Origin of the sequence: Mesorhizobium sp. M8A.F.Ca.ET.021.01.1.1 (assembly GCF_003998025.1) — a bacterium.
In the GTDB taxonomy this organism is placed as follows: Bacteria; Pseudomonadota; Alphaproteobacteria; order Rhizobiales; family Rhizobiaceae; genus Mesorhizobium.
Genome location: NZ_RZSJ01000005.1, coordinates 1 through 44,339, shown reverse-complemented (window position 1 = coordinate 44,339; position 44,339 = coordinate 1). Strand labels below are relative to the sequence as shown.

Sequence of the window (44,339 nt, the reverse complement as noted above, 5' to 3'; positions counted from 1 at the left end):
ATGTTTTGCCATCCGCAAGCCCGCCGCGAAAGTCTACACCCTGGCCGACTATGTTGCCGAACGCATCATGCTGCCGCTGCAGGCCGATGCGCTGAAAAAGGCCGTCCGCGAGCGGCGCAACATGCTGATCGCCGGCGGCACTTCCTCGGGGAAGACAACACTCGCCAACGCTCTGCTGGCTGAAGTCGCCGAATGCGACGATCGGGTGATCCTGATCGAGGACACACGCGAACTGCAGTGCGCGGCCAGGGACTGCGTTGCCCTGAGAACAAGGCGGGGCTCGGTCACCCTTGCCGATCTCGTGCGCTCGACGCTGAGGCTCAGGCCGGACCGCATCATCGTGGGCGAGGTGAGGGGCGCGGAAGCGCTCGACATGCTGAAGGCATGGAACACCGGGCACCCAGGCGGCATCGCTACCGTACACGCCAATTCCGCGCGCTCGGCTCTCTATCGCATTGAGCAACTCGCCCAGGAAGCGGTGGTCACCGTTCCCCGCCGGCTCATCGCTGAGGCGATAGATCTGATCGTCTTCATAGCGGGACGCGGCTCGTCGCGCCACATCGACGCAATCGCCGAGGTCACCGGTCTCGACGGCAGCGGCGATTACGCCGTTGCCCCGCTCACGCTTTCGCAACTCCAGCAGCTTTGAAAGGCCTTCCTCATGCGCAAGAAGCTTCGCTTTCTTTCGTCCACAGCGCTCGCGTTTCTTAACACGGCCCCGGTTTATGCCGCCGGCTCCGGCATGCCGTGGGAGCAGCCGCTGCAGCAGATCCTGGAGTCCGTGCAGGGACCGGTCGCCAAGATCGTTGCGGTGATCATCATTATCACCACCGGCCTGACGCTTGCCTTCGGCGACACCGCCGGTGGTTTTCGGCGCCTGATTCAGATCGTCTTCGGTCTGTCAATCGCCTTCGCGGCATCGAGCTTCTTCCTCTCCTTCTTCTCCTTCGGTGGTGGGGCGCTCGTCTGATGGCCGCCGGGGAGCAGCATATCGAGGGCTTCGCAGTACCGGTCCACCGGGCGCTGACCGAGCCGATCCTGCTCGGCGGGGCTCCGCGCGCGGTGGCGATCCTCAACGGTACAGTGGCCGCGGCCATTGGCTTCGGCTTGCAGCAATGGATTGCTGGTCTGGTGCTTTGGATCGCAGGCCACTCGTTAGCGGTGTTTGCCGCAAGACGCGATCCGGACTTCGCCAGCGTGCTTGTGCGCCACCTACGTCTGAAGGGGTGGCTTGCATGCTGAACCTTTCGGAATATCGAAGCAAAGCCGACCGGCTTGCCGACCATCTACCCTGGGCTGCCTTGGTGGCGCCCGGCATCGTGCTCAACAAGGACGGCAGCTTTCAGCGGACGTTGCGGTTCCGCGGCCCGGATCTCGAAAGTGCGACGGAGGCTGAACTCGTCGGCATTTGCGCCCGGGCGAACAATGCTCTCAGACGCCTTGGCTCTGGCTGGGCATTGTTCTTTGAGGCCGAGCGCACAGAAGCGCTGGGCTATCCGAACTCGCATTTTCCTGACGCCGCGTCGTGGCTGGTCGACGAAGAACGCCGCGCTGCTTTCGAGGGGAAGGTAGCGCACTACGAGAGCCGCTATCATCTGACCTTGGTGTTTATGCCACCGCCGGACGCCCAGGCGCGCGCAGAAAGCGCGCTCGTCGACTCTCATTATTCCCGAGGAGAAAGAGACTGGCGCCAGGATCTGGCGAGGTTCCGTGACGAGACCAACCGCGTGCTCGATCTCTTCTCGGGTTTCATGTCCGAAGTACGCGTCCTCGATGATGCTCAGACGTTGACCTACCTCCACGGCACGATTTCGCCTCGTCGCCATCCTATCATGGCCCCGGAAACGCCGATATATCTGGATGCAATCCTGGTCGATGCGCCGCTTACCGGTGGCCTGGAGCCGATGCTGGGTGAGCAGCATCTTCGCACACTGACCATCCTCGGCTTTCCGAACCTCACCCGGCCCGGAATCCTCGATACCCTCAATCATCAGGATTTCGCCTATCGCTGGATGACGCGCTTCATTCCGCTCGAGAAAACGGAAGCCACGAAGACGCTGACGCGATTGCGCCGGCAGTGGTTTGCCAAGCGCAAATCGATCGTGGCAATCCTACGCGAGGTCATTACCAACGAGCCGGTCCCGCTTGTCGATAACGATGCCGACAACAAGGCGCTCGATGCCGACGAAGCCCTTCAGGCATTGGGCGGTGATCATGTGAGTTTCGGCTATCTCACCACCACCGTGACGGTGTGGGGCGAGGATCGCCAAGCCGCTGCAGAGAAGCTTCGCGCGGTCGAGCGCATCATCAATGGGCTCGGCTTCACCACGATCCGAGAAGGCGTCAATGCGGTCGAGGCTTGGCTCGGCTCATTGCCTGGCCATGTCTACGCTAACGTTCGCCAACCGCTCGTTCATACATTGAACCTTGCCCATCTCATGCCGCTGTCGTCGGTTTGGGCCGGTCCTGCGACAAACGAGCATCTCGCGAAAGTCACCCAAACCGAAGCGCCACCGCTTTTCGTTGCCGAGACCAGTGGGTCGACACCGTTTCGGCTTTCCACCCACGTCGAAGATGTCGGCCACATGCTGGTTGTTGGTCCGACCGGCGCCGGCAAGTCGGTTCTGCTTGCTCTGATTGCTCTGCAGTTCAGGCGCTATGCCGGCGCCCAGGTTTATGTCTTCGACAAAGGCAATTCGGCCCGTGCTGCAACACTTGCCATGGGTGGAGAACACCACGCGCTAGGAGCGGACGGTTCCCTTGCCTTTCAGCCACTGCGCAGCATCAACGACCAGGCTAGCCGAAGCTGGGCGGCCGAATGGATCGCCAGCCTTGTTGCCCACGAGAACGTCACCGTCACGCCGGAGGTGAAGGAGGCTATTTGGTCAGCGCTGGCCAGCCTTGCCACCGCGCCGGCGCAGGAACGCACACTGACCGGTCTTTCGGTCCTGCTTCAATCCAATGCGCTGAAGACCGCATTGATGCCCTACACGCTCGACGGTCCCTTCGGCCGCCTGCTCGATGCCGATCATGATGGGCTGGCCTTGTCGGATGTGCAGTGTTTCGAGACCGAGGAGTTAATGCACAGCCAAGGCGCTTTGCTGCCGGTGCTTACCTATCTGTTCCAGCGACTTGAGGAACGGTTCGACGGACGGCCCACGCTGATCATGCTCGACGAGGCGTGGGTCTATCTCGACAATCCGCTGTTCGCCGCCCGCATCCGCGAATGGCTGAAGGTGCTGCGAAAGAAGAACGTGTCGGTTGTCTTCGCTACGCAGTCGCTGGCTGATATCGCGGGCTCTGGCATAGCGCCGGCAATCATCGAAAGCTGCCCGCAGCGCATTTTCCTTCCCAATGATCGTGCCGTGGAACCCCAGGCGCGCACAGCCTACGAGCGCTTCGGTTTAAGCGAGCGGCAGATCGAATTGATCGCCCGCGCCACGCCGAAGCGTCAGTATTATCTGCAATCGCGCCGCGGCAACCGTCTGTTCGAGCTCGAGCTTGGCCCCATCGCTCTTGCGCTTTGCGGTGCTTCCGATCCGGCCACGCAGACTCTGATCGACAGGATCATGTCCGAAGACGGGCAAGGCAGCTTTGCCTCGCAGTTCCTGATCGCGCGCGGCCTCGATTGGGCCGGCGAACTTCTCAAGCAATTCCCTCAACCAGACAAGGAGCAATTCTCATGATGCGGCGACGCCTTCTCTCCGGCCTGATCACCGTTTCCCTGATCGCCAAGCCTATGGCCGACTATGTGCAGCCCGCGTACGCCCTTATCGTGTTCGATCCGTCCAATTATGCGCAGAACGTGCTGACGGCCGCGCGCGCATTGGAGCAGATCAACAACCAAATCCAGTCGCTGCAGAATCAGGCGACCATGCTGCAGAACATGGCGCGCAATCTTCAGCGTCTGGATTTCTCTTCCGTTGGCCAACTCACCGGTTCGCTCCATCGCATCGACGGCTTGATGGACCAGGCGAGTGGCCTCAGCTTTGATCTGGGCAAGCTTCAAGACCAGTGGCGCAGCCAATATCCGGAAAGCTACGACGCCACGATCAAAGTCAGCGATGTGGCGAGTGCTGCGCGGGAGCGTTGGCAAACCGCCATGCAGGCGTTCCGCCAGACCATGGGTGTCCAGTCGCAAATCGTCGAGAACGTCCGCGCCGACGGCGATCTGCTCGCCGATCTCGTCAACCGCAGCCAAGGGGCGGCCGGTGCGCTTCAGGCAAGCCAGGCCACCAACCAGCTGATGGCGCTTTCGACAAAACAGCAGATGCAGATCCAGACGCTGCTCGCAACGCAGTTTCGAGCTGAGGCCGAGGATGCCGCCCGCAAGGCCCAGTCAGACGAAGCCGCCCGCGAGATGACGAAGCGGTTCTTGGGTACCGGCTCGGCTTATCCCGGCAATTAATCACGAGTTCATCACGACGAGAAAGGCAGCGGCATGAACGACCTTGGCGTCATCGATCGCTTCATGGAGACCTTCATCCGCTACATCGACAGCGGGTTCGGTCTGCTATCGGGCGACCTCGCCTTCCTCACTACCATTCTGATCGGCATTGACATCACACTTGCCGGCCTGGCGTGGGCGCTCGGCGACGAAACCAGCGTTCTCGGCCGGCTTGTCCGCAAGGTGCTCTATGTTGGCGTCTTCGCCTTCATTCTGAACAATTTCAAGAACCTCGCCGATATCGTTTATCGTTCTTTTGCCGGTCTCGGGATTAAGGCGTCGGCCGGCAATCTGTCGGCAGACAATCTCTTGCGCCCGGGCCGCATTGCCGCGACCGGTTTCGAAGGTGCTTGGCCAATGCTTGACCAAGCCAGTCAGCTCCTGGGCTTCCCGGAAATCTTCGGCAACGCACTGACCATCTTCGTGCTGCTGATGGCCTGGTTCCTGGTTATCATCGCCTTCTTCATCCTTTCCATCCAGCTTTTCATCACCATCCTAGAGTTCAAGCTCACCACGCTGGCAGGTTTTGTTTTGGTTCCATTCGCACTTTGGAACCGTTCAGCGTTCCTGGCCGAACGCGTGCTCGGCCATGTTATCTCGTCAGGCATCAAGGTGATGGTGCTCGCCGTCATTGTCGGTATCGGCTCCACGCTCTTCGGGGAGTTCGCTTCCGCATTGCAAGGCAAGGAGCCGGATCTTGCCGGTGCCATGTCCCAGGTACTGGGCGCACTGGCACTGCTTGGCCTTGGCATTTTTGGGCCGGGGATCGCGTCGGGTCTTGTCTCAGGCGCACCGCAGCTTGGGGCGGGCGCCGCCCTCGGCACGACCGCGGCGGCAGCGGGTGTATCACTCGTTGCTGGAGGCACAGCATTTGCTGGCGCGCGTATGGCAACCAGCGGCGGTCTCGCCGCCATCCGAGCCGGCACAACAATGGGATCGGCTGCTTCCACGTCATGGCAGATCGGGCGCGCAACCTCGCCCGACGCTGGCCTCTCCGGTGTGGCTGCTGGAATGCATGGTGTAACCAGTGCAGCTGGCGGCGCCGCTATACGCATAGCGCGATCCGCCACTGCAAGTGTTGGGCGCAACGCCGATGCCGGGCGCGATGCCGCGTGGACCGCGACCGGCGGCGCGCCGACAGCGTCAATGACCGAACGCTCTGCCGGTTCGGCCACTGTTTCGGCGCCGACGTGGGCAAGGCGCCTACGTTCTGAACAGACCGCCCGGGCAAATCGCCACGCTGCCATGCAAGCTGTCCGAGACGGAGACCGGCCGGGAGGCAGCGCCAACCCCTCTCTCAACGACAAGGATGACTAGATGCTCTTCAAGCGACCCGTGCACCGTTACGGCAAAACACCCGAACCGGTCACGCCGTATCAAAAAGCCGCCCAACTGTGGGACGAGCGCATCGGCTCATCTCGACTGCAGGCCAGGAACTGGCGGATCATGGCCCTTGGCTGCCTGGCCTTGGCGACCGGGCTTTCCGGCGGACTCGTATGGCAGTCGATGCAAAGCCGTGTCGTGCCTTATGTCGTCGAGGTCGATGGCTTCGGCGAGACGCGCGCCGTCGCGCCGGCGGTCCGGAATTATGAGCCCTCGGATGCTCAGATCGCCTGGCATCTCGGCCGCTTCATCCAGAATGTCCGTTCCGTTTCCACCGATCCGGTTTTGGTTCGGCAGAACTGGTTGGCAGCGTACGACTTTGCTAGCGATCGCGCAGCGCTCTTCCTCAACGAATACGCCAAGGCGAACGACCCCTTCGGTCAGATCGGAACGCGCAGTGTTTCGGTACAGGTCACCAGCGTGGTCAGAGCCTCCGAAAGTTCATTCCAGGTCAAATGGACCGAGCAGGTGTTTGAGCGCGGAAGCCTTGCCAGCACGATGCGCTGGACTGCGATCCTCACGATCGTGATCCGCTCGCCAAGCAATACGGATCAGCTGCGCAAGAATCCGCTCGGCGTCTTCATCAATGCCATTGACTGGTCACGCGAGCTCGACAGCGCCGTCCCAGCCCCCCTTTCTCCGACGGAGTCCACCAATGAAAGGTAAAATGTCACCGATTCGTGCCGTGCTGATCCTATCGGTGTCGGCAGCGGTCGTTTCCGCTTGTGCATCGAAGAAGGTGCCGCCGCCTGAGATTTCCTATGACGCTGCCGACTTCAAACCGGCCGCGATCGAAAAAGCGCCGGAGAGGCCGATTAGAATTGTCGAGGTGCCAAAACCACTGCCGCTGCCTGGCCAAATGCAGCCCGAGCCCGGCAAGGCCGAGGACAAGCGCCCTCCTGAAGAACGCGTCGCTGATGCCAACAAAGCCGCGACCCAGCAACCCACCAAGTACGGGTATGTTAATGCAGTGCAAGTCTACCCCTTCACCGATGGCGCGCTTTATCAACTCTATGCCGCGCCGGAGCGCGTGACCGACATCGCTCTGCAGCCGGGCGAGAAACTAACCGCCGTGTCGGCTGGCGACACCGTGCGCTGGGTCATTGGCGATACCGCAAGCGGCACCGGTGACAATCAGCGCACCCATGTTCTGGTAAAACCCTTCGCGCCGGGTCTTGCCACCAATGTCGTCATTACGACGGACCGGCGGACCTATCATTTGCAGCTTCAAAGCACCGAGAAGACCGCAATGGCGGCAATCTCCTGGACCTACAGCCAAGACCAGATCATCGCGCTTCGCCAGCGCAATGCTCAAGCCGAGGCAGTTACACCGGTCGCGTCGAACATCGCGCTCGAAAACCTTCGCTTTCGCTACTCAATCAGTGGCGACACACCGCCCTGGAGACCGACGCGAGCCTTCGACGACGGCAGCAAGGTCTATATTGAGTTCCCTCGTCGCATAGATCAGGGCGAGGCGCCACCACTCTTCATCGTCGGCGCAGATGGGAGCAGCGAGCTCGTCAACTATCGCGTGCGCGGCAACTATTACATCGTCGATCGGCTCTTCGCCGCGGCCGAACTTCGCCTCGGCACCAAGCGGCAGCAGGTGATCCGCATCAGCAGGATTGACGGCAGGCAACCGCAACGGCGGATCTCGCTCTTTCGCGGCAGCCGGCGAGGTGAGGGCTCATGATCGAAAATTCCCGCTCTGGCATCCCGCCGAAACTGGATCCCGAGGAACTGCAGCTTCGGGCCTCTCCCCGCCGCGTGGTGCGGTTCAGGCGCGGTGTGATCATCGCTATCGCAGCGCTCGGATCCGGCGCTGTCTTCGGCGTTACCATGATCGCCCTCCAGGGGCCGGCCCTTCGCATCAGGGATCAGGCGGAAGATCTCTACAACACTGAGCGCAAACCAACCGCCGAGGGACTCGATACGCTTCCCCATGACTATTCCGGCATGAAGCCAAAGCCTCCCGTCCTTGGGCTACCTTTGCCGGGCGACCTCGGCCGCCCCATCCTCGAGCGGCAGCGCCAGCTCGGCATCGTGCCGGGCCAAGACATCTCGGCCGAGGAGCAGCGTCTAGCGCAGCAGGCGATCGAAGCGCGTGAATCGCGGGTGCTTTTCCGCGTCGAAAATCGAGCTCAACAGACAGATGTCGGAGAGAGCGTGCAAACTGCTCAGCATCCATTTGAGGCGCTTCCCCAATCCGAAGCAGGACGCGCGTCAGCCTCGGTGGCGGCGGCGGAAGGCGACCAGAACAATCAGCAGCGAAAGCTTGATTTTCTCAGCCAGCGGAGCACTGGCGGGATCTACAATCCGCATGCGCTTCAGACGCCGATCTCGCCATATCAACTGATGGCTGGCAGCGTGATTGCCGCCAGCCTGATCACCGGCATCAATTCCGATTTGCCGGGCCTTGTCGTCGCGCAAGTCACCGAAAATGTGCACGACACGGTCACGGGCAACATATTGCTGATTCCGCAGGGCTCACGTCTTATCGGCGTCTACGACAGCGTCGTCGCGTTCGGGCAAAAGCGAGCGCTGCTGGTCTGGCAGCGCATTCTGCTGCCCGACGGCTCGTCGGCCGAAATCGACAATCTGCCCGCGAGCGACACCGCCGGCTACGCAGGGCTGGAAGACAAAGTCGATTTCCACACTTGGCAGATGATCAAGGGAGTGGCGCTTGCCACATTGCTCGGTGTCGGCACAGAATTCAGCCTCGGCGAAAACGAGAGCGATCTGGTCAAGGCGATCCGGGAATCAGCCCAGCAGAACGCCAGTCGAGCCGGCCAGCGCATCACCGAAAAAAACCTCAATATCCAGCCCACCATCGTCGTCCGCCCAGGTTGGCCACTGCGCGTCATCGTGCACAAGGACATCGTGCTGCGGCCATACGCCAGTTGAGCAGGAGTTATCATGGCTGACCTGAAACTTGGAAAACTTCCGGACCGAACAGCTTCGAAGATCACCATTACCGTCAGCGCGGAGCTGAGCCAAACACTCAAGGAGTATGCTGCACTTTACCGTCAGACCTATGGTCAGTCTGAAACCGTGGCAGAACTCATCCCTTTCATGCTGGCGGCGTTTCTGGAAGGCGACCGAGCCTTTGCCAGGGCCAGAAAAGAACGTCTGCCGACGGAGCTTGCCGGAAAATCGTGACTCCTCCGCTAGGGCAGCTGGAACATTGCCTAGCTGTCGCGACCTACCTGCTCCTCGCGAAGCATAGGATCAAACCCCTTGGAATGTAGGTATGCGCAAGAGAGGATGTGGAAGGAGATACCGCGCAACAGCCTAAGTTTGCATTTTCGATTTGATGCGGTAGTCGCCTATGAGCGGTCAAAACGAACGCAGCTGGTTCGCCGATCGACCAAACGGCGAGCGCACTGTGCTTTGCTCAGACCGCCACCGAGTGCCTCGCCGTTCCCCCTTTGAAATATGTATCGAACTTGGCCGCGATGGTTCGAATGAAGGGGCGACTTTCAGTCCGTACGAGGAAACTGTCACCATCGAATTCAAGCGCTCGGGCAGGATCGTGGAGTGCGATGGACCTCGAGCGATGAAGGAGCTGCTCGCCGGCTTTGCCGAACCGCTCCACCAGATCGACTGCCGAGAAGGCAAAATCACACATCAGCCGCTCGATGATCCAGCCACGGACGCGATCGTCGTCGGAAAGGGCAACGCCGCGGACGGCAGCCAACCCGCCATCCGCAACCATGCGCCCGTACCCGGCAGTCGAAGCCATGTTTTGCACGTAGCCTTGGCGAAAACGACCGATGGACGAAGGGCCAAGTCCGATCAGTGTCGGGCAGCGATCCTCAGTGTAGCCCTGAAAATTGCGATGCAAAACCCCTGCGCGGGCCGCTATGGCCAGCGCATCGTCGGGCTTCGCGAAATGATCGAGTCCTATTGCCTCATATCCCTTGGCGACAATTGCCCGCGCCGCGAGTTGAGATTGGGCGAAACGCTCAGTGGGACTCGGCAGCCATGCCTCGTCGATCATCGTCTGATGCTTCTTGAACCAGGGCACATGTGCGTAGCCGAACAGGGCCATCCGGTCTGGCTCCAAGGTCAGTGCCTGCGCCACCGTGGAACAGATCGTCTCGCGTGTCTGATTCGGGAGCCCGTAGAGCAGGTCCAGATTGACCGATTCGACGCCCCGCGAACGAACCCCGTCGACGACTGCCTTGGTCTGCAAAAAACTCTGCTCACGATTAATTGCTTTTTGCACTTGCGGATCGAAATCCTGCACGCCGAGGCTCGCCCGGGTTACGCCGATTTGAGCAAGTGCATCAAGGCGCGCCTTGTCCATGTCGTTGGTTTCGATTTCGATGCTGACCGTAGCATCCGGGAGAAAGTCGAAGCTGTCCCGCAAGGCCGCTCCAAGAGCAACCATATCATCGGGCCTCAGAATAGTTGGCGAACCGCCACCGAAGTGGATTGCACGGACATGTGCCTTGCCGCTCAGCAGACCGGCAATCGTGACGATTTCGGCATTCAGCGAGCGCAGATAAGCGGCCACCGGCTCATATTGGTGCGTCTGCTTGGTGTGGCAGGCGCAGAACCAGCAGAGCTTGTCGCAGTAAGGAATGTGCAGGTACAGCGAGATTTCGTCGCCGCTTTCCAGCGTCTCCAACCAGCCACGGTAAATGGCAGCATCGATCCCCGAATGGAAATGCGGCGCCGTCGGATAGCTGGTGTAGCGTGGGACGTTCTCGCTGAGTTTGACAGCTATTTCCGATTGCATCTCGCGTTCACCGTGTTGCCCGCCGGAACACTGCACGCATCGCTGAAGCAGACCCTGATCTCGATCAGCCGCGCTCATGGACAAACCGCCGCAGGATTTCTCTACCCTGGATGGGTATCCTGCCGGCAGTTAGGATCGGGTAAGGCGAACGCATGACCTTTCGGCAAGACATTCATAGTTCCGGCATTCCTGTTCTTTGCTTCCCTTGCGAGGCACGGCGTCGCGGTGTCTGCGGTGCGCTCGATCCAGACAATTTGGTTGGGCTCGCCAAGACTTGCTCGCGTCGCCGGATCGAGTCAGGAATGGAGTTGACCGGCGAGGCACAGAACGTCGACAGCTACTCCAACGTGCTTTCAGGCGTTGTAAAGCTATCAAAGAGCCTGTCGGATGGGCGCCAGCAGATCGTCGGTCTCCAGTTTGCACCGGATTTTCTGGGACGTCCTTTCAAGGTGGAAAGCTCGATCAATGCGGAAGCGGCAACAGCAGTCACGCTGTGTTCGTTTCCGCGAGCGGCCGTCGAACGGATGATGAAGGCGTCACGGGAATTCGAGCATCGCCTGCTCAAACAGACGCTGAATGAACTCGATGAGGCGCGCGAGTGGATGGTGACGCTGGGGCGCAAGACAGCTCCGGAAAAGGTAGCGACTTTTCTCCTCATGATGGCCCGGAATATCGATTCCAGTCTCGATGCGGCTTCCGGGTCGGCGTCCTTCGATCTGCCGCTGACGCGTGTCGAAATGTCTGATTTCCTTGGAATCACCAACGAGACCGTGAGCCGCCAACTGACGCGATTGCGGGCTGACGGGGTGATTCGGATTGAGAACGCACGCCATGTGACGGTGGACAGCATAAGCCGTCTGGAGAAGCGCTGTGGCGGCGGACGCGAGCGGCCCTAAGCGGCGAGGCCATGTCGCATGACTCCGGGGCGGGCCGTGTTTGCCTTTTAATGCGATGTTGCCGCGCCTTCGACGAAGCGGCGTCACGGTCGAGACAAACAGCTTTCGGGCTTTGATAGGAACGTGACCAATCGCCAGGTGTGTTTCGGCACATACCGGCGAAGCATGGTCCTTAATCTGCCACGGCTCGGCGGAACGATCGCGTTCGTTTCCAATGGGATCCGAACAACGTTTGGCAGGGCATCGGCAATAGCATCCAACGCGCGCAGGGCCTCAGCTTTCGCCTCAGCGATCGCGTCTGCGCCCGCCCAACCCAGGGAACGCCTTCCATGAGGGGGGTGAGCCCGCGCTGCGTTCCTCGTTCATTCGCCACCTGCTGATTGCGCCGCCGACACAAAATCTTGCGGCCTGACATAGATCAGGGCGAGGGGGCGGCGGCTGCGCGATTAGTGCGCTGCGGATTTGGCATCCACCAGATTCGAGATCGGGATCTGCAATGAAATTCGGCACAGAGATCGTCCTTCTAAGCGTGTTCGCTTTTGCGGCCCTGGTGGCCGCCGGCTTCGGCGTGGATGAACCTTTCCGCCGACACATGTGGGTGTTGTTCTTCGCAGTGGCTGGTTTCACTGCGATCCTGTTGCGCAACACGGAGTTCAAGCCAGCAGCTCCGATTGACCCATCCGCTTACATGGATGGTCCGATCCGCTACGGCGCGATCGCCACCGTGTTCTGGGGTGTCGTCGGCATGCTGGTCGGCGTGGTGATCGCGCTGCAGCTCGCCTACCCCGATCTCAACATCCAGCCCTGGTTCAATTTCGGTCGTTTGCGGCCGTTGCACACATCCGGTGTCGTCTTCGCCTTCGGCGGCAACGCGCTGCTTTGCACGTCTCTGTATGTCGTGCAGCGCACCTGCCGCGCCCGCCTCTTCGGCCGTGATCTGGCCTGGTTCGTCTTCTGGGGCTACCAGCTGTTCATCGTCATGGCCGCGACCGGCTACCTGCTCGGCATCACCGAGGGCCGCGAGTACGCCGAACCCGAATGGTATGTGGATGTCTGGCTGACCATCGTCTGGGTCGCCTACCTCATTCTGTTCCTTGGCACGATCCTGAAGCGCAAGGAACCGCATATCTACGTGGCCAACTGGTTCTACCTGTCGTTCATCGTCACCATCGCGATGCTGCATGTGGTCAACAACCTGTCCATACCAGTCTCGTTCCTGGGCTCCAAGAGCTACTCCGCCTTTTCAGGGGTCCAGGACGCCTTGACGCAATGGTGGTACGGCCACAACGCGGTCGGCTTCTTTCTCACCGCCGGCTTCCTCGGCATGATGTATTATTTCGTGCCCAAGCAGGCGAACCGGCCAGTCTATTCGTACCGGCTGTCGATCGTCCATTTCTGGGCGATCATCTTTCTCTACATCTGGGCCGGGCCGCATCACCTGCACTACACCGCCTTGCCCGATTGGGCGCAGACGCTCGGCATGGTGTTCTCGATCATGCTGTGGATGCCGTCCTGGGGCGGCATGATCAACGGCCTGATGACGCTGTCCGGCGCCTGGGACAAGCTGCGCACCGATCCGATCATACGCATGATGGTGATGGCCGTCGCCTTCTATGGCATGTCGACCTTCGAAGGCCCCATCATGGCGATCCGGGCGGTCAATTCGCTGTCGCATTATACCGACTGGACGATCGGCCACGTCCATTCGGGCGCGCTCGGCTGGGTTGGCATGATCTCGTTCGGCGCAATCTACTACATGGTGCCGAAGCTCTGGAACCGGCAACGGCTCTACTCGTTGCGGCTGGTCACCTGGCATTTCTGGCTGGCGACACTTGGTATCGTTGTCTACGCCGCGGTGATGTGGGTATCCGGCGTCATGCAGGGCCTGATGTGGCGCGAATACGACGAGCAGGGCTTCCTGGTCTACTCCTTCGCCGAGACCGTCGCCGCCATGCACCCCTACTATGTCATGCGCGCCATCGGTGGGGCCATGTACCTCTCCGGCGCGCTGATCATGGCCTGGAACATCACCAGGACCATCCTCGGCCACCAGCGCGAGGAGGAGCCGATGCCGAGCCCCGTCGCCATCCGACCTGCGCGATCAGGAGCCAGGTAATGGGCTTGATGGACAAACACGCAATCATCGAGAAGAACGCCACGCTTCTTCTCGTTGGCTCGCTGCTCGTGGTGACGGTCGGCGGCATCGTCGAGATCGCGCCTCTCTTCTATCTCGACAATACGATCGAGAAGGTGGAAGGCATGCGCCCCTATTCGCCGCTCGAACTTGTCGGGCGCAACATCTATATGCGCGAGGGCTGCTACCTCTGTCATAGCCAGATGATCAGGCCGTTCCGCGACGAAGTTGAGCGCTATGGCCACTACAGCCTAGCTGCCGAGTCCATGTACGATCACCCCTTCCAGTGGGGATCGAAGCGCACCGGGCCGGATCTCGCCAGAGTTGGCGACCGCTACTCGAATGCATGGCATGTCGCGCATCTTACCGACCCGCGCTCGGTGGTGCCGGAATCGATCATGCCGAGCTATGGGTTCCTGAAAGACACGCCGATCGACGTGAAGGATTTCTCAACGCATCTGGTCGCCAACAGGCTTGTAGCCGTCCCTTACACCGATGACATGATCGTCCACGCCAATGCGGATCTGGCGGCGCAGGCCGATCCCAATGCCGACACATCAGGCCTTGAGGCGCGTTACCCAAAAGCCAAGATCGGCGACTTCGACGGCAACCCGCAACAGGTCACCGAAATGGATGCCCTGCTCGCCTACCTGCAGATGCTTGGCACACTGGTCGACTTCAAAAATTACGACGAAGCCGCCGGCTACCGCTGAGGAGAACGCTGATGACCTACAATTTGATGCGGGCGTTTGCCGACAGCTGGGGCCTGGTTGCGATGGCGCTGTTCTTCGTGGGGTGCATCGCCTTTGCCCTACGCCCCGGCAGCCGAAGGCTGGCCGACGAAGCGGCCCGCATTCCGCTCGAGGACGAGTGATCATGAGCGACGAGCATATCGATGAAATCTCTGGCGTCTCGACCACCGGCCACGAATGGGATGGCATCCGGGAGCTGAACAACCCGCTTCCCAGATGGTGGGTTATCACCTTTTACGTCACCATTGTCTGGGCGATAGGCTACACCATCGCCTATCCAGCATGGCCTCTGTTGCACTCGGCGACGAAGGGTGTGCTCGGCTATTCCAGCCGCAACGAGGTCAGGAACGAGCTGACTGCGGCTGAGGCCGCCAAGGGCAAATATATCTCGGCGGTGGAGTCCAAGAGCGTCTCGGAGATCTCCGCGGACGACGGCCTGCGCGAATTCGCAATCGCCGCCGGTGGCGCCGCTTTCAAGGTCAATTGCGTACAATGTCACGGCTCCGGCGCCCAAGGTTCCAAGGGCTTTCCCAATCTCAACGACGACGACTGGCTATGGGGCGGCAAGGCCGAGCAGATCCAGCAGACGATTACGCACGGCATCCGCTTCGCATCCGATCCGGACACGCGCCTGTCGGAAATGCCGGCCTTCGGCGACATCATTACCGCCGACCAGATCGCACAAGTCAGCGCCTACGTGGCCAGCCTTTCCGGCAAGGTCCGCGATGCAAGTCTGATCCAACCCGGCGCCAAGGTCTTTGCCGAGAACTGCGTCGCCTGTCACGGCGACAATGCAAAAGGCAACAGGGAATTCGGCGCCCCCGACCTGACCGATGCGATCTGGCTCTATGGATCCGGTGAGACAGCCATCGCCGCACAGGTCCGTGCGCCAAAACAGGGCGTCATGCCGGCCTGGGTTGGCCGTCTCGGCGAGATCAAGGTCAAGGAACTTGCAGTTTATGTCCATTCGCTTGGCGGCGGAGAATAGGAATGGAAGTCCTATTCTTCGGTCCCCCCTGCCAAGCGGACGAGGCCCGGCGTGAGCCGGGCCTCGACACCATCCCTAATGCGATCTGCACAACCCGGCAAGGCTATCCTACCGCGAGGCTTTACGACAGGTGCCCCTGACATTGGCTGGGAAAGTGGAGTTGCACATGCGTGATAAGACGCAGTTGACACGGCTCGAAACAGAAACTGTCAATTCCGCCAAAACCCGCAAGCCGCTTTATGCCGCGCGTCAAAAGATCTTTCCGAAGCGCGCCTCGGGCAACTTTCGTCGCTTCAAATGGCTGGTGATGACGATCACACTTGGCATCTACTACCTGGCTGCGTGGCTGCCTTGGGCTCGCGGTCCATTTGCCCCGGACCAGGCAGTCCTGCTCGATCTCGCGAACCGGCGCTTCTACTTCTTCTTCATCGAGATATGGCCCCAGGAATTCTTCTATGTGGCCGGCCTCCTGGTCATGGCGGGCGTCGGTCTTTTCCTGATCACCTCGACTGTCGGCCGTGCCTGGTGCGGCTATGCATGCCCTCAGACGGTGTGGGTCGATCTGTTCCTCGTCGTCGAACGTGCGATCGAGGGGGACCGCAACGCCCGCATGAAACTTGACGCAGGTCCCTGGACCGCGCGCAAGCTCATGCTGCGTGTGTCCAAGCACACCATCTGGCTGGTCATAGGGGCGGCGACTGGCGGCGCCTGGATCTTCTACTTTGCCGATGCACCGACGCTGCTCGGCGAGCTCTTCACCGGCACTGCGGCGCCCGTCGCCTACATCACTGTCGCCGTCCTGACGGCTACCACCTACACGTTCGGCGGTCTGATGCGCGAACAGGTCTGCACCTATATGTGCCCGTGGCCCCGCATCCAGGCGGCCATGCTCGATGAAAATTCCCTCACTGTCACCTACAATGACTGGCGCGGCGAACCGCGTTCGCGCCACGCCAAGAAGGTGCTGGCCGCAGGCCAGCCCGTGGGCGACTGCGTCGACTGCAATGCCTGTGTCGCGGTCTGCCCGATGGGGATAGACATTCGCGACGGCCAGCAGCTCGAATGCATCACTTGCGCGCTCTGCATCGACGCCTGTGACGGCGTCATGGACAAGCTCGGCAAGGAGCGTGGGCTGATCGCCTATGCGACGCTCTCCGACTACAACGCCAACATGATGCTGGCGACTGCAGGCGGGTCCAGCTCAGTCAATCCATCGCTGATCAGGACCGCTGATGGCCTGTTCTCCGACAAGGTGGCGCATTTTCACATCCGCAAGATCTTTCGGCCGCGCACCTACGTCTACATGGGCTTGTGGTCGCTGATCGGCCTCGGCCTGCTCTATTCGCTGCTGACGCGCGATCGGCTCGAACTGAACGTATTGCATGATCGCAATCCCCAGTTCGTCACGCTGACCGACGGATCCATCCGCAATGGCTATACCGTCAAGCTGCTCAACATGATCCCCGAGCCGAGGACGATCGTCGTAACCATGCAGGGCCTTGAAGGCGCTGACATGGTCGTCGTCGGCGACGACATCCCCGCAGGCCGTTCCTTCGCCATTCCGGTCGAACCCGACCGCCTGAAAATGCTGAGGGTCTTCGTTCGCCAGCCGGCGGACCAGATCCGCGCTCCGGCACAGACCTTCAAGTTCCGCGTCGAGGACAGAGCCAGCTTTGAGTCGAACGAGTACACCGCCACCTTCAACGCGCCGGAGCCCCTCAGATGACTGCCAATGTACAAAAGCCTCGTGAATTCACCGGCAGGCACATGCTGGTCATCATCCTGGCCTTTTTCGGCGTGGTCATCGCAGTCAATCTGACCATGGCAACGCTCGCCAGCACAAGCTGGACTGGCCTCGTCGTCGAAAACACCTATGTGGCGAGCCAGCAATTCAACAAGAAGGCCGAGGAAGGACGGGCGCAGGCAGCACTTGGCTGGACCGGCAAGCTGACCATCGCATGGGGCGAAGTTCGCTATGGCCTCGCCGACGTCGCCGGCAAGCCGGTTCCCTTGCACGGCGTCAAGGTGCTGTTTCGCCATCCCGCGTACGAGAAGGAGGACAAGTCGGTCACCCTCGCACCCGCCTCGGGCCAGGAATTCGCAGCCCAGCACATGCCGAAGGACGGCGTCTGGATTGTCGAAGTCGACGCCGACGCCGGTCTGGACAAACCGTATCGCGACGTCCGCCGGATCATGATTTCCAATGGAGCGCTGCAATGAGTTGTTGTGCACCGGGCGCCGAAATGGCGCTTGATCTGGTCAACACCGGATCGGTCCTGCCGTCCAGCCAGGAGATCAGGCTGGCGAGCCGATCGCTTGGCGATGATCTTCACCAGACCGATCTTTCAGTACCGACGGTTCATTGCGCAGGCTGCATCCAGACGATCGAGACGGCGCTGGGAAAGCTCGATCGCGTCGAGAGCGCCCGCGTCAACCTGTCGACGAAACGGGTCTCTGTCCGGTGGCGTGGTGACGAGGTCCCACCGTTCGTCGTCGCGCTTGGGCGGCTAGGCTACCAGGCGCATCTCTTCCCTTCCGAGGTCGGCGACAAGGACAGGACGTTATCGGATTTGATCCGCGCGGTCGCGGTTGCCGGCTTTGCGGCGGGCAACATCATGCTGCTTTCGGTCTCGGTCTGGTCCGGCGCCGAAGGTGCTACCCGCGACCTGTTTCACTGGGTCTCGGCGCTGATCGCCATTCCTGCCCTCGCCTTCGCCGGCGGCATCTTCTTCCGTTCGGCCTGGAATGCTTTGCGCCATGGCCGCATGAATATGGACGTGCCGATCGCGGTCGGTGTTTCGCTCGCCTACGCCATGAGCCTCTACGAGACGATCAACCATGGCGATCACGCCTATTTTGACGCGTCGGTATCGCTGCTGTTCTTCCTGTTGATCGGCCGCACGTTGGATCACGTGATGCGCGAACGTGCCCGGACCGCTGTGAAAGGCCTGTCCCAGTTGGCCGCACATGGCGCCATGGTGCTGCGCAGCGACGGCGCGCGCGACTATTTGCCGGTCGGCGAGATCGAACCAGGCATGCGGTTGTTGATCGCAGCCGGTGAGAGGATCCCCGTCGACGGCAAGATCATCCAGGGAACGTCGGATCTCGACTGCTCGCTGGCCTCAGGCGAAAGCACGCCGAAAAACGTGGCGCCGGGCGAAGCAGTTCAGGCCGGCGTGCTCAATCTTACCGGCCCGCTGACGATTGAGGCGACAGCCGCCGCGAAGGATTCGTTTCTGGCGGAAATGGTTCGTCTTATGGAAGCCGCAGAGGGCGGCCGCGCGCATTATCGCCGGATCGCCGATCGCGTTTCAGCGCTCTATGCCCCGGTGGTTCATCTCACAGCCTTCGCGACGTTCCTTGGCTGGATGGCGGTGACCGGCGACTGGCACCGGGCGATAACCATCGCCATTGCCGTTCTGATCATCACCTGCCCGTGCGCGCTCGGCCTCGCCGTACCGATCGTTCAGGTGGTCGCCGCGCGGCGCCTGTTTGAGAACGGCATCATGGTAAAGGACGGTTCTGCCATGGAGCGCCTGGCGACGATTGATACAGCGGTGTTCGACAAGACCGGAACGCTCACGCTCGGCCAGCCCCGGCTGGTCAATGCATCGTCGATCGATCCGGCCATGCTGGCAGTCGCGGGAGACATGGCTACGCATTCCCGCCATCCTTTTTCAAAGGCCATAGCCGGTTTTGCCCATCCCGGCGGGCAGTACAAATTTGATGCCGTCACCGAGCATCCAGGGTTTGGAATCGAAGCCACTGGAGCCGGAAGCACCTGGCGGCTAGGCCGACGCGGATGGGCTGGATGGAGAGCCCGGACCGGTGGTGAAGGCAAACATGGCGGAACCGTGCTGACAAAAGACGGGTTCATTGTCGCGACCTTCGATTTTGAGGACGCGCTGCGCGCAGACGCCAAGGCGGCGATCGGGCAATTGAGCCATGCCGGGGTGTCAGTGGAAATGCTGTCGGGCGATACTGCGGGTGCCTGCGGTGAAGTCGCAGAAATGCTGGGTGTCAAGGACTTCGTTCCGTGCCTGCTGCCATCCGGCAAGGTCGAGCGCATCGAGACCCTGGCGAAAGACGGACACAAGGTTCTGATGGTTGGCGACGGCCTCAACGACACGCCGGCGCTCAGCGCGGCGCATGTCTCGATCGCTCCAGCTACCGCCGCCGACATTGGCCGCAATGCCGCCGACTTCGTATTCCTGCGCGAAAGCCTTCTGGCAGTGCCTCTCGCGCTGGACGTCTCGCGCAAGGCGGGACACCTGATCCGCCAGAACATCGCGATTGCGATCGTCTACAATGCGGTGGCAGTACCAATCGCCATCCTCGGGCACGCCACGCCTTTGTTAGCGGCGATTGCCATGTCTGCCTCATCGGTGCTTGTTATTGGAAACGCATTGCGCTTGCACGGCTTCGGGGCGAATGCGACGCTGCAAGTTATTCAAAAAGTCGGACGCTCCGCAGTCAGCTATTCGGCATAATCCTCGTGACGACGTTGCTCTATCTCATACCAGTGGCCCTTTTTCTGGGTGCACTGGGTGTGTCCGGCTTCGTCTGGGCATTGCGAAGCGGTCAATACGAAGATCTCGACGGAGCCGCCGAGCGGATACTAATTGATCGGGACGACAAACCGGAACGCTGATTTCAATCCGCTGTGCATAAGATGCGCGGATCGCGCTCGTCAGTCGAGCCGGCTCGGTCGGGAACAAGCTGTCCATGCTCCATGCTCCATGCTCCATGACCATCTTGACCTAAGCTGCACACTACATTTGTGAAAAGCCTCTGTCGTGCGAAGGACTGCCTCCCATTGCACCCAGTATGAGGCGGCTGATGCCACGAGAGTACCTCGCGTGGCCGGACGAGAGCTTGGCCATGTGCGCACGGGTTCCAAAGTGGAACGTCACGGTCGATCACCTGACCGTGAACCGCCAGTGCCGATTGGTCATGTCTGGCTGATCCAGATCAGGGTCATACTCATCGGTGTGTTCTATTGACCAGTCTTCGACGGAGAAATGCATGACTTACGGAAAGATTGGTCGTCATTATCAGCACCTTCACGGTTCTGGGTTTTCTGTCGTGTGGTCGGCCATGCCTTGTGCTTACGGCGCAGCCATTAGCTGACCGGCGTCGTGTGTATCTCGCTTGCTGGCTGACCATCCGCGTGGCTGCGCGGACACGGGGGCCGATCAACAGCTTTCGCCTTTGATGGGTTGTGTGCGTCGAAAGTGGCCTTCTTTGGGCTGACTTCGTAGAAATGTTCCAGGGCTCGCATCCAGCGCCGAAGATCCTCGTGATGTCAACGTGCTGCGGAGCATCATCGGGGTTGGGACGTGCGTTTTCGAGATCGATCAACCGTCCGAAGTTGATCATTGGTTCGAGTGACGCGCGCTATTTCGACGACTATGTCGCCGCGTGGGCTTTGCTCTATCGGCGACTGAATTGCAAGGACATCGACATCGAAGCCATGCAGCAGGTTCTTGATGAGATATGCGCGGTCGTGGATAAAAGTTTCCGCTACCTTGGCTGGGATGACGAGAGAGAGCGCTACGTTCGATACCCTCGCAAGAGAGCCCGCTTCGACGTCGTGGAGCGTGAGTAGTATGCGCAAGGGTTCCAGGTGGAATGTGGCGATCGATGCGGCGCGGCCGTGGCTGACCAGCGTCGCGAGTGTCTCGCTTGCTGGCGGCGATCTGCGCGGCTGCGCGGCCAAAGGGCGGGATCGGTTAGCCGCATCCACCTCTGAGCGCTTTGAGTGCTTCGTTGCCGATCGATGCGAATCTCCCGGCCCAGCGCCTTTAGGCAATGCGGCGGCCACGGAGCTCATGTCACTCGGCTCAGTTCCACCGTTACACGAGGATAGGCGACCGGATGGCGGCACGCTGATGGGCTCTGACGATAATTTTGACATCGTTGTCGTTGGAGCCGGCCCGGTCGGCCTTTCGTTCGCTGCGTCGCTTGCCCAAAGCGAACTCAAGGTGGCAGTTGTTGAACAGAACACATTCGATAGTCTGGCGAATCCGGCTTTCGATGGTCGCGAAATCGCGCTGACCAACGCTTCGATCAGAACCCTTCGCGAGCTCGGCGCCTGGGATGTCATCCCGGCTTCGGACAAATCAGCACTTCAAGGCGCGCGCGTGCTCAACGGCTCGAGCGCATTCGCTCTTCGTTTCGATCCTCCCAGCAACTCTGGAGAACCGCTGGGGGTTTTGGTTCCAAATTGCCGGATCCGCGAGGCGCTGTTCAAAATCGTCCGCTTGCAGGATCGCGCCCGGCTGTTGTGCGGCCACTCGGTCGTCGATGCAACAAACAGCCAAGAAGGAGCAGTCGTAACGCTCTCTAATGGCGCGCGTTTAACTGCTCGGCTGGTTGTTGCCGCGGATTCGCGTTTGTCCGCCACGCGTGATCTGCTAGGCATCGGCGCCGATATCAACCGGCTTGGCCACTCGATGCTGATTTGCCGAGTGAGGCACGAGCGCGCCCACCACCAGATCGCCATCGAATGGTTCGATCACCATCAGACGATAGCGATGTTGCCCCTCGCGGAGGGCATGTCGTCGCTGCTGCTCACATTGCGCTCAAACGAGGCCTATAGACTGCTTGCCTTCGATGATGATTTGTTCCTGTCGGAGTTGACGAAACGGTGTCGAGGGCGCCTTGGAAAAATGACCTTGGCAAGCAAGCGCCACACCTATCCGCTGGTCACGACCTGGGCGCACAAATTCCGGGCGCCGAGCGCCGCACTCATCGGCGACGCTGCCATCGGCATGCACCCGGTGACCGCTCACGGATTCAACATCGGTCTCAGCAGCCAGAAGCAACTCGCCCGTGGAATCATGACTGCGTGCCGCGACGGCCGCAATGTTGGCGACCCCGACATGCTGCATATATACGAAAGGCGGCTGCGCCTGTCGGCGGCGCCGCTCTACCATGCAACGAACATATTGATTGGACTCTACTCCAGAGACCACCTGGCGGCACGGCTTGCAAGGCATCTGGGGCTTCGCTTTGCCCAACATGTTCCCCTTGTCCGGCATGGGATATCGGCGGAGCTCCAGCGGTGATACTGCACCAGCAGTCGCATTTTTGCGCGTGCTGGGCGAGCGATGGGAGAGAGTGCATGATGCACCGGAGTAATCCTGCTCCCCGACGCTGATCTCCGATTGAAGAATTAACCCGTCCTTCAGGGGGGCTGCATAGGCTGCGGACAAGCAGGAGTAAGCAAGCTGACCCGTCCAGCCTTGGAAAAGAAGATCCGCTGGAGGCGAGAATCCTTCAGGACCAGCTCGCTGATCTGAGGGCAGGCCTTTTCGTCTCAATGCCGATAAGCATTGTGCTGTCCGGGCTGATTTTGACCGTGCAGGCCCTTTCCGGGAACGGTCTTGCTGGCGCGGCCTGGTTTTCGGTCGTTAATGCGATAAATGCCGCCCGCCTTGCACTCGCCCGTCATCAGCTGAAGGAACCCGGAGTCCAGGATGATCTGACACGGGTTTGGCTGCGGCTTCGCTGGTTTGGCAGGCTTGCTCTTCTGGCGGGATTCACCTGGTCATTCCTTGCCATCCTAACGGCTGGATACACGACGTCTCAAGCATCGCTGCATCTAATAATTCTGGCGGGCATTTCAGCTGGCGCGGTCACGTACGGCAGCTCATATGCTGCGGCAGCGATATGCTTCATCACACCGCCACTCCTCATTGCCGCCGCATGTTTGCTGACGAAGGGAGCCCCGGAAAACTACATTCTGGCTTTTGCCGTCCTGCTTTTCGAGGGCGGCCTGGTTCGATCCTCGTTCGTTGGACAAGCGCGCTTCCGTGACGCGAGCCGCCTGAGACATCAAGCCGAGCGGCTTGCCGCGGAAATGGAGCGCAATTCCAGGGAGGACCATCTTACCGCGCTCCTCAACAGGCGGGGCCTCGAACATGCAATCGATCAGTTTGAGAACACCGATGGACCCTTTGTGGCCATGCTGATTGATCTGGACGGGTTCAAATCTGTCAACGGTACCTACGGTCACAGAACGGGTGACGAGCTGCTTGCCAGGATCGCCCGCCGAATAGAGGAAGAAGCACCGGAGGGCTCAACGCTCGCCCGCATCGGTGGGGATGAATTCGTGCTGGTTTTTTCTTCGCGAAAGAATTCTCCTTCTCCCACCAATCTCGCGTCCAATCTCATAGCCAAGCTTGCTCGCCCCTATCCTGGGATCGCATCCGTCCGCATTGGAGCGTCTATAGGAATCTACTTGGCTGAAAACCCCGGACTGACGGAAATGTTGTTGCGGGCCGACATCGCCCTTTACACAGCTAAGCGCCGCGGCAGGAATGAATTTTGTCTGTTCGGTGCCGAGCTAGCCCGGGAACTGCAACGCCGCCAGTCAATCGAACGCGATCTTCATTCGGCGATAACGATGAGAAGCTTGGTCGCTTGGTTTCAGCCAATCGTAAGACTCGAAACTGAAGCGTCGTCGGTTTTGAAGCCTTGCTAAGATGGTCTCACCCGCTTCACGGTCCCATTTCTCCGCCCGAGATCATGACAGCGGCACGCGAAACTGGAATGCTTCAGCTGCTAACTCAAACGGTATTCGCCGACTGTTGCGCTCTTATCGAGGGCTTGGTCAAAGCTGACCGTCGTGATGTTCGTGTGGCGATGAATGTTTCACCGCGCGAGTTGGAAGCTGGCGATATTGACGAGATGATTCTTAATGGTCTGGCGGCAAAAGACCTCCCTGCAACGATGTTCGACATCGAGATTACCGAAGAAGCCCCAGTGGATCCGGACAGAGTGGATGAAAAGCTCGGCCAGCTTTCACATGCTGGCATTTCTATCGCGCTCGAGGACTTCGGCACCGGTTTTTCGACGTTGGCATCGCTCAAGGACAGTCGGATCAGGAAAGTGAAAATAGATCAGGGCTTCATTCGCGGCTTAGCCAAGTCCCGGGAGAATCGGCTGCTTGTCAAAGCGGTGATTGACCTTGGTAGGACGCTCGGGATCGAGGTCATGGCCGAGGGCGTTGAAACAGAGGCAGATCGGCAAACTCTGTACAAGCTTGGCTGCAGAACCGCGCAGGGCTTCCTGTTCTCTAAGGCAGTGCCTCTCCATTTGGCACTTGATTCGGTAGTAAAAGAGCACGCGAAGGAGTTGTGACCGGCCTCTCCGTCCGTGCTGCTCGCGGAACTTTCATGTGGGGTGGACCTGACGCGCGAAAGCCGTTTCGGACGGTAGAGTTATTACGGGGGCGAAACTGAGCACGTGGTTTGGATAGCAGCAATCCGGTCCACCGGCGCACATGCAGCGGCTTCATACAAGCGTTCAAGTTGCGAGATGAGCTTGAGTGAACGACGTCGGAGAATTGCGTCCCTTGGACGCTGGTTTCGCGGTTCCCGTAGGATTCGATTACGGGAAGCGTTCTTGGCTGCTTCTCGGCTCAGCGCTCATCTGGATGAACAACGTACCCGCGGTCAAGGTTTTCGCGACCTCAACCCAGTCACCATCCCGCAACAGCAGCGGTCGGGTCCTGATCAAGCGCTCAGCCTCAGCACAGGTGCTGGAGCAACGGTAGAGCGCGGAAAACGTGTATCGGAATGCGCTGGCTCACCATAGGAAGCTGCCACGGCATGTCGAATGTCCCCAGGGGGCGGGACCGTTCCCTTGCATTTGTCTCGATGACGGGCTCTCAAAGCTAAAGCCAAGAGAGCTTTATAAAAATCGCACCCGATCGGCTGCGCAACGACGACCAGCTGAGGCCCGATCGGGTGCTAAGGTCGTGCCAAAAAAGGCGCGTCACTGTCGCATTTCTAGCCGGCTTGCGATCGGACGTCATCTCTTGGCGATCGTTGCCCCTTCTCTCAAATGCGCTTAGCGGCGCCGACGGCGAATAGCGCAAGCTTTTCCACCCGTTTCTACTCCACTACCGAGACTCGTCACCAACCTCCTTTTATTCGCTTCCATATGGCCCATCCTGTCTCCAATCGAGGAGGAGCGCGAACATGGGCCAAGCCGTAGAACGTCTCAGTCTCGGGAATTCTTCTGCTCGCCAAACTGCCGTTGTCACCGGCACCATATTTGGCAGGGTGACAGTGAACGACAAGATATCAGGCGTTCTTGTCTGGGCTGAACTATGCTTGCAAGCCATAACCCAAAAATCGCCGATCCCTTTGAATTCGAGCCGGATGAATGGGTGTTTCAAAATTTTTGGCGGTTTTAGGCAGAACCCTCCGATGGCCCGCGTACCGGTCAAGCTTCGTGAGCACTTTAGGTTCGTCGATCAGGCATAGGTTTGTATCCCATGCCACATGCTGGCCGTTTGCCTAGTTCGGAAGCCCTCGAGAGGCGTTGCTCGTCTTGGTATGGCGTCGCCCCTTTTTCCGATCCATCGGCCACGGAGCTAGAATGCTGTCTAGCTGTTGCCGCCTACTTGGTCATCCGGCATGGAGATGCCTATATACCGACCTTCGAAAGGCTGGAATACGAGGTCGAACAAATGCGGCGGAAGCTCGGAAATCGCGAGCGAGCGCAGCGCGTGCTGGCCACGCTCAACCTAAATGGCTCGGACAGCTGGAGCCGTGAGGTTGGTTCTCAAGGCCTGGATGGCGCCGCAATCACATTCGCCCGGGCGGGGTAAAAGCGATTTTTTGAAGCCACTCGCGCTTTTGCGCTAACGAAGGTCCCGCGCCGTATTTGGGCCGGATCCATTTGTGGCCCATCAGAGAAGCAATTACCTTCTCCGGCGCCTCAACTGCCGTCAGCCGGTCCTCGAAAGTGTGTCGCAGGCTATAAAGACTATGCTCGGAAGTCGGCAGAAGTTCCTTGCTGGCGAGCACCTTGTTGACGAGCGCTGAAAGTGACGCGGCCTTGTCGCGATAACGAGGAAAGCCGTCCGGATGGAGCTTGATGGCTGCAAGTGCGCCGCCAACCAAGGGAATGTCACGGGCTGAATGACCGGTCTTCAAGCGACGGCCATTGGGGCGCACCCGCACATGCGGGATTTCTTGATCGAGGTGGATTGTTTCGGTGGTGAGGTTTGCCGCTTCAGAAAGCCTGAGTCCGGTATCGGCAATCACATAGATTAGATGGCGGGCTTCGTCATTGAGTCCGTCGAGCGCGCCTTCAGCGAGTATCTTCTCCTGAATGAACTCCGCTGTGAACGCAGCGCGTTGCCCGGGGACGGCGCCGGAAAGACGCAGGTTTCGAAAAACCGGCTCCAGCTTGAGCTGGTGAGTCAGATCGACGACGCGCAGCATTTTCGAAACATGGCCGATGTCCTTGTTGGCCGTACCGATATCAAGTCCATCCTCAACGATCCGCTTTTGCCACCACTCGCGGAACGCGATTGCGTCGTCCCGAGTGAGGCTTGCGATCTCCTTGTCGCCAATGACTCCAACCAGATTGGCAACTGCGCGCTTTTTGGGGTTACGCCATTTCTTGATTTGGTTAGGCGACATGGTCAGCAAGTTCTGTTGCTCGATCGTCTCGAATTCCTTGATAAGACCGCTCAGGCGGACCGCTGGCCGCTTCTCCCCACCCATGACGGCCGAGACGTCCTGCGCGTCCTCGATCGATTTTTTGTCGAGGAGCAGCTTGATACGGGCCATGAGTTCGTCGAGCGGCCCCGCTGCTAGTTCCTCGTTAGAGCGATAGGCCAATCCAAATGACCGCGCGCGCTTCCTCGCGGCTTCGAAACGCAGCCCCGCCTCGGCGGATTGGCCTTCCCGCAGTCTACGCCAATACGCCTCCAGCCCCGCGCCGAGGCTTTGCACTGCATCTCGCGCCCGTACACCGCGGGGATCGTCAGCCACGGCGACGCCCGTGGAAATGCGTACTAGGCAGCGGCGATCAAACGCCGCGAATTCCTTCGGCACCCTGCGGACGAGATACCAGATGCCTTCACGTTTATGCGGCTTTGGCGCTGCGGAACGTCGCATTATCTTTCTCTAATGTTACACAGTTTGTTACACAGTCTAAGATAAGTTTCGCTTCGCGCTGGTCAAGCGCAACAAGGAAGCTTTTGAAAGGAAACGATTATTATGGAAGCTAAATGGCGGAGAGGGAGGGATTCGAACCCCCGATGGGCTTGCACCCATGCCGCATTTCGAGTGCGGTGCATTCGACCACTCTGCCACCTCTCCGCGGTCATGGTCCGCCGTTGCCGGCGCGGCGCACTAGATAACGGCTGATCGGGCAGGTTACAAGGCCAAATCCGCCGGAAATTCAGCTTGCCGTCCCGGACCTTGCCTGGACCGATGCCGCCCGTCCCCGGCAGGCAATGTCGGCTGGTCCGCCAAGGCGAGGAATCGGGCTGTTTGCCTTGACTCCCACGCAACCTTCGGTTAGGGACAGCGCGCAATCGGCGTGGAGGGTTCTTCCGCGCCGCTTGTTTTTTGAACCCGCAGACTGACAAAAAGACGGCCGAACCGCCAGAGGCGGTTCATCAAGGCCGACCGAACAGCGAAAGGCAAAAAATGTTCGCAGTCATTAAAACGGGCGGTAAGCAGTATCGCGTTGCCGCCAACGATCTCCTGAAGATCGAAAAAGTCGAAGCCAATGTCGGCGACATCGTCGAGATCGGCCACGTGCTCGCGCATGGCGAGGGCGAGAATGTCACGTTCGGCGCGCCGTTCGTCGATGGCGCTCTGGTCACCGCCGAAGTCGTCGAGCAGGGCAAGAACCGCACGGTCATCGCTTTCAAGAAGCGCCGCCGCCAGAATTCGCGCCGCAAGATCGGCCATCGCCAGCTTTTGACCACCGTGCGGATCTCCGAGATCCTGCTGGGTGGCGCCAAGCCCGCCAAGAAGGCCGCCGTCAAGGCGGAAGCCAAGGCTGAGGTTGCTGCCGAGGCCGCGCCGAAGGAAGCCAAGGCCAAGAAGGACGCCCCCAAGGAAGAAGCGAAGGCCGAGGCCGTCGCCGCGCCGCTGTTCAAGGCGCCGAAGGGCGAGCCGGACGACCTGACCGTGATCAAGGGCATCGGCCCGGTCGCCGCCAAGGATCTCGCCGAGCAGGGCATCATCACCTTCGCGCAGCTCGCCAAGCTCAGCGACAAGGATGTCGCCAAGATCGACGAGCACATGCCGTTCAGCGCCGACCAGATCAAGGACTGGCGCGAACAGGCCAAGGAACTGGCGAAGAAGTAATTTTTCCGGCGAAACATCAGCCGGATCGGACTTGAAACGGAACGCGAACGCGTTCATAAGGCCTTTTAGGCGCCTTGCGGCGCAACGGAGTTAGTTAGATGGCACACAAGAAAGCTGGCGGCTCGTCGCGCAACGGTCGCGACTCGCATTCCAAGCGTCTGGGCGTGAAGAAGTTCGGCGGCGAAGCCGTCATCCCGGGCAACATCATCATTCGTCAACGCGGCACGACCTGGCATCCCGGCGTCAATGTCGGCATGGGCACGGACCATACGCTTTTCGCGCTCGAAACCGGCGCCGTGACGTTCAACAAAAAAGCCAACGGCCGAACCTACGTATCGGTCAACCCGATTGCCAAAGCCGCGGAGTAGCCGGTTCCGCACTAGAACACCGGCGCCCATCTCGGGAACCGGTGTCTGGCAAAGCCAGGAAAAGGATCAGGGGAGATGGGTTTCCATCTCCCCTTTTTCTTGTGCCTGGAGGACTTTGAAATGGTTGCCGAAGCGGAAGACTCAGAAGACGAAAGTTACGCGATAGATTGTCCGGTTCTGGTTACAGAGCGGCTGGTCATGCGCGCTCCCGAGGAGCGGGATGTCGCCCAACTGGTGGAGCTTGCCGACAACCGTCACGTCGCCGAAATGCTGGCCCGCATGCCGCACCCCTATGGCGAAGCCGAGGGGCGTGCCTTCCTCGCCATGACCAAGGCGCGCCGCGCCGGCATCGCCTATGCGCTGACGCTGGCCGGCACCGACACTTTCGTCGGCTGCGCGGGCTTGAACACCACCGATCGCGGGCTGGAACTCGGCTACTGGATCGGCGAGCCCCACTGGAAGCGCGGCTATGCGACCGAAGCAGCGCACGCGCTGGTCGATCTCGCCTTCCAGAAGACGTCGATCCAGGTGCTGCATGCCTCGACGCGGGTCATCAACCCGGCCTCGCGCCGGGTGATCCACAAGTGCGGCTTCCAGTATGCCGGCCAGGGCATGCTGAACTCGATCGTCGCCGGCCAGGTGCCTGTTGAGCGTTACCGGCTCGACAGGAAGACCTGGACCAGCCTGCGCAACTGGATCCATTTCTAGGCGCGTCGATATTCAGGTCAGGCCGGCCTGCGAATGGCGGCTTCCTGCGCTTCCGGTGCTCGCGTGCTTCAGTACGCTCCGCTCCGGTTCTCGGAAGCCATCATCTTCGGCTCGGCCTGACCTGAATCTCGGTGCGTGGTGCGGAACACGACAAAATCAACTGCGACCAGACTTGATCAACTGCGGACCAGACTTGGCCTCAGCCCAGTTCGACCCAGACCGGGTGGTGGTCGGAACCGGCGGCTTGCCGGTCTACCCAGAGGCGCTTCAGGGATTTGGCAAGCGACGCGCTGGTGAAGACATAGTCGATGCGCTTGTGGCGGCTGGCGTTGGTGGGGTCCTTGGGATCGACCCAGGAGACGAGATCCTCGCCGGCGACATCGAGGCGCACGGCGGCATCGACGGCGAAGTCGGCGGTCAACGGCATGCCGAATTCATGGTCCGGCCGGCCGGCAAGTTCGACATATTCCGGCGAGCCGGCCAGCATGTTGAAATCGCCCATGCCGACAAAGGCTTCAGGATGGGGCAGTTCCGGCAGGCCGATCTCGGCGACGCCGGACAATGCGCCGCCTTCGAGCGCATAGTTCAACAGGCGCTGGCGCAGGAACTGGATCTGGCTGGCGCGCTCGACCGGGCTGCGGTGATCGAGATGGATGGAATAGAAGCGGATGAAACCAAGCGGCGTCTCGATCAGCGCTTCGAGTGCGCCGCGCTGGAAGTTCATCATCTCGAAGCTGCGGCTCCGCGGCAAGAGCAGGTTGCGCGACAGATGAATGGGCGTCCTCGACAAGACCATGTTGCCGAGCTGGAAGGTGGTGGTGATGGCGCGGCCGTTCTCGATGCGCGAGCCGATATTGGCCTCGAAATTGCTGCCATAGACGGCGAAATAATCGGGCAGCGCCTCGCCGATCTCGGCGACCATGTCGCGGCCGCCGTTCCTGGGATTGTTGCGGGTGACCTCCTGCAGCGCGATCACGTCGGCGCCGCGCACGGCATCGGCGATGCGCCCGACATCGTAGCGCCCATCGAGACCGATGCCGTACTGGATGTTGTAGGTTACAAGCTTCATTCCGACATCTCCGGCCGACCCCACACGGCCATTGTCACAAAACGGCCTCGCCCTTGGCCGCGCCTTGGTTTAGAGCAAGGCCCAAGGTTTAGAGCAATGCCGCAAGGCCAATAAAAGAAACTGCGATCCCATGAAATTTCTCGATCAAGCCAAGGTCTATGTCCGCTCCGGCGACGGCGGCGCCGGTTCGGTGTCGTTCCGGCGCGAAAAATTCATCGAATTCGGCGGGCCGGATGGCGGCGACGGCGGCCGCGGCGGCGATGTCTGGCTGGAAGCGGTCGATGGGCTGAACACGCTGATCGACTATCGCTACCAGCAGCACTTCAAGGCCAAGACCGGCGTCCACGGCATGGGCCGCAACATGACCGGCGCCAAGGGTGCCGACGTCACACTGAAAGTGCCGGCCGGAACGCAGGTCTTCGAGGAAGACAACGAGACGCTGATCTGCGACCTGACCGTGGTCGGCCAGCGCTTCCTGCTCGCCAAGGGTGGCAATGGCGGCTTCGGCAATCAGCATTTCAAGACCTCCACCAACCAGGCGCCGCGCCGCGCCAATCCAGGCCTGCCGGGCGAGGAGCTCAACATCTGGCTCAGGCTGAAGCTGATCGCCGATGCCGGCCTGGTCGGGCTGCCCAATGCCGGCAAGTCGACGTTCCTGGCGGCCGTCACCGCGGCCAAGCCGAAGATCGCCGACTATCCGTTCACGACGCTGCATCCGGGCCTCGGCGTCGCGCGCATCGATGCACGCGAATTCGTCATCGCCGATATTCCCGGCCTCATCGAAGGCGCGCATGAAGGCGTCGGCATCGGCGACCGCTTCCTCGGCCATGTCGAGCGCACGCGTGTGCTGCTGCATCTGGTTTCGGCACAGGAGGAAAATCCCGGCAAGGCCTACAAGACCGTGCGCGCCGAACTCGAAGCCTATGGCCACGGCCTGACCGACAAGGCCGAGATCCTGGCGCTTTCCCAGGTCGACACGCTCGACGCCGACGCGCGCAAGAAGAAGGTCGCTTCGCTCAAGCGCGCCGCCGGGCGTACGCCGATGCTGCTGTCCGCCGTCACCGGCGAGGGCGTCGAGGCGGTGCAGCGCGCGCTGATGGCGGTGATCGCCGAAGCCCGCGCGCAAATTGCCGCCCCGGTCGAGACGCGCTGGGAAAAGTAGGGCCATGCAGTCGCTCAGGAAATACCGGCGCATCACCGTCAAGATCGGCTCGGCCCTGCTCGTCGACCGCACCAGCGGCCTGAAGCGCGACTGGCTCGCCTCGCTCGCCGACGATATCGCCGTGCTTGCCAATGGCGGCGCCGAGATCCTCGTCGTGTCGTCGGGCGCCATCGCGCTTGGCCGTACCATTCTGGGCCTCGGCAAGAGGGCGCTGAAGCTCGAGGAAAGCCAGGCAGCGGCGGCCGTCGGCCAGATCGCGCTCGCCGGCGCCTGGTCGGATGCGCTCGGCAAAGGCGCCCTGAAATCGGGCCAGATCCTTTTGACACTCGGCGACACCGAGGAACGCCGCCGCTACCTCAATGCACGCGCGACGATATCGACGCTCTTGAAGATGAAGGCGGTGCCGGTCATCAACGAGAACGACACGGTGGCGACCTCCGAAATCCGCTATGGCGACAATGACCGGCTGGCCGCGCGGGTGGCGACGATGATGGGAGCGGACCTTCTGGTGCTGCTGTCCGACATTGACGGGCTCTACACCGCGCCGCCAGCGCGCGACCCGCAAGCCAAATTCATTCCGTTGGTCGACCGCATCACGCCTGACATCGAGGCGATGGCGGGTGCGGCGGCGTCCGAGCTGTCGCGCGGCGGCATGCGCACAAAGCTCGATGCCGGCAAGATCGCCACGGCCGCCGGCACGGCAATGATCATCACCTCCGGCACCCGGCTGTCGCCGCTGATGGCGATCGAGCGCGGCGAGCGCGCCACCTTCTTCAAGCCGAGCGCAAATCCGGTCAAGGGCTACAAGACCTGGATCGCCGGCCAGCTCGAACCGGCCGGGCGGCTGACCGTCGATGCCGGCGCCATCGGCGCGCTCATTTCGGGCAAGTCGCTGCTGCCGGCCGGCGTGAAACTGGTCAGCGGCAATTTCTCGCGCGGCGATACGGTGGCGATCCTGTCGCCCGAGGGCCGCGAGATCGCGCGCGGGCTGGTTGCCTACGATGCCGCCGATGCCGTAAGGATCGCAGGCCTGAAGACGGCCGAGATCGAAACCGTGCTCGGCTACGAGGCGCGTTCGGCGATGATCCACCGCGATGATCTCGTGGTGAGTCACGCTGGAGGCGACATAAGCGGAGGATGAGCCATGCTGAAGCTGCATGAAAAATCCGGGGACGATACCGTGGCGCTGATGGCCAATATCGGCCGCCGTGCCCGCGCAGCCGCGCGACCGCTGGCCATCGCCACCACCGCCGCCAAGAATGCCGCGCTTGTCGCCATGGCCGAGGCAATCCTCGCCCGGGAACGGGACATTCTCGACGCCAACGCCGTCGACGTCTCGAATGGTGAGGAATCCGGGCTGTCGGCCTCGTTCATGGACCGGCTGAAACTCAATCCGGCGCGCATCCGCGCCATGGCGGATGGCATCCGCGAAATTGCCGAGCTCAAGGATCCGGTTGGCGACGTCATTGCCGCATGGGATCGCCCCAACGGCCTGCACATAGAGCGCGTGCGTACGCCGCTCGGTGTCGTCGGCGTCATCTATGAAAGCCGGCCGAACGTGACGGCGGATGCCGGCGCGCTTTGCCTCAAGGCCGGCAATCCGGTGATCTTGCGCGGCGGCTCGGATTCGCTCAATTCCTCCTCGGCGATCCACGCCTGCCTGGTCGAGGGGCTGAAGGCGGCCGGTCTGCCCGAGGATGCCATCCAGTTGGTGCCGACCACCGACCGCGCCGCGGTCGGCGAAATGCTCAAAGGGCTTGGTGGCAATCTCGACGTCATCATTCCGCGCGGCGGCAAAAGCCTGGTCGGGCGGGTGCAGAGCGAGGCGCGCGTGCCGGTCTTCGCCCACCTCGAAGGCATCTGCCATCTCTACATCGACCGTTCCGCCGAGCTCGACATGGCGGTGCGGATCGCGGTCAACGCCAAGATGCGGCGCACCGGTGTCTGCGGTGCCGCCGAGACGCTGCTGGTCGACCGCGCGGTCGCCACCACCCATCTGGTGCCGATCCTCGATGCCTTGCGCGCCGCCGGCTGTGAAATCCATGCCGATGCCGAAGTGGTGAAACTGTTCTTCGACGCCAAGCCGGCGACCGATGCCGACTGGGTGACGGAATATCTCGACGCCATCATCGCGGTGAAGCTGGTCGACGGCATCAGTGGCGCGATCGACCACATTGAGACCTTTTCGTCGCATCACACCGAGGCGATCGTCGCCGAGGATGGCCAGGCGGTAGAACGGTTCTTCAACGAGATCGATTCGGCGATCCTGCTGCACAACGCCTCGACGCAGTTCGCCGATGGCGGCGAATTCGGCATGGGCGCCGAGATCGGCATCGCCACCGGCAAGATGCATGCGCGCGGGCCGGTCGGCGTCGAACAGCTGACCTCGTTCAAATACCGTGTACGCGGGTCCGGACAGGTGAGACCTTGACGCTGTTCGTCGCCAGAGCCTGAAGCGATGCTGGCTTCTTCCGAACCGGCGGTACCCTCCCACTATCTTCGCATGCCGCACGCCGAAAAGGGCCTCGCGGTGGGTCTGTTCGGCGGCTCGTTCAACCCGCCGCATGCCGGCCATGCGCTGGTTGCCGAAATCGCTTTGCGGCGCCTGGCACTCGATCAGTTGTGGTGGATGGTGACGCCGGGAAATCCGTTGAAGAGCACACGCGAACTGGCGCCGCTGGGCGAGCGCATCGCGTTTTCCGAGAAGATCGCCAAGAACCCGAAGATCAAGGTCACGGCCTTCGAGGCGGCACACAATGTGCGCTACACCGCGGACACGCTGGCTCTGGTCAAGGCGCGCAATCCCGGCGTCGACTTCGTCTGGATCATGGGCGCCGACTCGCTGCGCGATTTCCACCGCTGGCAGCGCTGGCGCGAGATTGTGCTCACCTTTCCGATCGCGGTCATCGACCGTCCGGGCGCCACGCTGTCGTTCCTGTCGTCGGTGGTTGCCAAGACCTTCGATTACGCCCGCATCGACGAGGGCGACGCGCCGCTGCTCGCCCGCATGAAGGCGCCGGCCTGGACCTTCATCCACGGTCCGCGTTCATCGCTGTCGTCGAGCGCGATCCGCGAGATGGCGAAGGGCTGAGCGGCCGGTTCGGATAACGGATTCCTCGGGCCAGCGATGTCGTTTTTGCGGCGGCATCCGCCCAATCAATAGGCGATGCTGATAAGGCATGCTGGAAAAGACCCACCCCACAGTCGATCCCGAGCGGGGCGACACGCCCGCGCCGCTGATCGCGATTGCCAGCGTCATCGTATCGATGGCGCTGATTGCCATCGGCAATGGGCTGATGTTCGCCTACATCCCCGTGCGGCTCGGCGTGGAGGGGTTCGATCCGGTCTGGGCCGGGCTGATCGTCACCGGTCTGTCGGCGGGCGGCCTTGCCGGCTGCATCCTGACCGGGCCGCTGGTGCGCAGGGTCGGCCATGCACGCGCCTTCATGGTGCTGTCGGCGCTGATCGCGCTGTCCAATGCCGCTATCGGCGCCGGACCGCACCCGCTGCTGTGGATCGTGGCGCGCGCGCTTTACGGCTTTGCCATATGCGGCCTGTTCATCGTCGCGCAGAGCTGGCTCAACGACGCGCTGCCGAACGCCATACGCGGCCGGGTGATGGCTGTGTTCTACGTCGCCTATATTGCCGGCCTCGGCGTCGGCTACGCGACGCTTGCCGTCATCGACATCCACACGGCCGCGGCGTCGTTGATCGGCATCACCTTTACCGCCCTGTCGATCCTGCCTGTCGGCATGACGCGGCTTGCCCAGCCGCCGGCGCCGCAGGCGGCTTCGGTGGCGTTGCGCCAGGCCTGGCGGATCTCGCCGGTCGGCGTCGCCGGCATGCTGGCGGTCGGCGGCCTGTCGATGATCATTTCCGGCTTCGCGCCCATCCACGCCACCGCCAAGGGCTACAGCCAGGCTGATGTCGCGCTGCTGCTGTCGGCGATGCCGGTCGGTACGCTGATCCTGCAGATACCGCTCGGCTGGCTTTCGGACCGCACCGACCGGCGTTACGTGCTTGCCGGCGCCGCGGCGCTCGCGGTCGTCGCCAGCGTGCTTGCCATCGCCTTCGACGGCGGTGCGCTGATGGTCCTGTTGGTGATCTACCTGATCTGGGACGGGGCGGCGGAATCGATCTACGCTCTCTCCAGCGCGCATGCCGCCGACCGCGCCAGGAAGGATGAACTGCTCGCGCTGTCGAGTTCGATGCTGTTTGCCTGGTCGCTCGCCGGCTTCATCGTGCCGGGCATCGTCACGGCGCTTTCGGCCGCCTTCGGCACGGCAACCTTCATCTATGTCGGCATCGTCATCGCCTCGGTATTCTGCCTGTTCGTGCTCTGGCGGGTGATCGCGGCGCGGCCCGTTCCGGCGGGCGCCACGGGCAGCTTCGCGCCGATGTCGGCGCAAGCACCGTTGCCGGTGGAACTCGCCTTCGCGCCGGACGAAGAGGTCCGCCACAGGGGCGGCTGATTATTGTTTGCGGGCCTCGGGTGGCGGCGCTTCCGGGGGTGGCAGCGGGATGGAGATGCCTTCGCTGTCGAAGGCCTGCTTGGCGCGTTTCGTCATGTCGATCTGGGTGGCGAAATAGTCCGCCGCCGCGGTCCAGTAGCGCAAGGTGAGCGAAACGGTCGTGTCGCCGAGTGCGGCCACGAAGGCGATCGGCGCCGGTTCGCGGCGGATGCGCTTCTCGGCGCCGGCAATGGCAAGCAATGTCTTCTGCGCCCCATCTATGTCGTTCCAGGAGCCGATGCTGAGCGTGATATCGGTGCGGCGCACGCCGTTGCGGGTGAAATTGCGTACCGGCTGATTCCACAGCGTCGAATTGGGGGCCAGTATGTAGACGCCGTCGGCGGTCCTGAGCTTCGTGGCGAAGAGGCCGATTTCCTCGACCGAACCGGCAATGGCGCCGACCTCGACGGATTCGCCGATGCGGAACGGCCGCAGCGCGAGCAGCATAATGCCGGCCGCGATGTTCTGTAGCGTGCCTTGCAGGGCGAGACCGATGGCCAGGCCGATGGCGCCGATCGCGGCGATGATCGATGCGGTCTGCACGCCGAACTGGCCGAGCACCATGATGACGACAAGGATCAGGATGGCGTAGCGCACGATCTTGGAAAAGAAATGCCGCAGCGTCGCGTCGAACCCGTGGATGTGGCCGAGGCCAGCCGAGATCGAGCGCTCGGCTAGGTTGGCAACGATGTAGCCAACCACCAGGAGGATGACGGCGCCGATGGCTGAGAAGGAATAGGAGACGATCAGCGTACTGAGCTGAGCGAGGCCGGCCTGGACGGTGAGAAGGGTGTTTTGCGGGTCGATCGGCATGGCGGGATTCCGGTTGGTCGGTCAGCCGATAACCGCTGCCGGACGCCTGGGTTCCGATGTTTTTTCGTGTCGCGCGGAACAATATGCCAGTCGGCAAGTTCGCGTCAGTTGGGGCTCCGTCTTGAAACTGCAACGGAACTCTGCCTATCTAAGTGGTGTCACCTGCTTTCAGGGGTGATTTGGTTGTTCTTGCTGCGAAAGGAAATACACTGAGAACAGCACTGCGGAAGAAGGCCGATATCATGCCTTCGCCGGCCAGGATCAGCGTAGACGACGCCGTGTCCCGTGCCATCAAGACAGTCCTTGCCAGTCTGGAAGACTCCAAGGCCGAAAATATTGTCTCAATCGACATTCAGGGGAAATCGAGCCTCGGCGACTATATGGTCGTCGCGTCGGGCCGATCGCACCGTCATGTCTCGGCTGTCGCCGACCATCTCCTCAAGGCGCTCAAGGATGCCGGCCTCGGCACGGCGCGCGTCGAGGGGCTGTCCGGCGCCGACTGGGTCCTGATCGATTCTGGCGATATCATCGTCCATGTCTTCCGTCCCGAAGTCCGCGAATTCTACAATCTCGAAAAGATGTGGCAGGCGCCGGATCTCGAGGAAGAGACCCTCCACTAAGCCGATTTTGTCTGATGCATGTCGTTGCCTAAACCGGTTCCCACTTGGGTGACATGCATTAGCGGCTCATAGAGGCGAGGATGAAGATTTCAGTTCATGCCGTGGGCCGAATGAAAGCCGGCCCCGAGCGGGAGTTGGCCGACCGCTATTTCGAGCGTTTCGCCAAGAGCGGGCCCGCCGTGGGGCTCGAATTCGCCGGGATCACCGAGATCGCCGAGGGCCGCGCGCAGAGCGCCAGCGAGCGCCAGCGCGACGAAGGCTCGCGCCTGCAGGCGCAGCTGCAGCCAGGCACTGCCCTCATCCTGCTCGGCGAGCGAGGCAAGAGCCTGTCCTCCCAGGATTTCGCCAGCCATATCGGACAGTTGCGCGATGGTGGGCGCAAGGCGCTGGTGCTCGCCATTGGCGGCGCCGACGGCCACGATCCGCCGCTGCGTGACCAGGCCGAGCTGGTGATGTCGTTCGGGGCGCTCACCTGGCCGCATCAGCTGGTGCGCGTGATGCTGGGCGAACAACTCTACAGGGTGGCGACCATCCTGTCGGGCCATCCCTATCACAGGTCCTGAAAGCGCCGGGTCGCACCGAATTTAGCCCCAATGCCGCGTAAATTCATCTGGGGGCTGCTTTTGCTTTGCAGGGCGTTTTTGCGAACCCTTTGGGCGACGGGCGCTAACATGGTTGATGATTCGTTAACGAAGCCGCGGATAGGATCGATCGCGAATGTCTGAAGGCTATAAATCGACGACGGGCTCATCGACCGGGGGCTCCTGGAGCGCGCGCTGCGGCATCGCGGCGGCGGTGATGCTGCTGTCGCTCCATGCGGCGCGGGCGGAAAACACGCTCGACATGGCGCCCGATCCGGACCAGAGCCGCGCCGAATACGAGCAGGTTTCCAAGGAAATAACGCTGTCGTCGGAACGGCTGGCCAAGCTCGCCGCCGATATCGCCGCGGTCAAGAAGGACCACGCCTCGATCACCGCCGCGCTGATCCAGTCGGCGATGACCGAACAGAAGCTCGGCCAGGACATCGAGGACATCGGCGCCAAGCTGGAGGGGCTGAAGGGCCAGCAACAGAAGATACGCGCTTCACTGTCGGCGCGGCGCGACGTGCTGGCCGAAGTGCTGGGCGCCCTGCAGCGCATGGGGCTCAATCCGCCGCCGGCGATCCTGGTCAAGCCGGAGGACGCGCTGTCGTCGGTGCGCAGCGCCATCCTGCTCGGCGCCGTGGTGCCGGAACTGCGCCAGCAGACCGATGCGCTGCTGGCCGATCTCAAGGAACAGACCCGGGTGACGGCCTCGATCGAGGCCGAACGGGCGCGGCTGACGGCCGCGGTCGGCGACCAGGCGGCGGAGAAGAGACGTCTTGGCATGCTGCTCGAAGCCAAGCAGAAGCTCGAGGCCGACACGAAGGCGCAGATGGCGGCCGAACAGCAGCGTTCCGAGCAATTGGCGGCCAAGGCCAGCAGCCTGAAGGATCTGATCGCCTCGCTCGAAGCGCAGGCGGACAAGAACCGCAAGGCCGCGGATGCGGCGAAGGCAGCCGCCGCGAGCCAGGCCGGCGGTACCGAGCCCGGAGGCGACCAGACGGCATCGTTGCCGGTTCCCGAGGGCAACCGGTTGACGGCGGCAGCGCCTTTCTCGGCGCTGCAGGGACAGATCGCCCTGCCGGTCACAGGCCGCATCAAACGCCGGTTCGGCGCCGACGACGGTAACGGCGCCTTGATGCTTGGGGACATGGTTGCGACACAATCGGGAGCCATCGTTACCGCGCCGGCGGATGGGAATGTGCTTTATGCGGGGCCGTTTCGCTCCTATGGTCAACTCTTGATCCTCAATGCCGGCGACGGTTATCATGTCGTCTTGGCTGGGATGAGCAGAATCAGCGTCGCGACTGGCCAGTCAGTGCTCGCAGGAGAGCCGGTCGGCGCGATGGGAGAAGCCCGGGTGGCAAGCACCTCGGTTTCGAAGAATGGAAATGCCACGCCGGAACTCTATGTCGAGTTCCGCAAGGATGGAAAACCCGTCGATCCGGCCCCATGGTGGGCGGACCGTTTTTCTGGAAGGACGTGAAATGATGCGGAAACTGTCGCTTCTGTTTGCCGGTGCGCTGATGGGCGCGTCCGCCATGAGCCTTGTCTATGGCGCACCCGGCTCGGCGGCGAACGCTGCGGGGTCGGAGACCTACAAGCAACTGGCGATCTTCGGCGACATCTTCGAGCGGGTGCGGGCGCAGTATGTGACCCCGCCCGACGACAAGTCGCTGGTCGAGAACGCCATCAACGGCATGCTTTCCTCGCTCGATCCGCACTCCTCCTACATGAACGCCGAACAGGCGCAGGACATGCGCGTGCAGACCAAGGGTGAATTTGGCGGCCTCGGCATCGAGGTCACCATGGAGAACGACCTGGTCAAGGTGATCACGCCGATCGACGACACGCCGGCCGCCAAGGCGGGCGTGCTGGCCGGCGACTATATCGCCAAGATCGACGGCGAGGAGGTTCGCGGCCTGACGCTCAACGACGCGGTCGACAAGATGCGCGGCCTGGTCAATACGCCGATCAAGCTGACCATCCTGCGCCAGGGCGCCGACAAGCCGATCGAACTGACGGTCGTGCGCGACATCATCAAGGTCAAGGCGGTCAAGTTCCGGGTCGAGAACGACATCGGCTACATGAAGATCACCTCCTTCACCGAAAAGACCTATGACGACCTCGAGAACGCCATCGACACCATCAAGAAGCAGGTGCCGGACGACAAGTTGAAGGGCTATGTGCTCGACCTGCGCCTCAACCCGGGTGGCCTGCTCGACCAGGCGGTGAGCGTGTCGGATGCCTTCCTCAAGCGCGGCGAGATCGTCTCGACGCGCGGCCGCGATCCCAAGGACGTCACCCGCTTCGACGCCAAGCCCAAGCAGACCGACGACATCAACGGCAAGCCGATGATCGTGCTCGTCAATGGTGGCTCGGCCAGCGCTTCGGAGATCGTCGCGGGCGCGCTGCAGGATCTGCGCCGCGTCACGGTGGTCGGTACGCAGTCCTTCGGCAAGGGCTCGGTGCAGACCATCATCCCGCTCGGCGAGAATGGCGCGCTCAGGCTGACGACGGCGCTCTATTACACGCCGTCGGGCAAGTCGATCCAGGGCAAGGGCATCACGCCCGACATCAAGGTCGACCAGCCGTTGCCGCCGGAACTGCAGGGCAGGGACCTGACGCGTGGCGAGTCCGATCTCAAGGGTCATATCAAGGGCGCCGACGAGAGCAAGACCGGCTCCGGCTCCGCAGCCTATGTGCCGCCGGATCCGAAGGACGACCTGCAGCTCATCTATGCCGAGCAGCTGCTGCGCGGCCAGAAGACCGATCCGGCCTTCCCGCCCAATCCGGAAAAGGCCGTGCTCAACCAGTAAGGCGGGCAACCGGTCTGGCCGGTTGAACGAAGCAATGCGATGCTGCCGGGACCGTGAGGTTCCGGCAGTTTGATTCGGGGCAGGACCAGGCCTCCAGGGACGGCGCCAAGGGGGGCGCCAGGATTGATGAATTCGTGCATGTCTTCCCGAAGGAGGTCGCCTTCGGACCGTGCACCGGGGACAGGGCTTGGCTGATATCGGCAAGGACATCGAACGCCCGCTTGGACAGACGGTCCGGGCGCCGCGTGCCGCCGGCAAGATCAGCGTAGGCGTGATCGCGGCGAGCGCGGTCGTGCTGGCCGTGGTCGGAGTCTCGGCCGCGATCGCGCTCAGGGAAAAGCCGTTTCGAAAACCGCAGGAAGTCGCCGTTTCGACGCCGAAAGTGACCGCGGCGGCGGAGCCCGCCGTGTCGCCTCCCGCATTGGCCCCGGCAGCGACGCCAAAGGTGGAGACGCCGGCGAAGGACTTGTCGACCAAGAGCGGCGGTCCGCAGATCATCCATGTGCAGACGGAAGAAGGCGATGGCCCTCCCAAGGCGGCAATCGTCATTCGCGATCCGTCGACAGTCGGCCAGAACCTCAAGATCGCGCATATTCCCGACAGGGCGCTGATCGAAACCAGTGAAACCGGGCCTTTGCCGATGCGCTCCGCCGATGGCCGGCGGCCGTTCGACGTCTATGCGCGGCCATGGTCCGGCACGCGTGGCGCACGTGTTGCGATCGTCATTGGCGGCCTCGCTGTTTCACAGACCGGCACCCAGGCGGCGATCGCCAAACTGCCGGCGGAAGTGACGCTGGCCTTCGCGCCGCAGGGCAACAGCATCGGCCGCTGGATGCAGGCCGCGAGGCAGAGCGGCCATGAGATCGTCATGCAGGTGCCGCTCGAACCGTTCGACTATCCCAACGTCAACCCCGGCCGCAACACGCTGACGGTGGCGGCGACCCCCGACGAGAATCTCAGGAATCTGCACTGGGCGCTGTCGCGGACGACGAACTATACCGGCGTCATGAACTATATGGGCGCGCGTTTTTCCTCCGACGCGGCGGCGATGCAGCCGTTCATGGCCGAGCTCGGCAAAAGGGGCCTCGCCTATATCGACGACGGCTCGTCGGCGCGCAGCCTGGCTCCGGACATGGCGTTGAAGGATGGCGTGCCCTTCGTCGCCGGCGACACGGCGATCGACGCGGTGCAGGATCGCGGCGCCATCCTGAAGAAGCTCGACAGTCTCGAAGCGACCGCGCGTGCCAAGGGTACCGCTGTCGGTATCGGCTCGGCCTTCGACCTGACGGTTGACACCGTCACCGCCTGGATCGCTGAAGCGAAGAAGCGCGGCATCGAGATCGTGCCGGTTTCAGCGGTGGCCGTCGATCCGCAAAAAGGATAGACGATGTGGACAATCAGCTTGTGACGATTTCAGCGATGGCGAGAGAAGAGCTTTCTCTGTGCTTCGTTGAGCGCGCTATCCCAATCGACCTCGCGCTTAGATCGCGGGATTTGCCGATGTTCATTGTTGTAGAATAGTGTCCCATGGATTCCGAGCGCATCGCGCTTAAGGATAGGGCGGATCCAAAGCGGAGCTAGCACGCGGCCAGCCTCCTCTTCGCCTAGCCGTTCGAAGAGGTCTTCGGCCAATTCCATATCTCGCCCGTCGGGAAAGATGGCGGCGAACTCCTCCTCGGTTGCCTGGAATATGCTGAAGGTAGCGTTCAGAGCGCCGTCGATGATTTGGATATTTTTCATAAGATGTATTTTCGCATTCGACCGCAACAGCGGCAACTGGCCGGGTGACAGCCAACTCGAACGCGGCGCAGTTTCCGCGCTTCCGGTGTAAGCCCAGTTTGGGTAGGCTCCGTTCTCGATCCGCCCAGTCGCACCGCGTCGTCGGAGCGATTCTCAAAACAGCTGGAAACTGACTAATGTCCAAAAAGACGATCGACCGCGAAACGCTGCCCTATCGGCCCTGTGTCGGGCTGATGATCCTCAATGGCGATGGCCTGGTCTGGGTCGGGCATCGCATTGCCGAACCCGACAGCGAATTCGCCGGCACGACGCAGCTCTGGCAGATGCCGCAGGGCGGCATCGACAAGGGCGAGGAGCCGCTGCAGGCGGCGGAGCGGGAGCTCTATGAGGAGACCGGCATGCGCAGGGTCTCGCTGCTGGCCGAAGCGCCGGACTGGATCAACTACGATCTGCCTGATCATCTCGTCGGCATCGCCTTCAAGGGCAGGTATCGCGGCCAGGCGCAGAAATGGTTTGCGTTCCGCTTCCACGGCGATACCAGCGAAATCCAGATCAACCCGCCGCCGGGCGGCCACACCGCCGAATTCGACAAATGGTCGTGGCGGCCGATGCAGGATCTTCCCGACCTGATCGTGCCGTTCAAGCGCAAGGTCTATGAAGATGTGGTGGCGGCGTTCCGGCACCTGGTGCCGTAGCTGGACGAGTTGCGACCGGGTTCGAAGGACCTTGGTTGCCGTGCCGGCGCGTCGGTCCTATTGATGTTAATCCGCTACAAGGAGGGTCGCCATGAACGACACCCCCGCAAGGTCGCTGCCCCATGACGTCGCCGCCGTAAGCCAAGCGGCTGCCGGGGCGATCTTGACCATCGATCTCGGTGCGATCCGCGAAAACTACCGGCGGCTGAAGGCAAGGCTGGGCGGCGCACGCTGCGCCGGCGTGGTCAAAGCCAACGGCTACGGTCTCGGCGCGAGCCAAGTGGCATCGGCGCTGATGAAGGAAGGCTGCGGCATCTTCTTCGTCGCGCTGCTGGCCGAAGGCATCGCGCTGCGCAAGGCGATCGGGGCCGGACCTGAGATCTACGTGCTGAACGGATTGCCGCCAGGCTCCGAGCCGGAGGCGGTCGCGTCGGATCTGTGCGCGGTCGTCAACAGTGGCGCGCAGTTGAAAGCCTGGCGCGCGGCGGCGCATCGCGTTGGCCGAAAACTTCCAGCCGCCATCCAGGTCGACAGCGGCATGTCGCGGCTTGGCATGGCGCCGGCCGAAGTCGAGGCGATGGCCGGTGATGCCGCCGCGTTCGACGGCATCGCCGTCAGATATGTGATGAGCCATCTGGCATGCGCGGACGAGCCGCGCCATCCCGCCAATGAACAGCAGCGGCTGGCCTTCGAGCGGTTGCGCGCCAGGCTGCCCGAGGCACCCGCTTCGCTCGCCAATTCCTCCGGCATTTTTCTCGGGCCGTCGTACCATTATGATC

General features: G+C 61.7%; 43 protein-coding genes and 1 tRNA gene. 38 read left to right on the top strand and 6 right to left on the bottom strand.

Going from position 1 to position 44,339, the window contains the following annotated elements:
• The 10 genes from EOA36_RS01805 to EOA36_RS01760 all read left to right on the top strand — a co-directional run.
• Positions 1–649 (top strand): ATPase, T2SS/T4P/T4SS family (locus EOA36_RS01805; RefSeq protein ID WP_127275342.1); only part of this gene is annotated, 649 nt, incomplete at its 5' end.
• A gap of 12 nt (positions 650–661) precedes the next feature.
• Positions 662–970: a TrbC/VirB2 family protein gene (locus EOA36_RS01800; protein ID WP_126057781.1), complete on the top strand. Its 309-nt coding sequence runs from the start codon at positions 662–664 to the stop codon at positions 968–970.
• Positions 970–1,242 (top strand): VirB3 family type IV secretion system protein, encoded by a 273-nt coding sequence (locus EOA36_RS01795; RefSeq protein ID WP_024502852.1) that lies wholly within the window; start codon positions 970–972, stop codon positions 1,240–1,242. The genes EOA36_RS01800 and EOA36_RS01795 overlap by 1 nt, the downstream gene beginning before the upstream one ends.
• Complete coding sequence (gene trbE / locus EOA36_RS01790; protein ID WP_126057782.1) at positions 1,236–3,686, top strand: conjugal transfer protein TrbE; 2,451 nt, start codon at positions 1,236–1,238, stop codon at positions 3,684–3,686. Before EOA36_RS01795 ends, trbE begins: the two co-directional genes overlap by 7 nt.
• Positions 3,683–4,408, top strand: a complete 726-nt coding sequence (gene trbJ, locus EOA36_RS01785; protein WP_024502854.1) for a P-type conjugative transfer protein TrbJ — start codon at positions 3,683–3,685, stop codon at positions 4,406–4,408. Before trbE ends, trbJ begins: the two co-directional genes overlap by 4 nt.
• 33 nt (positions 4,409–4,441) lie before the next feature.
• Positions 4,442–5,764, top strand: coding sequence for a P-type conjugative transfer protein TrbL (gene trbL / locus EOA36_RS01780; protein WP_126057783.1), 1,323 nt, complete (start codon positions 4,442–4,444; stop codon positions 5,762–5,764).
• Positions 5,765–6,496 (top strand): conjugal transfer protein TrbF, encoded by a 732-nt coding sequence (trbF, locus tag EOA36_RS01775; protein WP_126063930.1) that lies wholly within the window; start codon positions 5,765–5,767, stop codon positions 6,494–6,496.
• A 1-nt stretch (position 6,497) separates the two neighbouring features.
• Positions 6,498–7,523: a P-type conjugative transfer protein TrbG gene (trbG, locus tag EOA36_RS01770; RefSeq protein WP_127232321.1), complete on the top strand. Its 1,026-nt coding sequence runs from the start codon at positions 6,498–6,500 to the stop codon at positions 7,521–7,523.
• A complete protein-coding gene (locus tag EOA36_RS01765) occupies positions 7,520–8,734 on the top strand; it encodes a TrbI/VirB10 family protein (RefSeq protein ID WP_126057785.1) in 1,215 nt (404 codons plus the stop codon). Before trbG ends, EOA36_RS01765 begins: the two co-directional genes overlap by 4 nt.
• A gap of 12 nt (positions 8,735–8,746) precedes the next feature.
• A complete protein-coding gene (locus tag EOA36_RS01760) occupies positions 8,747–8,989 on the top strand; it encodes a DUF2274 domain-containing protein (RefSeq protein WP_126057786.1) in 243 nt (80 codons plus the stop codon).
• A gap of 235 nt (positions 8,990–9,224) precedes the next feature.
• On the opposite strand, the gene hemN is transcribed toward EOA36_RS01760, so the two are convergent.
• On the bottom strand, positions 9,225–10,574 hold the full coding sequence (gene hemN, locus EOA36_RS01755) for an oxygen-independent coproporphyrinogen III oxidase (protein ID WP_126059321.1): 1,350 nt from the start codon (positions 10,572–10,574) through the stop codon (positions 9,225–9,227).
• Positions 10,575–10,726: 152 nt separating this feature from the next.
• Between hemN and EOA36_RS01750 the strand changes: the two genes are divergently transcribed.
• From EOA36_RS01750 to EOA36_RS37965, 13 genes are all read left to right on the top strand, one after another.
• A complete protein-coding gene (locus EOA36_RS01750) occupies positions 10,727–11,470 on the top strand; it encodes a Crp/Fnr family transcriptional regulator (RefSeq protein ID WP_126057787.1) in 744 nt (247 codons plus the stop codon).
• Between the two features lie 496 nt (positions 11,471–11,966).
• Positions 11,967–13,586: a cytochrome-c oxidase, cbb3-type subunit I gene (gene ccoN, locus EOA36_RS01745; protein WP_126057788.1), complete on the top strand. Its 1,620-nt coding sequence runs from the start codon at positions 11,967–11,969 to the stop codon at positions 13,584–13,586.
• Positions 13,586–14,317, top strand: coding sequence for a cytochrome-c oxidase, cbb3-type subunit II (gene ccoO / locus EOA36_RS01740; RefSeq protein WP_126057789.1), 732 nt, complete (start codon positions 13,586–13,588; stop codon positions 14,315–14,317). The genes ccoN and ccoO overlap by 1 nt, the downstream gene beginning before the upstream one ends.
• Before the next feature lie 11 nt (positions 14,318–14,328).
• Positions 14,329–14,478, top strand: a complete 150-nt coding sequence (locus tag EOA36_RS01735; protein WP_024502864.1) for a cbb3-type cytochrome c oxidase subunit 3 — start codon at positions 14,329–14,331, stop codon at positions 14,476–14,478.
• A gap of 2 nt (positions 14,479–14,480) precedes the next feature.
• Complete coding sequence (gene ccoP / locus EOA36_RS01730; protein WP_126057790.1) at positions 14,481–15,344, top strand: cytochrome-c oxidase, cbb3-type subunit III; 864 nt, start codon at positions 14,481–14,483, stop codon at positions 15,342–15,344.
• Between the two features lie 166 nt (positions 15,345–15,510).
• Positions 15,511–17,070: a cytochrome c oxidase accessory protein CcoG gene (gene ccoG, locus EOA36_RS01725; protein WP_126057791.1), complete on the top strand. Its 1,560-nt coding sequence runs from the start codon at positions 15,511–15,513 to the stop codon at positions 17,068–17,070.
• Complete coding sequence (locus EOA36_RS01720; protein WP_126057792.1) at positions 17,067–17,564, top strand: FixH family protein; 498 nt, start codon at positions 17,067–17,069, stop codon at positions 17,562–17,564. The genes ccoG and EOA36_RS01720 overlap by 4 nt, the downstream gene beginning before the upstream one ends.
• Positions 17,561–19,834, top strand: coding sequence for a cation-translocating P-type ATPase (locus EOA36_RS01715; protein ID WP_126059322.1), 2,274 nt, complete (start codon positions 17,561–17,563; stop codon positions 19,832–19,834). Before EOA36_RS01720 ends, EOA36_RS01715 begins: the two co-directional genes overlap by 4 nt.
• Before the next feature lie 5 nt (positions 19,835–19,839).
• Positions 19,840–19,995 (top strand): cbb3-type cytochrome oxidase assembly protein CcoS, encoded by a 156-nt coding sequence (gene ccoS, locus EOA36_RS01710; RefSeq protein ID WP_081714250.1) that lies wholly within the window; start codon positions 19,840–19,842, stop codon positions 19,993–19,995.
• A 612-nt stretch (positions 19,996–20,607) separates the two neighbouring features.
• A complete protein-coding gene (locus EOA36_RS01705) occupies positions 20,608–20,952 on the top strand; it encodes a hypothetical protein (RefSeq protein WP_126057793.1) in 345 nt (114 codons plus the stop codon).
• 280 nt (positions 20,953–21,232) lie between these two features.
• Positions 21,233–22,414 carry a 5-demethoxyubiquinol-8 5-hydroxylase UbiM gene (gene ubiM, locus EOA36_RS01700; protein WP_185928959.1) on the top strand — a complete coding sequence of 394 codons (1,182 nt, stop codon included), beginning with the start codon at positions 21,233–21,235 and terminating at the stop codon, positions 22,412–22,414.
• Between the two features lie 254 nt (positions 22,415–22,668).
• Positions 22,669–23,832, top strand: a complete 1,164-nt coding sequence (locus tag EOA36_RS37970; RefSeq protein WP_245455339.1) for a GGDEF domain-containing protein — start codon at positions 22,669–22,671, stop codon at positions 23,830–23,832.
• On the top strand, positions 23,826–24,491 hold the full coding sequence (locus EOA36_RS37965) for an EAL domain-containing protein (protein ID WP_245454739.1): 666 nt from the start codon (positions 23,826–23,828) through the stop codon (positions 24,489–24,491). The genes EOA36_RS37970 and EOA36_RS37965 overlap by 7 nt, the downstream gene beginning before the upstream one ends.
• A gap of 1,454 nt (positions 24,492–25,945) precedes the next feature.
• Here EOA36_RS37965 and EOA36_RS01690 read toward each other — a convergent pair.
• Entirely contained in the window at positions 25,946–27,268 is a 1,323-nt protein-coding gene (locus tag EOA36_RS01690) for an integrase (RefSeq protein ID WP_126057794.1), read from the bottom strand.
• Between the two features lie 114 nt (positions 27,269–27,382).
• Positions 27,383–27,472 (bottom strand) — tRNA-Ser (locus EOA36_RS01685).
• 333 nt (positions 27,473–27,805) lie between these two features.
• Here EOA36_RS01685 and EOA36_RS01680 point away from each other — a divergent pair.
• From EOA36_RS01680 to EOA36_RS01670, 3 genes are all read left to right on the top strand, one after another.
• Positions 27,806–28,474 (top strand): 50S ribosomal protein L21, encoded by a 669-nt coding sequence (locus tag EOA36_RS01680; RefSeq protein ID WP_127275341.1) that lies wholly within the window; start codon positions 27,806–27,808, stop codon positions 28,472–28,474.
• 98 nt (positions 28,475–28,572) lie between these two features.
• Positions 28,573–28,842, top strand: coding sequence for a 50S ribosomal protein L27 (gene rpmA, locus EOA36_RS01675; RefSeq protein WP_013529063.1), 270 nt, complete (start codon positions 28,573–28,575; stop codon positions 28,840–28,842).
• Between the two features lie 120 nt (positions 28,843–28,962).
• Entirely contained in the window at positions 28,963–29,550 is a 588-nt protein-coding gene (locus EOA36_RS01670; RefSeq protein WP_189553073.1) for a GNAT family protein, read from the top strand.
• A 199-nt stretch (positions 29,551–29,749) separates the two neighbouring features.
• Here the strand turns inward: EOA36_RS01670 and EOA36_RS01665 are convergent, their stop codons facing one another.
• A complete protein-coding gene (locus EOA36_RS01665) occupies positions 29,750–30,619 on the bottom strand; it encodes an endonuclease/exonuclease/phosphatase family protein (RefSeq protein WP_127275339.1) in 870 nt (289 codons plus the stop codon).
• A gap of 130 nt (positions 30,620–30,749) precedes the next feature.
• Here EOA36_RS01665 and obgE point away from each other — a divergent pair, with 130 nt between their 5' ends.
• The 5 genes from obgE (at position 30,750) to EOA36_RS01640 (ending at position 36,253) form a co-directional block, all read left to right on the top strand.
• The gene (gene obgE / locus EOA36_RS01660; RefSeq protein ID WP_127275338.1) at positions 30,750–31,781 is read left to right on the top strand and encodes a GTPase ObgE; all 1,032 of its coding nucleotides are present in this window, start codon (positions 30,750–30,752) and stop codon (positions 31,779–31,781) included.
• Positions 31,782–31,785: 4 nt separating this feature from the next.
• Positions 31,786–32,922 (top strand): glutamate 5-kinase, encoded by a 1,137-nt coding sequence (gene proB, locus EOA36_RS01655; RefSeq protein WP_127275337.1) that lies wholly within the window; start codon positions 31,786–31,788, stop codon positions 32,920–32,922.
• A 3-nt stretch (positions 32,923–32,925) separates the two neighbouring features.
• A complete protein-coding gene (locus EOA36_RS01650; RefSeq protein ID WP_127275336.1) occupies positions 32,926–34,212 on the top strand; it encodes a glutamate-5-semialdehyde dehydrogenase in 1,287 nt (428 codons plus the stop codon).
• Positions 34,213–34,239: 27 nt separating this feature from the next.
• Positions 34,240–34,872, top strand: a complete 633-nt coding sequence (locus tag EOA36_RS01645) for a nicotinate-nucleotide adenylyltransferase (RefSeq protein ID WP_245464225.1) — start codon at positions 34,240–34,242, stop codon at positions 34,870–34,872.
• A gap of 88 nt (positions 34,873–34,960) precedes the next feature.
• On the top strand, positions 34,961–36,253 hold the full coding sequence (locus EOA36_RS01640; protein WP_127275335.1) for an MFS transporter: 1,293 nt from the start codon (positions 34,961–34,963) through the stop codon (positions 36,251–36,253).
• On the opposite strand, the gene EOA36_RS01635 is transcribed toward EOA36_RS01640, so the two are convergent.
• A complete protein-coding gene (locus EOA36_RS01635) occupies positions 36,254–37,105 on the bottom strand; it encodes a mechanosensitive ion channel domain-containing protein (protein WP_127275334.1) in 852 nt (283 codons plus the stop codon).
• Between the two features lie 242 nt (positions 37,106–37,347).
• Between EOA36_RS01635 and rsfS the strand changes: the two genes are divergently transcribed.
• The 5 genes from rsfS to EOA36_RS01610 all read left to right on the top strand — a co-directional run bounded on the left by rsfS (position 37,348) and on the right by EOA36_RS01610 (position 42,509).
• Positions 37,348–37,725: a ribosome silencing factor gene (rsfS, locus tag EOA36_RS01630; protein ID WP_023777607.1), complete on the top strand. Its 378-nt coding sequence runs from the start codon at positions 37,348–37,350 to the stop codon at positions 37,723–37,725.
• 80 nt (positions 37,726–37,805) lie between these two features.
• Complete coding sequence (gene rlmH, locus EOA36_RS01625; RefSeq protein ID WP_127275333.1) at positions 37,806–38,288, top strand: 23S rRNA (pseudouridine(1915)-N(3))-methyltransferase RlmH; 483 nt, start codon at positions 37,806–37,808, stop codon at positions 38,286–38,288.
• Between the two features lie 154 nt (positions 38,289–38,442).
• The gene (locus EOA36_RS01620; RefSeq protein WP_127275332.1) at positions 38,443–39,792 is read left to right on the top strand and encodes a murein hydrolase activator EnvC; all 1,350 of its coding nucleotides are present in this window, start codon (positions 38,443–38,445) and stop codon (positions 39,790–39,792) included.
• Position 39,793: 1 nt separating this feature from the next.
• Positions 39,794–41,125, top strand: coding sequence for a S41 family peptidase (locus EOA36_RS01615; RefSeq protein WP_167531416.1), 1,332 nt, complete (start codon positions 39,794–39,796; stop codon positions 41,123–41,125).
• Positions 41,126–41,312: 187 nt separating this feature from the next.
• Positions 41,313–42,509, top strand: a complete 1,197-nt coding sequence (locus tag EOA36_RS01610) for a divergent polysaccharide deacetylase family protein (protein ID WP_127275331.1) — start codon at positions 41,313–41,315, stop codon at positions 42,507–42,509.
• A 29-nt stretch (positions 42,510–42,538) separates the two neighbouring features.
• Here EOA36_RS01610 and EOA36_RS01605 read toward each other — a convergent pair whose 3' ends face one another.
• A complete protein-coding gene (locus EOA36_RS01605) occupies positions 42,539–42,865 on the bottom strand; it encodes a hypothetical protein (RefSeq protein ID WP_127275330.1) in 327 nt (108 codons plus the stop codon).
• 176 nt (positions 42,866–43,041) lie between these two features.
• Between EOA36_RS01605 and EOA36_RS01600 the strand changes: the two genes are divergently transcribed.
• The gene (locus EOA36_RS01600; protein WP_127275329.1) at positions 43,042–43,560 is read left to right on the top strand and encodes an RNA pyrophosphohydrolase; all 519 of its coding nucleotides are present in this window, start codon (positions 43,042–43,044) and stop codon (positions 43,558–43,560) included.
• Between the two features lie 91 nt (positions 43,561–43,651).
• A partial coding sequence (locus EOA36_RS01595) for an alanine racemase (RefSeq protein WP_189553071.1) occupies positions 43,652–44,339 on the top strand: 688 nt, incomplete at its 3' end.

Excerpts from the sequence above, each read along its gene's own strand:
- EOA36_RS01800 (WP_126057781.1), top strand. The coding sequence starts at position 662 with ATGCGCAAGAAGCTTCGCTTTCTTTCGTCCACAGCGCTCGCGTTTCTT.
- EOA36_RS01795 (WP_024502852.1), top strand. The coding sequence starts at position 970 with ATGGCCGCCGGGGAGCAGCATATCGAGGGCTTCGCAGTACCGGTCCAC.
- trbE (WP_126057782.1), top strand. The coding sequence starts at position 1,236 with ATGCTGAACCTTTCGGAATATCGAAGCAAAGCCGACCGGCTTGCCGAC.
- trbJ (WP_024502854.1), top strand. The coding sequence starts at position 3,683 with ATGATGCGGCGACGCCTTCTCTCCGGCCTGATCACCGTTTCCCTGATC.
- trbL (WP_126057783.1), top strand. The coding sequence starts at position 4,442 with ATGAACGACCTTGGCGTCATCGATCGCTTCATGGAGACCTTCATCCGC.
- trbF (WP_126063930.1), top strand. The coding sequence starts at position 5,765 with ATGCTCTTCAAGCGACCCGTGCACCGTTACGGCAAAACACCCGAACCG.
- trbG (WP_127232321.1), top strand. The coding sequence starts at position 6,498 with ATGTCACCGATTCGTGCCGTGCTGATCCTATCGGTGTCGGCAGCGGTC.
- EOA36_RS01765 (WP_126057785.1), top strand. The coding sequence starts at position 7,520 with ATGATCGAAAATTCCCGCTCTGGCATCCCGCCGAAACTGGATCCCGAG.
- EOA36_RS01760 (WP_126057786.1), top strand. The coding sequence starts at position 8,747 with ATGGCTGACCTGAAACTTGGAAAACTTCCGGACCGAACAGCTTCGAAG.
- hemN (WP_126059321.1), bottom strand. The coding sequence starts at position 10,574 with ATGCAATCGGAAATAGCTGTCAAACTCAGCGAGAACGTCCCACGCTAC.
- EOA36_RS01750 (WP_126057787.1), top strand. The coding sequence starts at position 10,727 with ATGACCTTTCGGCAAGACATTCATAGTTCCGGCATTCCTGTTCTTTGC.
- ccoN (WP_126057788.1), top strand. The coding sequence starts at position 11,967 with ATGAAATTCGGCACAGAGATCGTCCTTCTAAGCGTGTTCGCTTTTGCG.
- ccoO (WP_126057789.1), top strand. The coding sequence starts at position 13,586 with ATGGGCTTGATGGACAAACACGCAATCATCGAGAAGAACGCCACGCTT.
- EOA36_RS01735 (WP_024502864.1), top strand. The coding sequence starts at position 14,329 with ATGACCTACAATTTGATGCGGGCGTTTGCCGACAGCTGGGGCCTGGTT.
- ccoP (WP_126057790.1), top strand. The coding sequence starts at position 14,481 with ATGAGCGACGAGCATATCGATGAAATCTCTGGCGTCTCGACCACCGGC.
- ccoG (WP_126057791.1), top strand. The coding sequence starts at position 15,511 with ATGCGTGATAAGACGCAGTTGACACGGCTCGAAACAGAAACTGTCAAT.
- EOA36_RS01720 (WP_126057792.1), top strand. The coding sequence starts at position 17,067 with ATGACTGCCAATGTACAAAAGCCTCGTGAATTCACCGGCAGGCACATG.
- EOA36_RS01715 (WP_126059322.1), top strand. The coding sequence starts at position 17,561 with ATGAGTTGTTGTGCACCGGGCGCCGAAATGGCGCTTGATCTGGTCAAC.
- EOA36_RS01705 (WP_126057793.1), top strand. The coding sequence starts at position 20,608 with ATGTTCCAGGGCTCGCATCCAGCGCCGAAGATCCTCGTGATGTCAACG.
- EOA36_RS37970 (WP_245455339.1), top strand. The coding sequence starts at position 22,669 with ATGCCGATAAGCATTGTGCTGTCCGGGCTGATTTTGACCGTGCAGGCC.
- EOA36_RS01690 (WP_126057794.1), bottom strand. The coding sequence starts at position 27,268 with ATGCGACGTTCCGCAGCGCCAAAGCCGCATAAACGTGAAGGCATCTGG.
- EOA36_RS01680 (WP_127275341.1), top strand. The coding sequence starts at position 27,806 with ATGTTCGCAGTCATTAAAACGGGCGGTAAGCAGTATCGCGTTGCCGCC.
- rpmA (WP_013529063.1), top strand. The coding sequence starts at position 28,573 with ATGGCACACAAGAAAGCTGGCGGCTCGTCGCGCAACGGTCGCGACTCG.
- EOA36_RS01670 (WP_189553073.1), top strand. The coding sequence starts at position 28,963 with ATGGTTGCCGAAGCGGAAGACTCAGAAGACGAAAGTTACGCGATAGAT.
- EOA36_RS01665 (WP_127275339.1), bottom strand. The coding sequence starts at position 30,619 with ATGAAGCTTGTAACCTACAACATCCAGTACGGCATCGGTCTCGATGGG.
- obgE (WP_127275338.1), top strand. The coding sequence starts at position 30,750 with ATGAAATTTCTCGATCAAGCCAAGGTCTATGTCCGCTCCGGCGACGGC.
- proB (WP_127275337.1), top strand. The coding sequence starts at position 31,786 with ATGCAGTCGCTCAGGAAATACCGGCGCATCACCGTCAAGATCGGCTCG.
- EOA36_RS01650 (WP_127275336.1), top strand. The coding sequence starts at position 32,926 with ATGCTGAAGCTGCATGAAAAATCCGGGGACGATACCGTGGCGCTGATG.
- EOA36_RS01645 (WP_245464225.1), top strand. The coding sequence starts at position 34,240 with ATGCTGGCTTCTTCCGAACCGGCGGTACCCTCCCACTATCTTCGCATG.
- EOA36_RS01640 (WP_127275335.1), top strand. The coding sequence starts at position 34,961 with ATGCTGGAAAAGACCCACCCCACAGTCGATCCCGAGCGGGGCGACACG.
- EOA36_RS01635 (WP_127275334.1), bottom strand. The coding sequence starts at position 37,105 with ATGCCGATCGACCCGCAAAACACCCTTCTCACCGTCCAGGCCGGCCTC.
- rsfS (WP_023777607.1), top strand. The coding sequence starts at position 37,348 with ATGCCTTCGCCGGCCAGGATCAGCGTAGACGACGCCGTGTCCCGTGCC.
- rlmH (WP_127275333.1), top strand. The coding sequence starts at position 37,806 with ATGAAGATTTCAGTTCATGCCGTGGGCCGAATGAAAGCCGGCCCCGAG.
- EOA36_RS01620 (WP_127275332.1), top strand. The coding sequence starts at position 38,443 with ATGTCTGAAGGCTATAAATCGACGACGGGCTCATCGACCGGGGGCTCC.
- EOA36_RS01615 (WP_167531416.1), top strand. The coding sequence starts at position 39,794 with ATGATGCGGAAACTGTCGCTTCTGTTTGCCGGTGCGCTGATGGGCGCG.
- EOA36_RS01605 (WP_127275330.1), bottom strand. The coding sequence starts at position 42,865 with ATGAAAAATATCCAAATCATCGACGGCGCTCTGAACGCTACCTTCAGC.
- EOA36_RS01600 (WP_127275329.1), top strand. The coding sequence starts at position 43,042 with ATGTCCAAAAAGACGATCGACCGCGAAACGCTGCCCTATCGGCCCTGT.